This window comes from Paenibacillus tabacirhizosphaerae (assembly GCF_040812395.1).
Taxonomy (GTDB): Bacteria; Bacillota; Bacilli; order Paenibacillales; family NBRC-103111; genus Paenibacillus_E.
In genome coordinates this window covers 1-57,671 of record NZ_JBFNXH010000014.1, presented here as the reverse complement: position 1 = coordinate 57,671, position 57,671 = coordinate 1, and the positions used below count along the sequence as shown (strand labels likewise).

Genomic DNA, 57,671 nt, shown 5'->3' with positions numbered 1-57,671 from the left:
CCCGGTTCGTGTCTATCAAGATTTTGCTACCTTAGATGGCATCTCTAACGGGCGAGCCGAAATTATGGCAGGCCGGGGTTCGTTCATTGAATCCTTCCCGCTTTTTGGGTATAGTCTGGAAGATTATGACGAATTGTTCGAGGAAAACCTTGAACTGTTGCTAGCGATCAGATCCTCGGAGAAAGTGACTTGGCGAGGGGGCCATCGTCCCGCTATCCATAATCTTGGCGTCTATCCCCGTCCCGTGCAGAGTCCGTTGCCGGTGTGGATTGCAAGCGGCGGGAATGCACAATCTGCTGTTCGGGCAGGCACGCTCGGACTTCCTATCGCTTTCGCCATCATTGGCGGAATGCCGGAGAGTTTTGCACCCTTAGTCGAGCTCTATAAGGAGGCAGCTGCTCGGGCTGGACACGATCCTGACAAGCTGCCCATAGCCACGCATTCTCACGGTTTTGTCGGAGAAACGACCGAACAGGCGGCCGAATTATTCTTTCCTCCTACACAAGCCCAAATGAATGTCATCGGGCGTGAGCGAGGTTGGGGACAGAATTACACCCGTTCCACTTACGATGCCGCGCGAAGCCTCCGGGGCGCACTCTATGTCGGCGATCCTGAATATGTTGCGGAAAAAATTATTCTGCTGCGCAAAAATTTGGGAGTTACTCGTTTTTTCCTGCATGTAAATGTAGGCACGATGCCGCACCTTGAAGTCATGCGAGCCATCGAACTTCTGGGCACCAAGGTTGCCCCAATTGTTCGCAAGGAAATTGCCCGAAACGCAGCCAAGCAGTAATCTCAGAAAATGAAAAGAAGTGTAGAAGCCAAAAGGCCCATACACTTCTTTTCTATGTATAGACAATCAAAAACTCACATAGTCGCCCATCCTCCTGCCATACTCTATATTTTCAGGTAACGATAATCGAAACTTCTACTCTTGCTTCTCTTACATTTCTTGTGCGGGCCATGTTTTCTAAGTAACTAAGCAAATCTTTACTCTTCATTTAACTATCCTCTTTTGTTAATTGGATGGTCTCTTCTTGATCGTTCCATTTTATATACAGTGTAAAATTAGTTTCATCCAAATAGGGCGTATCCAACGTCGACTTCCCGCTCATTTTCAGGTTCCGCGAGTGAGAATCGCTCTTCCCACTATTCTCAAAGTTTTTACTGTCGTTAAAGCGGAAGCTAACATCAGTTATAGGCTGATCTTTATTGCCGATATATTGAATGACATATGATTTGGTTTTCGCCGATAGCTGAACGGTGCAGCCTACACGCCAAAATTGACTTTTTCCGTTGAAATTTATTGACTTAGAGCATCCATTTAACCCCAGTAAGCTTACTAGGATCAGGACTAATAGCCATCGTCTCATGTCCAGAAGCCTCACTCCTTTTTCAATTGCTTCTGCTAGGCCAGCTTCAATTTCACATAAAAATGAATCTGCCCGCCGCTTTGCTCCGCCCAAATGAGGCCTTCGTGCGATTCCACGATACTTTTGGCGATGGCCAGACCAAGTCCTGAACCGCCTGTGTGAGAAGAACGCGAGGTGTCGACCCGATAGAATCGATCGAACAACTGTAGTAAATCCTCATTCGTAAGCTCTTCAGATTGATTGCTAACCCGCATCGTGACATGACGGTGGTCACGTATCGCAGTAACCGTAATCATGCCCGGTTTCAGGCTATATTTGAGGGCGTTCGTCATTAGATTTTCGAATACACGAATCATCTTGTCCACGTCGATATGAACTAACAGCTTCTCCTTCGTGATATGGCGGATGATCGTAAGCTGCTGCTCCTCCGCAGGGGTTACAAATTCTTCCAACAATTGATCTAAAAGCTCGTTAACAGGAACGCCTTCTTTGTATAAGGGGACATCACGATTAGACAGTTTCGTGTATTCGAACAAGTCGTCGATCAAAGACTTCAACTTCTCCGATTTATGATAAGCGATACCAATATAGTTGGCCGCCTGTTCCGGCGTTTCATACCCCTTGTCATGCAGCAGCCGCAAGTAGCCCATGATGAGGGTGAGCGGTGTGCGCAAGTCGTGGGAAACGTTCGTAATCAATTCGCTTTTCAAGCGTTCGTTCCGCCGTTCCTCCTCGATTCTTCGCTGTAAATCCTCAACCATCAGATTCATATCCCGGGCGAGTGAGCCCAGTTCATCAGCACTGCGCTCGATGACTCGATAATCGAGATTACCCGTTGCGATGATGCGCAGCCCGCTTGCCAACTCCTCGACATGGCGCATTTTCTTTTGTGTCAGGAAGTAGAACAAGAGGATGAAGATCGTAACAGCGAACATCAAGGATAACGGACTTTCCCCTTTTTGGTATGTAATATGCGGTTCTGGGATGCCCGATACGATCAAATACGCGTCATTTCCCTGATAGTTAATCGGGTAAAAACTGAAAAACTCCTGTCTCCCGAACGCTTGGTCCATTTGGGCATTCATCGCATTGGCGATCACGTTATGGATCTCAACTTGCGTTTCTGCCGCATTTTCACTTCGGAACCTGACTTTCCCCTCTAAGTCAGTTACGAGGACTTTGTATCGCAAATGAGTAGCCAGCGACTCCGCATGAATTTCAAAATAGGCCTTATCCTCCGACTCCAGATCCCGATTCAGACCGTAGGTCTCGTTAATGATTCTTTGAATCCCGTCTTTATAATCGATAACAGCCTCGCGACGAATTTCCCCGAACAGGTTCGCGCTGACGCCATAGGTAAGCGAAGAGGCGAGCAAACAGATGCAGAAAGTTAGCATTAATTGCATACGGATGCTTCGTTTCACATGGCTTGCGCCTAAGACAACTAGCCTATGTGCCAGCATAATCAGCTTTCGAAGCAAGTTAAACGGAAATGTCCTGAATGGAAACCTGTTTAACTTTGAGGACAATTCGGATTCATACGGATTAATCAACTTTGTAGCCAACCCCCCATACTGTTTTAATAAATCTGGGTTTACGCGGATTTTGCTCGATTTTTTCACGAATTTTGCGGATGTGGACCATGACCGTATTGTCGGAATCAAAATAAGCTTCCTTCCATACGGTTTCGTATATCTTCTCAATGTTCCACACCATGCCCCGGTTGCGTGCCAGGAGTTCAAGAATGGCAAATTCTCTCGGTGTCAGCTTAACTTCCCGGCCATCCAGCTTCACTTCATGCGTTTGTGTGTTGATCGTCAGCTCATCGACCTCGATCTCGTGATCCTTGTTAACCTGTGGCACATTTAGCCGGGTGTAACGGCGCAGTTGCGACTTGATTCGGGCAATAAGTTCCAATGGGTTGAACGGCTTGCTCAAGTAATCGTCTGCCCCCGAACTTAATCCCCAGATTTTGTCCATATCTTGACTCTTTGCGGATAGCATAATAATTGGCATGTTTTTTTGCTCTCTGATTTTGAGGCAGGCTTCGATCCCATCCATGTTAGGCATCATGATATCAAGCACGATCAAATCTACTGCTTCCTTCTGAAGCACCTGAAGCGCTTCCTTGCCGTCGGCAGCCCGAAGTAGATGATATCCTTCATTTTTCAAGTAAATCTCAAGCAAATCTATAATTTCTTTCTCATCATCGACCAGGAGTATCGAAGGTTGTGCCATATGAAATTCCCTCCTTATAAATCCAGCTTATTTCCATAAACGTACCAAGTAGAAACGGTAAATACAACCCGTATGTTGATGAGTTTTAGTATAGCCGCTGAATCTTAACAGATTGTAGGGATAATTCTTAAGATTGTCTTAACGACTGGTTCGAAATAAAAGAACCCGCCCCTCGTCATTACGACGCGAAGCGGGTCATCATTTTCAACACTCAGTATTTTGAACGTAATACGTCCAGCAATTCCTCATAAATACCAGGACACGCATAAACAATTTCGTCTCCGCATCATTCAGCGAAGGCTGCCCATTCGTTAGAAATCTCGATCAGATTCCCATCCGGATCTCTGATATACACAGATGTAATAGGAGCTACGGCTCCTGTTCGTTTAACAGGTCCTTCTTCAATCGTGACTCCGCAATGGCCTAAATGATGCATCACATCTGATAATTCAGTATCTGTAATAAAACAAAGATCAGCCGAGCCGGACATGGGCATTTTTGCTTTGGGTTCAAACTCTTTCCCTGCTTCATGCAAGTTGATTTTCTGCTGTCCGAAGCGTAGCGCTTTTCTTCCTTCTCCAAAGGTGACAACTTCCATCCCTAGTACTTGGCTGTAAAAATCACATGTGGAATCAATCTGTTTAACCGTCAAAACCAAGTGATCCAATCGAGAAATTTGAATTGCTATCAACCCCTTTCTACTTCCCACGATACGCTTTCTCGTGATACGCAGTAATGTAGGTGAATAAGATCTTACCGTCATCCATCGGAATGGCATCCTCATTCAAACTCATATACATAGCCCGATATGTTTCTGGTACCCAAATATAGGGCTGCACATAATCTGTCAACCGGAATCCAACTTTTTCCCAAAAGCGGATACGCTCCGCATTTTCCTGGGTCGGTTCAGCTTCAACCTCAATGACGATACATCGGCACTCTGTCTGGGTTTCTGCCCAGAACCGGACGTCTTCGATGCACTTTCGCCCTAATCCTTTGCCTCTCTGATCTTGACGCACCGCTATATAGTCGATAACCAGCACTCTTTCTTGGTGATTGCCTGCAGTTAGCGCCATCGCAACCACTTCCTTGCGATCCTCCCAAGTATGGAGCGTACAGATGCCTCTTTTGAACATACTGCGGATAAGTGCACGATTTTTCCGCCCGTGTTCGGGAAACGCTTCGTTGTACACAAGCTCCGCTTTTGACCATAAGGCTTCTTCCCACTCTGCCGTCGTTCGGTACACCAGCGTCATTTTCCTCACTCTTTTCTAATCGATCACTGTTTCATTAATCATAAACGATATCGCTCGATTTCACATCATCCGTATGTTGTAAATCATTGTCTTTTTCATTGGATCAAGTCCTGCCCAGCCCATAACCTCCTGTGACAATAAGTTCTTTGTCCGTCACTTGGAAAGGGCGCTACGGCAGTTGGCTTTGATAGGGCCAGACTTGTCCATTATCCATCTCAAAGGTGATCGGAAATGGTATGCCTTCATGCTCGGCTGTGGAGAGGTCACGGGCAAAATACGCTGCTCCATTATTTATGACACTTGATTAAACGAATAACAACGTGCTTTGTTTCATAAATTCAGTACTCATTGCATGATTGGTTAGAGGATTCAAGTAAAACAAAAAAATAAGCTTAGTCCGCAAATCTCAGACTAAGCTTACTTGATTAAGATTGAACAATAGCCGTTTCTTCCGGCATTTCCTTCTGCCGTTCGGGCCAGTTCGGGAGGGCATAGATCCAAGTTTGCGCGAATAGCTTCGAGCAGTGTACCCAGAAAATCATTCATTACTGAATAAATTTCCCCAGAGGTTAGCCGGATCGATCGCGGCAATCCATCAATCAAATCCCGTCCCCGAATATCGAGTGTACGCTCCCCGCAATTTGCGCGGCCGTACCAATTTGTTGTTTGATGGCTTCTGCGGTGCGTTCCCCAATCTCCAGATTATACTACCGCTTCACATAGTCTATAATGTCGCGATCAATCGACATGCCTGCCCGGTTAATCGTATGGCTGGCGACGATGCCTCCGAGCGATAAAATCGCCACTTGGCAGGTCCCGCCGCCAATATCGAGCACCGAATGCCCCATCGGCTCGTCGAGCCTGAGTCCTGCGCCCAGTGCTGCTGCCAAGGGCTCATCGACTGTAATCGCTTTTTTGGCTCCTATGTGAACGACTGTTTCTTCAATCGCCCTCTTCTGCACATTCGTGATCCCGCAGACACCAAAATGTAGATTTGAGAGCTTCTAAAGAAAGAGCCTCGACCTTGAATTTTTTTATAAAATATTGAAGCATTCTGCTCGTCTTGTCAAAACTCGCGATAACGCCATTCGTATAGTATTCTTGCCTACTTGCCGATTTGTGGGGGAAGGCTGTCGAAATGGAGGTCAGCATTTCACTTTTATCGTCTATGTTATGCTTTATTTCATGCCGGGCAAGCCCAGGCGATTTGCGGGAGTTATATAGGCGGTAGAAATCGATTCATTCGGATCCGCAGGTCGTTCAATCGATTGTAAACCATCAGCAAGTTCCTTAAACCACGCCGCGTCTAGCGCTGTTAGAGCAATATCAATAAGCGCTCTAGTGATCCCCTCATCCTTCAACGAAATCTCGGACTGCATTTTAAGCCGATGCCTAGGCACGCTTACCAAGGTTCCTATAATCTCTTCATTATCGGATTGAAGAACGTTAACGTTCACCTGCAAATCGTGAATCGATTCAATATAGCCTTGTATAAGCTCTCTAATTTCCGTTTTGCCTTTCACCCAATCGATTATCTCAAAAGTCGTCTTTCTACACCACCTGTCAGCAGATATTAAAATCTTCATTAAAGATAGAGCCTTTGAATGGGGCAATATTAAAATTTTAGTCACAATAAAAACGTTTCAGCTTATCTCCCGTATCCGTACCCGGCTGCGGCGTAAACACGGTCATAATCATGTTTTGGTCATCGGCCAGAATAAAGCTGTTATAGTCCATATAAAGCTCGCCCGCGACAGGATGATTCATGCTTTTATACCCTTCCGGAATACCGAAAACATCATGCCGCGGCCACCACGCTGCGAACTCACTGCTCGTCTCCATTAAACGGTTAACCAATTCGTTGTACCACGGATCATCCGAATATTTACCGTAAAAGCTTCTGAACTGCGCCAACATTCCTTTCGCCATGTTTTCCCAACCTTCGAATAGCTGTCGGTAATTGGACTTTGTAAACATACGCCAGATCAAATTGCGTTCGAAATCGTCGGTTTCATGCGTGTATCCGAACAGTTCGGACGCCAATCTGTTCCAAGCGATAATGTTCCACCTTCTGCCTATGATATAGGAGGGGTAATGGCGAAATTCATCGAGGATGAGCTGCAGGGCAGGCGAAATTCGTTCCTCATTTGAAGAGGCGGGGAGCGAGTCGTCAGGCAGCCATTGGCCGGCCAGTTGGAACAAGTAAGTGCGCTCGTCTTTGTCCAGTTTCAGCGTACGTGCTAAACTTTCAAGCACCTGATCGGACACGCGAATCGAACGGCCTTGTTCCAGATAGGTGTACCAAGCCAGCGATACGCCTGACAAGGCAGCAACCTCCTCCCTTCGTAAGCCGTCAATTCGGCGACGCGACGATTCGACATGCAGTCCAACCTCTTTAGGTGATAGCCGCATACGCCTTGTCCGTAGAAAATCTCCCAATTCTTTATATTTTGACGATTTTTGCATAGATGGTCAACCTTCCTCTCGTAAGCTGGTATTCCTAATCCTACGATCACAACTATGATGACTGCATCTGGCACAATAAACACTCTACTCTTTATTATACAGGAAATCATTTATGATGATATTATTCTGGATTGATGGGAGGTAAAAGTCGACTATGGACAAAATTGAGAATGAAGTGTTTCTGGTGACAGGTTCAACAGACGGCATTGGTAAACAGACCGCCATCTTCCTCGCTCAAAGGGGCTTTACCGTACTGCTGCACGGCAGAAACCGCGAAAAATGCGAAACGGTCATGGAGGAGATACGAAAACGCACAGGCAACGATAAACTTAGATATTACGTTGCGGATTTCGCCTCTCTTGATGAGGTTCGACGAACTGCAAAAGCGATCCGAAATCAGGAAGCCCGATTGGACGTCTTGATTAACAACGCAGGCATCGGTGCCGGCAAGCTCAGCGACAAGCAAAGGAAATTGAGCCAAGATAATTACGAACTTCGTTTCGCTGTCAATTACTTGGCGCCTTATTTGTTCACGCGCCTGCTTGTGCCTCTTCTGAAAGCATCCGCTCCCGCACGCATCGTCAATGTTGCTTCCGTCGGTCAAAAACAGATTGAGTTTGACAATATCATGCTGGAACGCGACTACGATCCTTTCGACGCTTATAAGCAAAGCAAGCTGGCGCTCGTGATGTTCACCTTCGATCTCGCCGCTCGGCTGGAAACGGAGGGCATTACCGTCAACTGCCTTCACCCGGGATCGCTGCTGAATACGAAGATGGTCCGCGAAAGCCTTCCAATTGGCTTCGGCAGTCCCAAATCGGGCGCGGAATGCGTCGTTCATTTAGCTGTTTCCCGCGATATGGAACAAACAACCGGGCGATATTTTGACAAGAAAAATGACGTTTCGGCCGAGCCTCAAGCTTATGACGCTGCCTTTCGCAGGAAATTGTGGAACTATAGCGAAGCGCTTACGCTGCTCGCTTCCGATGGAGAGAATGTGTTGTTATCCTAGCCGTACAAAAACGTCGTTATACCAATTGAAGATGGAGCGTGATCGTGATGGTACAAGTAAAAGACAGGGGAAGCATTTTTATTACTGGGGCGAACGGCGGCATCGGCTCCGACTGTGTTCGAAGATTCGCGAAAATGGGTTACACCGTGTTCGCGGGTGTTCGGGATATGGAACAGGGCAACCGGCTGAAAGAGACGATAGCCGGTTCGGTTGTCCCAATCGAAATCGATATTACCGTCCCTTCCTCAGTGATGTTGGCAGCACAGAAAGTGGCAGCAGCGCTTGGCAAAGAGGGGCTCTCCGGGCTCGTTAACAACGCGGGATGCATCGTGCAAGGCCCGCTGGAGCTGCTCACTTTGGAAGAAATCAAACAACAGTTTGACATTAATGTGTTCGGTCAAGTTGCCGTAACACAGGCGTTTCTTCCGTTGATTCGCAGGAAGAGCGGCCGCATCGTGAACGTTGGGGCGGTTACCGGAAAAACGGCCATGCCCTTCCTCGGTGCGCTTTCCGCCTCAAAGCACGCCATGGAAGCCATAACGGACGCGCTTCGAATGGAATTAAAGCCTTGGAATATTCATGTTGCGATCATCGAGCCGACCGCAATTCAAACCCGTATTTTCGATAAAGCCAATGCTGCTTCCGACCTATCGCTCAAGCAAGTTCCGGCCGATAAACGAGGGCTATATGTGCAAGCCGTGACAGCGATTCATGCTGCCATGGCCAAGCAGCCGATCTCGCCAACAGAGGTTGTGGTGGAAGCGATCATAGACGCGCTTACATCCGAAAAGCCCCGCACGCGATATGCAGTCGGCAAAGGTGCGCGTATGGTTGTCACTTTGAGCCATCTGCCGGACAAACTGAGGGACAGACTGCTTAGCAGTTCGCTCGGATTATCGAAGGTTACGCTGCAAAAACGGTAATACGCGCGAACTGGAGGCATAGCTGCAAGAACGCTTTACGATCCTACTTCGAAGGCTCTTGCTCTTTCTCCGCGCAATCCAAACATAGCAGGGTTTTGTCTTCCAATACAATACCGTTAAGAAACCCAGCCTGACAAAAAATCGGCTTCCTGCAAGTTTGACAATGACCAACAAGTTCCTGCATACGGATTGCCTCCTATTGAACTGTTTTTTTCACCTTATACGACCGGTAAGCTTCCTCAATTCAGTTTAGCCTCATACCTAATCGTTCCTTCACTCTGTCTTTTTCCATCTCGGGTTATGGCTCAGCCCTAGACGACGGAACTGCGATGTCTTATTTCTTTAAATGGCCCTATTTTCAACCATGACGGGGAATTATGGTGCGTTATACAGGCGCAAAGTGAACCTGTCCCCCTAATTTCTGGGGTATAGGGTCCTGTAGTTCCGCGAAATGGACATCAATGCGAAAATGATCGACCATAAGGTACTCTAGTTCCGCTTGCACGCTCGTGAATAACATTCTTCGAAAATTTGCCCGATTATCCGATGAGCCGCTTATTATGCCAACTCTACCCAGCCTTGCGTCCTCTCCCTAACACCAAATAAATTCTTATCTTTAAGAAAAACGCCTTTCGGCGTCCTTGGTGAAAACTGAGGCGGGATCTCGGGGTCTCCTCCATCCATGACATCAAAATTTTCAACTACGCTGAGCGGAATGTTTTCCGCTTCCTCGCAGCTCAAACAAATATAGTTCACGCTCTCTTTGGACAGCAGGTAGTTGCTTAACTTGGCAACTGCCTTTTCTTTTTCTTGACCACTTTTCGTTTCTTCGACACCGGTGACATGACTAATCATCATTTCTAAGCAAGCTCGAGAGGTCTTACAAACAGCATATTTCACGGTGAATTTCCCATCCTGAAGACAGGCCTCCCCCTTGTATTCATAATAGCATTCACATTTAGGGCATACCATCGGGTCTTTTCCCGTATGCTCTTTTACTTTTTCGTTCCACGTATTGCGCTTCATTACCTTTTTCGCTTTCACGATCCATCTCGGACTTCCTTTTGCCAAGCACTCACGAGCTTCTTACTCAGACTCTTTGTTCTACGGGAATACACGCCGTAATGCCGAATTGTCTTGAACTGCTCGTCCGGAATATGACGGATCAGTCTTGAAATGAACTCCTCTACCGTTACCGTTTCTCGTTTGTCTTGTCCATCTGTTTTGTCATGGTATCGAAAGGTTACATATTCTCCGTCATACGCTTCTATTCGGTTCACAGCAATTGCTGGTCTCCGAACTTGATAAGCCGAACCCCTTCATCCATAAAGAGACAAGACCCGCCTCCACTCTTCCGTTTCTCCGCATGAACACGTCGTGCAGAAACGTCCCTTGCACCGATAGGGCACCACCTTAAGATCGTGGCACCCTTCACATGCGAGCAGCTTAAACCCTTTTTTCGGGTCTCCACAATCTCGAAATTTTTGGATTTCTTTCAGCACTACGGGATGTATCTTTTTGCCATGCTTGCTTTTAAAGGCTTACCAGTGCTGATTCTCATCAAAGAAAATTCGGTGTAGGATGTCCTGTTTCTTATTCTAAATGTAGCAAAAAAATAAAAAAAACCGCGTTATACGCGATTTTTCAACATGTCATCTATAGGGTCATTTTCTCCTCATACCGCCCTGCTCGGTGCTCAAGCGCTGCGAAGAGCCTTTCAAAAGCAAAACAAATGATCCAATACACAATCGAAGCATCCAAATACATTTCCAAGTACCGATACCCGTCACCTGCCACAATTTTGGCTACAGCCATGATCTCGATCACTTTGACGGCGAAGGCTAACGATGTCCCTTTAATAAGCCCGATGAAAATATTGCCGAAGTTAGGTAAAGCGACAACTAAGGCCTGAGGAATAATAATGCGGAAAAGCCCTTGCCTGGTGGTCATCCCAATGGCATGCGCCGCCTCCATCTGCCCGCTATCCGTTGTTTTCAATGCGGAGCGTATAATCTCCGATTCATAGGCAGCCGCATTGATGGTGAACGCCAACAACGCAAAGGCAAGCGGCGATATGTCATTAGCCGGAAGATGCCAGCCGAATTGCCGATTCAATAACTCGAATAACGCTGGTGTGCCGTAGTAAATGACATAGATTTGCACAAGCAGCGGCGTTCCCCGGATGAAGGACACGTAGAGTGCAGCAAACCTTTGCAAAACTGGCACTTCATATAATCGGCAAAGCGCAATAAGAAAGCCGAAAACAAGTCCAAGCAGCATGGAAATGACTGCGACCAGCAGCGTCATCGGCACAGCTTTGAGAACTAGCGGAAACTGCTGAATAGCAAATTCCAAGCTAAAATTGATCAAGGACCTCTTCCCTCCCTTGGAATCCGGTATTATTTGGCGAAACCGATATAACCTTTTCTCAGATGTTTCTCATAACGGTCTGTTCCTTGTTCAATCGCAATGGAGATGATCCAATACATGAGGGAAATAATCAGGTAAACGACAAGAATGTTCGCCCCGTAATTATTGCCGAGGATAATGTTGGCCTGCCCCATAATATCGGTAATCCCGATCGAGAAGGCCAGCGAAGTCTCTTTCAGCAAAATGATCAGATTATTGCCCAGATTAGGCACCGCAATACCGAATGCTTGCGGTAGGATGATCCGCCTCAAGGATTGGAAATAGCTCATTCCCACACTGTAGGCGGCTTCCTGCTGCCCCCGGCCAACGGCCAAATAGGCAGCCCGAAATACTTCGGACAGGAAGGCGGCGCTATGCAGCGAAAAAGCGATAACCGCAAAGATCACTTTATTCCAGTCATTCACATCGATATGAAACAACATCAATAACTGCGGCAAGCCGTAGAAAATTAGAAAGAGCTGAACCAAAGTCGGCGTACATCGCATGAAAGAGAGATAAAAAGTTGCAATGGCATACGGGAGCGGCCTTTTTTGTATGCGGATCATGGCAATAATCAGCCCCAGCAGCACGCCAAAGCCCGATGAAAGAACAAGAATCGTTAGGGTGATGGGCAGTTTTTCTGCAATTTTCAAGGTCAACTGCAGTAAGGTATTCAGATCAGCACCTAAGCTCATAGGCCCCCCTTATTTGTCTTTTCTAAATTGATAACCTTGCTTGACGAAATCCAGGCTTTTAAAGAAATCAACCTTGAACCATTTTTCAGAAAGCTTGCCTAACGTGCCATCATTCGTTAGTTCTGCCGTTACCGCATCGATTTTTTTGGCCAGCTCACTTTGATTTTTGTTATAGAGGAACCACACCGGCTCTTTGGAAATAACCCCGCCTATTTTCAAATTTAGATTTAGTCGCTGCTTCACATCATCAAAACTAACGACATTAATAAAGTCCACGTCATATTTGCCGGAATCTACGAGCTTCAAATCGTCCGCTGTTGTCGTTTTGTCAATATCTTCGATTTTGATTTCTTTACCGGGATGCTTGATATTATAATCTTTAAGAATATAGCGCAAACCGTTCGCAGGCGTCATCGGCACGAGCTTCTTGCCGGGCAAATCGTCCAAGGTCTGGATATCGTTGCGGTCCGGTTTGACCGCGAGTGCCGTGACGGAATATCCATATTCATGCTCAGGATACAGGAACTTCTTCTCTCTCTCGGGGTTTCTGAACCAGAAATTGGCGGCAAAAGCGTATTTGCCCGTATCGGTTCCGATTAATTGACCATCGTTATCGACCGACTCGTATTGGAACTTGTACTCCGGCAGCTTCTTCTCCACTTCCTTCAAGTAATCGATCATATAGCCGACCGGCTCGTTCTTCTCATTGACAAAGCTGAACAAAGGCACGGGGATGCTATTCAGCGCAACTTTAACGACGGTGACGTCGCTTGATTTGCCGGTCTCAGCAGGCTTGGATGATGAGGTTGCGTTTGGCGACGCGCCGGTCGAAGCCCCCGTTGAATTGGCGCAGCCTGCCAGAAGTAAGGTTAAGGCGATTGATGCTGTGAAAATAGACCCGTTTTTTTTCATATCTATACCCTCCGATGATCTATAAAGTGATTTGTTGCTGGGCTTGCGGCGTCCACGGACTCGCCGGACGTTCCAAACCGAGATGCTCGCGCAGTGTATGTCCCGTATAGTCAATACGATGACGGCCTTTCTCCTGAAGCAGCGGCACAACCTGATCCACGAAAGCTTCCAATCCGCTTAAGTAGTGAGATGGCATGATCGTAAACCCGTCGCAAGCGTCTTGATCGATCCATGTTTCCATGTGATCAACCAGTTGCTCCGGTGTGCCCACGAAAGAATAGTGACCGCCTGCAGCAACAACATGCTTGCTTAGCTGGCGAATCGATAAATTTTCGCGCTGTGCCAAATCTTTGAGCAGTTGTACGCGGCTTTTCTTATTATTGTTCGTTTCGGCCTGAATCTCCGAGTAAGGCAGCGGACCATCTATCGGATAGACCGATAAATCGATATCCAGCGTTCCTGACAATACCTTGACGGCTGCTTCAGGCAAGATCAATTCGTTAAAATAGGCCTCCAGTTCCTTCGCCTCTTTGACCGTAGTACCCAGGATTGGCGATAACCCTGGCAGGATATGCAGTTGCTCGGATTTCCGGCCATACCGCGAGGTCAATGCTTTCAACTTGGCATAATAGGCCTGCGCATCCTGCAAATTATCCTGCGCAGTGAAGACAACTTCAGCTTTCTGCGCTGCAAAATGCAGCCCGCTTTCCGACGAACCCGCTTGGAACAACACGGGGTGGCCTTGAATCGGCCTGGGAATAGTAGAACGGCCTTCCACCGAGAAAAAGGCGCCTTTGTGGTGGATGTCATGCACTTTGCCGGGGTCGAAAAAGGCGCCTGAGCACTTATCGGCAAGGATCGCTTCCTCCTCCCAGCTATCCCACACCTTCTTGGCAACGTCGACAAATTCAGCCGCCCGCTGATAGCGGAGCGCATGATCCATATGAGCGTCCTTACTGTAGTTAAAAGCTACACGCGAGTCCTGTGACGTGACCATATTCCACCCTGCTCTGCCTCTGCTCAGGTGATCTATCGTGGCGAATCTCGCTGCGGTATGAAACGGATCATTGTACGTTGTCGACCAGGTAGCCGTTAAGCCGATTTTCTCCGTGACCGCTGCCATGACGCCGAGCAAGGTCAACGTATCCAGCGTCGGTATCGGCCGGTCTTCAATGACTTTGCCGTTCAGATCGCCGATCGCTAGCTGCTCCAGCACCAGGATGGTGTCGAATTTGCCTCGCTCCGCGATCTTCGCGAATTCCTGATAGAACCCGATATCCAGCAAACGGTCGGATTGCGTAGCAGGATGCCGCCAGCTCCCGGCATGCTGGCCGGGGCCGAACAGAAATACGCCCAAATGCACTTGCTTCTTGTTTAATACCATCTGATTACCTCCTGGCTGATATGTAGGTAGACGAAGCCGTCAAATCCAGATTTCCTCTCAGCGTCGTCTCACTGTAAGCCGTTCGAAACAACCCCCGTTCCTGCAGGAGCGGTACGACGTCATCAACAAACGTGTTCAATCCCTGCGTCAGGTCAGGCAATTGAAGAAGAAACCCGTCGCTGCCATAGCTGTTGAACCAGTCTTCCATCCAATTCACGAGCTGTGCAGGCGTTCCGACGAACACCTGCGTGCCCTGCAGTTCAGCTGCCCGGCGTCCCAGTTCCCGAATCGTCAGCCCCTCTTCTCGTGCCAGCTCCGTTATGAAACGAAGCTTGCCGGTAATTTTAGCTTTGGAAATACCAGGGATTTCAGGCAGCGGTCCATCTAGCGGATATATTGCAACATCATGCCCTAACAGATCAGACAAGATGGCGAGTCCAGCCTCTGGATGAATAAGTTCCCGATAGGCAGCAGCTTTATCCCATGCTTCCTGCTCTGTCGCGCCAAGTATAGGCGATAGATTCGTTAATACTTTTAACTCATTGGAGGAACGGTGTGCGTCTGCAATCCGTTTGTGCAGCCGGGCGTAAAAAGCGGATGCCTCCCGTAACGAACGCTGAGGGCTAAAGAGGAGGTCAATACCTGTCACATCAACATGATTCGGATCCGCTAATATCTGAAGCTGTTCAATGCGAACGGGGGACCCTTGCGGGGGTCTCGGCACGCTTAAAGGACCCCGTACTTTGAAATGCTTCCCGGCATGGTGAATAAATTGAACTTTATTGGCGTCAAGGAATCGTCCGCTGGCTTTATCTACCAATAAGGCATCCTCTTGCCAACTATTCCAAAGACTCTTCGTCACGTGCGTAAACTCCTGCGTTCGCAAGAACCGCTGCTCTTCTGACAATTCGCCGGTTTCTCCGTCCTGGCGACGCTTTGGCTCGTAGTGTTCGGTTGGCTCCGGCTGCCACGCCGTACGTCCATTGCTGAGGTGATCCAGCACCGCCAACGTGCGGGCAACGGCATAAGGCTCGCTTGTCGCAATGGCGACAGAAGCGCCGATTCCGATTCGTTCCGTAACGGAAATCAGCGAAGAAATGAGCGTCAGCGGCTCGAATAAGGCGCCCGGCTCCCGGCCAGTCGACCGAAGCTTCTCCCCACTTCCGGTATGATCAAGAAAGAGCAAATCAAATTTGCCCCTTTCTGCGGTTTTAGCCAAATGATGATAATAATCCGGATGATTCCACTCCGCCCTTTCGGTTTGCGAATGGCGCCAGCTGCCGGGGGAATAACCGCCGTTTTGCAAAGAAAGCGCCACATGCAGCTGCCCTTGTCTTTTGTCCATAGGCTTATCTCCTTTCACATAGAAAAAGGCTAAGTTTATACGCATGCTTCTCGCAGCGCACAACTTAGCCTCTAGACTTCCAGTCAGCTAGTTCTACTTATAATTCATTGTATTCACATTGGAATTATAAGTATCATAATAGATCCTGTCGTCCATGTCTAATTGAAGTTTTCTATTCAAGCGCCTGCCGTTCGACTAAGAGCGTGCCGGCGCTTCCTCTTGTTTTTGGGGCGCAACCTTTGCTTGTTGATTCAGCTTATCAACATTCGCGACCCCACTGCTCACCCACAGGAGAATGGACAGCAAGTAACAGATTCCCGTAAACACGATGACCGCGCTAAATCCGTTAAAGTGAGCGTACAGAAGTCCCGCCACATAAGCCCCAATCGTGGTTGCCGTATACATGACGGCATTGGAAAGCGAGGCGATCGTCCCTCGCGCCGTTGACGACAATGTTTGAAGAAGCGACATCATAACCGGAAAGATCGTACCTGCAACCATGTAAATCAAGAAATAGGAGCCTTTCACAATGACCGACGAGGAGGCAAAATTAAGTCCTGCGTAAAGAACCAGCATGAGCACGATGCCAAGCGGCAGCGCGATATGCCGGCCAACCTTTGCCACAACATTGCTGCCAAAAAAGCTGCCGACGATGTTCCCCAGTCCCAGGAAAATCAATACCCCGCCAATTTGGGTAAGGCTCATGCCAAATTTATCAGCGAGCCACGTGCCTAGAAACGTAAATGCGGCAAAATTACCGGTTTGGAAGGCAAAATAGGCAAAGAACGACTTCTGCGACTTGCCTTCATTCAATAAAGCAGCGTAGCGTCCCGCAATGGAGGGCTGTTTACCTGAAACGGCAGGTTTAAAATCGGGCACGAACGTTACAATGAACAGCAGCAGGATGAGTGAGCAGCCGCCAATGATGAAGAAAGGCATGCTCCAGGATCCGACAGCCAGATAGGTGCCAATCGGAACCCCCAGGGTCTGCGAAACAGCCAGCCCCGCGGTTGCAATCCCCATCGATTTCACAATCTTATTCGGCGGAACCAGCATCGGAATGGTCGCCCATACTTGTGGCGACGTGAAAGCTGCGCAAATGCCCGCTAATGCACGGAACGCAATCATAGACCAGAAATCGAAGGCAAAGCCGCACAAAAAGGTCGATACTGCAAAGCCCAGCATGCCGTAAAACATGACCTTCCGGCGATTCCAACCGTCCGATAACGGCCCTGCAATCAGCGCGAACAATGCGTAGCCCAGCGCATAAGCTCCCATCATCCAGCCCGATGCTTCAATGCTGACCCCGAATTCGTTTCGTAGTGTCGGCAGCAAGGGGGATATTAGGAACGTATCCGTCCCGATGACAAACATAATTAAGAAATACAAGCTTAACACTTTAGCCATTGTGATTAACTCTCCTCATCTGAAATTGTGGTGCTCCACTCATCCCGCCCGTTAACCGAAAATTCAGGTGGCAACTTGCCTGCTTGGGGTGAACTCATGAAGAAATAGCTTTTGCAAATACTGTTTATACTCGCTTTTCGGCATCCGCTGAATATTCGCTTCCAACTGGGATAGCGAAATGTAGCCCATCCGATAAGCAATTTCCTCCAGACAAGCTATCTTTAATCCTTGTCTTTTCTCAATAGCCGCAACGAAACTGGAAGCTTCAAGCAAGCTTTCCGGTGTACCGGTATCCAACCAGGCAATCCCCCTGCCAATTAGCTCTACCTGCAGCAATTTTTGCTCCAAATACACCTTGTTAATGTCTGTAATCTCCAGTTCGCCTCGTTCGGAAGGCAGCAGATTTTTAGCGATGTCCAGGACATTATTGTCATAGACATACAATCCGGGAATCACGTAGTTCGATTTTGGGCGATCAGGTTTCTCTTCAATCCCGATAATTCGCTTGTTTTCGTCGAACTCAATAACCCCGTAACGTTCGGGGTCGTTGACCCAATAACCTAACACATGAGCCCCTTCTCTTCTCTCATGCATATTCCGAAGTTGGCTCTCGAATCCGTTCCCGTAGAAAATATTGTCTCCCAGTATGAGACATACGGAATCGCCCTTGATATAAGGTTCAGCGATCAGAAAGGATTGCGCGATGCCTTCCGGTTTCACCTGAATTTCAAAATGAATCTTGATCCCCAGATGCGAACCGTCACCGAGCAATCTTTGAAATAAGGGGAGATCGTGCGGTGTCGAAATCAGGACAACCTCGCGAATACCGGAAAGCATAAGCGTAGAAAGCGGATAATAAATCATCGGCTTATCGTAGATGCAAGCCAGATGCTTACTGGCAGAGCTCGTAATCGGATACAGCCTGGACCCTTGTCCTCCGGCGAGTAGAATGCCTTTCATCCTGCTAACACCTCCGTTTGCAAATAGTCCGGATTCGCTAAATACCATTGTACTGTTTTGCGCAGTCCGGTTTGGATCGTCTCAGACGGCTCCCATCCGAGCTCGGATCTGATTTTAGACGCATCGATGGCATAACGCAGATCATGACCGGGGCGATCCGCAACGAAGGTGATCAGATTCTTTAAGGCCCGGGGATCTTGATCTGTCAATTCGGCGAAGAGTTCGCATAATTCAATCGCGAGTTGAAGATTCGTTTTCTCATTGTTGCCTCCGATCAGATACGTTTCGCCTCTGCGTCCCTCATGAATGACTTTCCAGATGGCCTCGCAATGATCTTCGACATAGAGCCAGTCTCTGACGTTTCCCCCGATGCCGTAGATGGGAACGGGTTCGCCCAGCCTCAGCTTGCGAAGCACAGTTGGAATCAGTTTTTCGCCATGTTGAAAGGGGCCGTAATTGTTGGAACAATTCGTCACCGTAACCGGCAAACCATACGTATTTGCATAAGCTCCTACAAGATGATCGCTGCTTGCCTTCGAAGCGGAATATGGACTATTCGGCGCATAGGGCGATCGTTCAGTGAAATATCCCTCCTTTCCCAGAGTGCCAAACACTTCATCCGTGCTGACATGATGGAACAAATGATTGCCATTCTGCTTCCAGTGACGCCGCGCCTGTTCCAGCAGTTGATATGTGCCTACAACATTCGTCCACACAAATGCCTCCGGATCCGCAATACTGCGATCAACGTGGCTTTCAGCGGCAAAATGAACGATAATCTCAGGGTGATAGTTGCGGAAAATCGCCTCCACGCTGTGTTTATCGGCAATATCAGCAGCCTCGAAAACATAATTGGGAAGCTGCGACGTTTCTTTCAAATTGCCAATATTCCCGGCGTAGGTTAGCAAATCCACATTGAGAAACTCATGCTGAGGATTCTCTCGCACAAACCGATTTAAAAAATTGGCGCCAATGAATCCCGCCCCGCCGGTCACCAAGTACCTCATCTGTTTCACCGTCCTTAAATAATGTTTTCATTCAGATCCGACACCATATACTTCATAATCGTGTGCATATGAAACACTTCCGTGATATAGAACCACCATTGTCCTTCACGAATCATCACGTATTTTTTCAATGGATATTCGGTTTCGGAAAACTCGGCAGGATGAAACACAGTGTGATCCTTGTTAAAATCCTCGTAACCGGCGAACAGGATTTGCCTCCGATACTCCATTTCTTTGATCAGCTTGCCGAGAGGTATTGTCCCTTGTTGAAGCTGCTCCTGCAGCTTGCTGGAGATCACTTCCGGGTTGCCGAAAACCAGATTTGTTGAAATCACTTCATCCCGGTAATAAAGCGAGGTGACTCTGCGGATGAACGGCCCTGCGCCTTCAATCGGAAAATGATAGGCAGGCGGTAATTCGTTGCGAAATATCCAGCCTTGATCATGAACCTTTACTGTAACCTCGCCGCCTACAATCAATTCCAGCATCTTCGTGGTCGAACCGTCGCTCTGAAGAAGGATCTCCTCGAATCTTCCGCCTACGGATTTGCCTGATTTCCCTCGGTATTCAAACAAATAATCAGTATTGGCTCTCATTTTCCGATCCCTCCTGAATCTATATTTATGAAACGATTGCCGTCCAATAGCGGCTAAGCTTGCCATCCAGCATATAAGCGGCATGAAGGCAAATGAAGCCCTCATCGGTTGTGTCCGAAACGCCGCCCAACTGACGGCCGAAGCCGCCGTCCGGATTCTGGTGGGCGGCCATCCATGACTTGCAGGCTTCGGCATCATCCGGCAGCTCGCCCAGCAGATAAAGCGCTGCAATTGCATGATAGCTGCCAACAAAGCTGCGGGCGCGGCCCGGACGATAAACGAAACCGCCTTCGCTCGTTTGGCAGCTCTTTAACCACTGGGCTGTAAGCTCGGCATGCGGCGGTTCATAACCCAAGAGATACAGGGAGCTGATTGCTCTGTACGCGGAAAAAGTTTCCGTTGGGGCGCCCGGATGAATGCCATACGCTCCTTGCTCATCTGCGCAGGAAACAATAAATCGAACGGCTGCCGCTTTATCAAGCGGTTCTGCGCCTAATGCGGTAAGAGCTGCTACGGAGAGATTGGTATGCCAGACGTCGCTTCGATAACCAGGTGCATTGCCAAAGCCGCCGTCCGGATTCTGACAGCTCTGCAAGTATGTAATGCATGCCTCAGGCTGCGAAGGCAGTTCGCCCAAAATATAGAGCGATAAGACGCCGCAATACGTCGTGAACGATTCGCTCGGATGCCCTGGCTGTTCGCCAAAGCCGCCATCCGGATTCTGGCAGACGCGGATGGTGCTGGCTAAAAATGCCTGATCCGGAATTTCTTCTTTCAGGACATGGAAGTCAGCGAGCACATGAAGCGTCGAGAACACTTGACTGGATCGGTCCGAGCGAAACCCAAGCGGCGACCGATATGGCGTAAGGCCGTAGCCTCCGCCGCTCTTCGTCAATTTAAGCCATTTGATATAGCTTGGAATGTCAATGCGCGGATCCGTCAAAGACGTTAAGGAACTTTTGGCCTTCTCTTCCACGATCACTTCCCGGAGCGTGAGCGGCTCAGTATTCCGGATACTCTCGGAAGCAGCTTTCTCCAGCGAAGGATTACCGGCCGTTTCCAGTGCGAGTCCAACCCACGCTTGCGTATAAGCTTGCTTTTGCTGCAGCGGCACATAAGCAAAATTGCCGGCATGAAACGCGCCTGGCGTGTGCGGCGGCACCCAGAAATGCCTGCCTAGCGGAACTGTCGGATCAACAGGCGTTGAGAACCAGTTGCCTTGACCGAGAAACACACCGCCGGATCTTCTGTCTGTATAGAGATCAATAATGGTGAGTGCTGTTTTCGCAACAGCCTGATGCGCCGGTTTATTGCTTTGCTGGCTAATTTCATGCAAAGCAAGCAGCAAGATCGCATGATCGCTTACTTTAAGCACAGGAAATGGCGATGCGCTGCCAAAATACCCTTGAGTGCCATCGACTTGAACGGTCCCGTCCGATCTCGACCTATCCCAATAACCGCCATACATCGGGTGCGGCAAATGCTTGGCAATGAAGTCAATCAGCTGTTCAGCTATGAGAAGCAGATCGGGCCTCTGATGGCTTCGCGCATAGCGCGCCAGCGCAAAAGCGGCTAATGCTTGCGATTCAAGCCGTTTGCCGCCGAGCAGAATCGGATTTCCCTCAGCGGTCAGCTTATCGTGCGCGCCGCCATGCGTATCATCCAGGAACAATTGCAGGTTGGGCAGCAACTGGTCCCAGTACGCGCCTAAATCCAGATGCGGATGCAGATTTTCTGCCTTTTCCAGCGCAAGTACAGCAAGCGCGGCTGTTTTCAAATCGCGCTTGTCATCAAGCGGTCGGCTCCAGTCTCTGTCCAGCAATCGGGCAAAGCGATGTTCCCGAAGGGCGTCCAGAATCTTCTCTAATAAAAGCAAGCCTTCTTGCACGCGATCCGTCTGTTTAGCTTTGGATCCATACTCCAGGAAAGCAAGCGAAGCAAGCAGCTGATGACTGACCGTTTTGACGTAGCCTGGGGCATGGGGTCTCCAGTAACGATCCGTCAGCTCGACATACCCTGCATAATCAGGGTCTTTGAGCTTGGATAAGCTTTGAACCAAAGACGCGGTTTTCTCCAAATGAATGCTAGAATGAGTGAGCGCAATGACAGCCAATGCCTGATCCTCAAGCTGCTTGTCATCGCAAATAAAATCAACGCCGCTCGCGTCTACCGCTGTGAGTACGCCTCCGTGCGCATGATCAACCAACGCATTCCATAAATAGTCCAATTGACTCTCTCTTTGCAACGTTACACTCATCTCACACCTATCCTTTTCCGCTTATTTGTATGCGATATGCGTTTTCTGATCAGCTGGCCGCTTGCCCAAAAGAAACATGCTGATAGCGGCAATCAAGATGGCCGTACCACAAAACAGGCCGATGCCCATAAAATCAAATTGCAGGTACAGCCAACCGTTGATTGCAACGCCGAGCGTGGTTCCCAGATACATAGCGGAATTGTTTAAAGACATCACCGTGCCGCGGACGGACGGATCAAGTTCGCTGAGCACCGCGTTGAACGCGACAAGCGATGCGCCTCCGCTGAGCTGCCAAACAAAAATAAACATCAAGGCTAGCCCTAGAGATGCAGAGGCATAAGGCAAAGCAAACAGGCTGGCTGCCATCAGCAGCAAAAAAATCAAAGCTGTTTTACGCTTCCCCCATTGGTCGGATGTAAAGCCGCCTGCCAGATTGCCGGTTAAATTGCCTAGTCCGACTACGACAATAGAAACGCCGATATCGCTCAATGTCATATTGAAGTAATCTGATAAATATACCCCGATATAGGTGTACATGCCGAGACTTCCCATGCTCATGCCTAACATGACGCCTAGTCCGACTAACGCGCTTCGATTCCGAACGGCGCGCATTAAACGAGAAACAATGACGGCAGTAATGGATTCTTGCGCATCACCTTTCGTTAAAGCATGCTGCAACCGCGGAAAACCGAATATAAATGCGATGCCTCCCATTAAGGAAACAGCCGCTACAATGATGATGGAGGCACGCCATCCCCACAGCGAGGCAGTGAGTGCTGCCAGCGGCACGCCGAGAATTTGCGAGATTGAAAGCGCCGAAGTCACGATTCCCAGCACCTTTCCCCGCTTTTCATAAGGAAATAGATCGCCGATGGAAGCCCAAACTTGCGGAGACACCGCCGCAGCCGCTACACCAGATAAAGCCCGAAAAAGAAGCATGGACTCGTAATTCCAGGATAGCCCGCATAAGGTGGTGAAGATCGTAAAAGCAGTAATACCGCCTTGCAGCATACGCCTGCGTCCGATTCGATCGGAAAGCGGACCTAGCACGATTGCTGAAACTGCGTATGATAACGCATAGGCGAGAACAAAATGGCCGCCTGCGGCTTCTGTGACACCGAACGAATGGGCCAGCGTCGGTATGAATGGCGCGACAAGGAACGTATCGCAGCCGATCGCGAAGATGAGCACGAACATAATGGCCGTGATGCGAGCCTCTTGAACCGGAGCAGCCGGATTCATTACAGCGACACGGGTTGTGCCGAGGCAACGGCTGCCTGCTTTGCCGCCTTCCGAATCCATTCGGCGGCGCGCTGCGCGCCTTCAGTATCCGGGGCTACCTTCGCGTATGACGCATCCAGCTTCTCGACCTCTTGCGGATCGCTCAGCCGCAAAATCTTGCTCGTCAACGACTCGCTATCCAGCCCTAGCTGTACAACATATCCAAGCAGTTCTAAACGGCGGAAGGCTTCTAACTCGTGATATTCTTTTGGCGAACTAAGCAGAAATACCGTTGGAATTCGCAGTGCCGAAATCTCCGTCACCGTGATCCAGCCCGGGTGAGCCAGCACGACGTCCGCTGAGCGGAGCAGCGGAATCCAATTGGGCACGTAGGTTACGCAGACAACGCCTTCCGGAACCTCAATATTTTCGCGGGCGATGATAATTATTCTCGCTTGTGGAATCTTCTGTTTCAAGCGGGCAAATGTTTGTAAATAAGCTTCCTGCATAGCCACCATATTTTCACGGAACATCGAGGTGCCGCCCATTGTGGCAATGACCAGAAAGTCATCCTCGCCGATGCCGAATTGCTCACGCTCCTGGCGTTGGTTGAGCACCTTGTCGATGGGCCTGATCATGGGGCCGACAAACTGCATTTTGCCTTCATCAATGAGCTTATGGGCTAACGTACCTTGGTCGATTTGTGCCAAGTAGGGTTTGTCTGTCAATACATAGGTAGCAGACTGCGTAAGATTGTCGAATAGCTGGTTCAATACCGTGCGAATCTGCTGAAGCTCTTCGGAATGGATTTGAAATCCTGCTTGCAGCAACTCTTCATCGGTAGTGCTCGTAATTGTGAAGTTGTACCTTTCAGTCACAAGCACGCTGGGAATTCCGGCAATTTGCGCTGCGGCCAGCGCGCTGAAGTCATAGTCCGACACAACAACGTCAGGTCTTGATTGCAGCAACAGATTGGTTAAGCGCAGGATGCGCTGAGAATTATAAAACGTTGGTGAAAGATAGCCCTCTAGCATAGTAGTCCAATCTAAATAGTCGGATAAATGAGAGTGCTTCGCGTGATCAACTGCTTTTTTCGGGGATAAATCCGTGACCTTCACGCCAATTTCATCGAAAAGCGGTGTAAATATCGATTGCAGCGAACCTAAGTAAACTTCGATTTCAAGGGAAGCATCTAAGCGCAGCAGCGCCTTGGCTAAAGCATAGATTCTCATATTATGGCCTGAACCTGTTACAATAGGAATTAAGGTTATTCGCAAATGCATCATCTCCGTTTATTATTGGATAGGGCTGGCCTCAAGAACCGCGGCTTTGGCTGGAACGCCTGACACGGTTTCGTAAGGACCTACATTTTTTATAACTAGTGACCCCGGTAGAACGGTAGCCCCTTCGCCTATGGTTACACCTCCTATGATGATACTTTCATTGCCAATACGCGCATTGGACGCGATCACGATTGGCTGTCTCAGCTGCGGCAAGCTCAGTAAGCCGTAATCATGCGTTGTCGTTACCATAAGCACGTCATCGCCAATATGGACATGATCCCCAATATGGATCCCTCCAAGAGCCTCAAGAATGACGCGGTCTCCAATCTCGACATGGGCGCCTGCATGAATGCCGCCATTCCCTTCCGCATTCGTCCGTCCGATTAGCATACATTGATGTCCGACTCGCAGGCGGTCGCCCGATTGCACCGTCGCGGTAATGAAATTCCCCTCGCCAATTTGAGCATCTTCGTTATATGCAGGAGTCGTAACGGGTTGATGACGAATGAATGCCAAGAAATCAGCGAACTCCGGTATACCGTCCTTGATCACCTCGCGCTTTCTCAATAGTTTTGCCGGCTTTCCCGCGGCAATCGTATAGTCCGGCACATCCGCAGTGACGTGGCTGCCGGCTCCGACAACTGCGCCTTCGCCAATCCGCACGCCAGGGTCCACTGTGACGCCGGCGCCAAGCCAACTATATGCTCCGACAGAGATCGGATTCGCCTCCGTGCCGAGCAATCGGCATTTGGCTCCCAGCATAGATGCCTCGTACAACTCTGCATATAGCAGCTGGCACTGAAATCCAATAAAGATGCCGCCACTGATGCGGGAATGGGCAATACGCGTGCCTCTGCGAATCCAACTGCAACGATCATTGATGTAGGAGCTTACCACAATAACGGTAGGTTCAACCCATGTGGAAACGTGTTTATTCATGCCTCCTCTCCTCCTCCTCGCATTGTTGGTTAATTCTGTATGTGATAAAAAACATAACATTATAAAATGCGATAGTCAATAATTATGTTATAGTTTCTATGCACAAAAAATGTTCACTCTTTCCAATAGTGTCGCTGTTAAGCCGATTAGGTTATAATGATTCGTAGATCCCCCATAGGCTGAGGTGTCCTCCATGTTGTCTTTAGAAAAACAAATTCTGTATATGATTCGGCATCGACGCGAAATGACAACTTCCGAAATGATTCATATTTATAAAGAACGCGGGAAAAGCGAACAGATTATCCGCAACACGCTTTCTTCCTTGAAGCAAAAGGGCTATATAACCGCAGAAGATCGCACCTACACGATTACGGATGCTGGGTTGCACGTCATCTTAAGTCTGCAAATCAAAATGAACGGCGGCGAACAACCTTGGGATGGGCGCTGGCATCTTGTTATGTTCAGCTTCCCTGAGCAGCAGCGATCGCTCCGCAATGCGTTCCGCCGTGAGCTGGTTGGCATCGGATACGGACTTCTGTATGATGGCGTGTTCATTTGTCCCTTTAACCGGCAAGAAGCCGTTCTCGCGTTCGCTGAGCGGCACGAATTAGAATCCATGATCCGCATGGTCCATGGCGATATGGATTTTGGCGGTGTCACGCCATCGCAAGCGCTGCACATATGGCCGATCCTCGCCATTCAAGAAAAATACGAGAAATTTATTGCATGGGCCGCTACTAAGCAAAATCAATTGAGCCTAACGTTAGAGCATGAATCTTCAAGTTCTGCTTGGAAAATATTGCTTGAAATTTTAGAGCTAGGCGAAGCTTTTGGCGAAATATTGCTGGAAGATCCCTTTCTTCCCCAAGACCTTCTGCCCGGCGACTGGGCGATGAAGCTGGCTTGGGATGCATACAACCAGTATCTGCAACAGCTGATTCCACACCTGCAGGAAGACACCGAGCTGCTCTCCCTGATCTTACCCACTTCCTGATTCCATAGCGTCAAGAAGCCCTCCGTGCTTATCATGGAGGGCTTCTTGCTTCTTGATGTTTTTAATTATTGTTGGATATCCCACTCTTGGACATTATTGAACATGCCGATTCGCAGCGGTTTACCGCCGATGACTTGTTTGTTAACCGCCTGCAATCTCCTCTCGGAATATATACCTAGCGCAGGCAAGTCGTTATGAAGCACTTCCTGAAGCTGATTGTAAATTTCTTTCCGCTTATTCGGAATGACCTCCGTTTCGCCTTTGAGGATTAAATCGTCGGCAAGCGGGTTCTTGTATTTGAACCAGTTGTTCGGACCATCACTTTTGAAAAATGTGAAATACGAGCTTGGTTCCACGTAGAACCCGCGGTTAAAGATCGTTAAATCAAACTCAACTTTACGGACTTTTTGAATCAGCGTCGGGAAATCGTATTTCTGCACCTCAATTTTCAGACCTACCGCCTCCAAATTTTGTGCCAAAATATCTGCTGCCTGCTCACGAATCTTATTGCCGACGGGAATTAAGAATACAAGCGGCTTGCTGAAGTCCCACTTTGCTTCCTGCAGCAGCTTCTTCGCTTTTTCAGGATCGTAAGTATACGATTCAATCTTTGTATTGGCATAGGGATGCGTGGGGGGCAACGCCCCATCAACGACTTCTCCCTGCCCTTTCAACAACTGTTCCACAATAAGTTTGCGATTAAGCGCATAGGCGATGGCCTGACGAGCTTTTTCAGGAATTTTCTCCGTATTGAAAAACAGTTCAACGGGCTCCGTAGGTTCGGACGTTGTCACATCGATGTTCGGTAAACCCTTCACTTTCTCATAATCGGTAATAGGAATAAGTCCGAAAGGCAGGGAATTCATATGAATTTCGCCTGTTTGAAGTTGGGCGACCAGGTTTGTGGCTGGCAGTACCTTAACGAAAATTTTATCAAGCTTAGGCACGCCTAAATAATAATTCGTGTTTTTCGAAAGTTCTGTGTAGGAACCTTTGACGAATTTACTCAATTTAAATGCGCCGATTGTCACTTCCGGATTTTGAAAGTATGGGTTTGTATTGATTTGCTCAGGCGGGATATCCTTCAAAATGTGCTTAGGCAGAAAATAAATCTTCGTCGCGAACCGTTCTTTGAACACGAGCGGATCGACGGGCGTCTTCGTTCGGATTTCAAAGGTTTTGTCATCGATGATGTTCAGGCCGCTAATGTCTGTTTTACCCTCGTCCAGCTTTCCTGCGGCATTCAAGCCTTCAATAAAATTGAAGGTAAAATTGGTGTCGACCTTCGCATGCAAGGCGGTTCTCAATGTAAATTCAACATCTGCCGCCGTGAAAGGCTGACCGTCGTTCCACTTGGCTGCAGGGTTCAATTTGACGGTATACGTCTGGTTGTCTTTCGTTTCAACGGACTGGGCGATTTTCGGTAAAAACTCAAGCTTATCATTAACATCCATTAATGAATCGTTATACAAGCTGTAAACGACAGCGGATGCTCCGTCGCTTTGAGTGTTTATTTGGTTGACGCTTGCGGGCGGATTCACTGTGGCGACGTAGAGAATTTTTTCTGCTTGGGCGTTGCCGCTCTGTCCCTTCGCAGCTTCCGCAGCAGGCGGAGAAGCTGCGGCCGTCGGCGTTGCCGGCGGAGTGGAAATCGACGAAGCGCAAGCCGAAAGGAGAAGCACCAGTGCTATGAAAACAGAAAATAAGGTGGATCGGTATGACCGCTTAAAAAATCTCATTACAATCAATCACTCCTTCTGAGGTTAAATGTTCTATATTTGATGATCAAGCCAAAAAAATATGAAAAGCTGAGGTTTTTCCTCCCTTCGGCGCCTCCCTCCTCTTAACTTCGTTCTCCTTGCAACGCTTCGTGTTGATATAGGTTAATTCGTATTATTCCTATGATTTATATATGAATTATCCTAAAATTTACCACTCGTCCTTCTATCTGTCAATTGAAATATTGGAACCTATCGTATTTATTGACTTCCGGCACTATAATAGATGTGTTAGCATTCTTTCATTTTTACCAAGGAGCGTTCCAATGACTCTTCCCGTATTAAACGATGAACAATGGCTGAAGCTGCTTGAAGCCATATCAGTAACCTTCAATGAAGTTACACTCAGCCGAGGGTTTACTTACTATAAACAACAACGGGTAGCCTCGCTGTCCCTGTCAGATAACCGAACAGTTCTAGCGAAAGTAGACGGTTCGGAGGACTATAGCATCACTCTCACTTTGGAGAAGATTCAGTCAAGCCGCTGTTCGTGTCCGGTCCACACCTCATGCAAACACATGGCAGCCGTGTTGATGGAACTTGCAGATCGGATGGGTTACCCCGTTTCACAAATTGTAAACGCCAAACATTATCTCAAAAGATCCACAACTATTTCCACCGCGGAGCAGGATCTCATGCAATTACCTGCTAAGGATGTAACCGGCTGGCACCAATTTTTGCATATTTTCACGTCCTCCATTAAGCCTTCCTATGATCAAGGCTATTATTCGGATATGCTGCGCAATCATTTGCAATCCCTTCGGAAGATCTCGCTTCCTTTTACGGATACCGACCGCATCTATTTTGATCTGCATCAAGAGTTATTTATCCTTAGGAAAATAAAAGAGCAGCACGCACAAGGTGGCGTAAGTTACTTTTCCTCTTCCTTTGTGTACCGGTTATACGATGAGATTCAAGCTTGGCTGAAACAACATTCAGCTGCATTCCGTTTGACTCAGTCAAGTGAGCGCTTCGCACAAACGTTAAGCTATTTAAGACAGCAAATGGCTGAAGAATTACGGCATACGTACCAGAGTTATGGCGTATATACGAAGCTGTGGAAAATAGGGGTAACCGGTCATCCCGAAGTTGAACAATGGCTAACAGTCGAAATGGACGCTCTGAAACAGTTGTTAAGTGACTCTTCTTCCCCTTCGCTTAAAGCCGCTATGGCATTCATGCATTTGCAAGCGTCCAGGAGCAGGGATGCTTGGAAGGCTTTAGAAGAGAGCGGTACATTGAAAGAAGCGCCGGTTGCTCTGTTTATGCCTTTCCTTGACCATCTCGATGAAACTCAAAATGGGGAAGATCTCCTGTATTGGTTACAAAACTCGGCACCTTATTTCTCTGGCAAAAAGGCGAATGACCTCAATGCTTACTTGGGTTATTGGAAAAGGGTCATTGAACACTTTCCTGAGGCGGAGGAAATCTTATGGCGGATTCTGGAGGAGATGCTTCCTCATTCTTTGAAGCCCATTGAGGAATTGGTGTACGAACAAAGAAAATGGAAGATTTGGGTAGAGATGCAAATCGTCCAAGGACATGATCCGCTCTACCATCGGGTTAGCGTTTTGCAGCCAATCGAAAAAGAATCTCCACACTTGCTTCTCCCCTACTACCATCAAGCTGTGGACCATTATGTTTCCTTAAAAAACAGGCATGATTATAAATTGGCGGTCAAGCTGCTTAAACGACTGGAGAAGGTATATAAAAGGATGAAGCAAGCCGGGCGCTGGGAAATCTTCTTGGCAGGCTTTGCGGAACGCCATAGCCGTCTGCGAGCGCTGCATGAAGAGCTGAAGAAAGGAAAGCTGTTAGCATGAACGCACTTTTGTATGAGATGACGTTATTTGTAAATTTAACCGAGAGCGGAGATGCATTACTTTGGGGACAACAGGACGGACGCGATGTATCAGGCGATAAATTCCGAAAGGTTTTGTTCGCGTGGCACGAGCCATCCTTCTATGGAACCGTACTGGACGTGCAGCAAGCGGGTGAAATCACAGTCACGATCCTGCCAGCGGAGATGGTGCTCCCTTTCTTTGCTGAGCCGCTATTCATGGACGTCCTTAGCTGGGCTGGCGGCAACGAAGCGGCTAAGACTATACTCCAGGTTGCGAAAGTACTCTATCAAGAAGCAATAGAAGGTCGTTACGCGCCAAGCTACCAAGCTTTCCGAAATGGCAAGCTGCAATGGACTTGGGATGCCGAGTCGGATGCTCTGCAGAAGCTTGATTGGGAAAAGGTAAGCAGCTCGGCTGGTTTAGGCGAAGATCTATCAGGATTGCGCGCCGCCTTCTCCGCTGTGGTTTCAGCGGAGCATTATGCAAGTGATGCGGCCCTTTCGGATCTTCGCCGGGAATATCCTGCGTTATTCCAGGAGGCAAAAGCGGCAGCGGCCCTATCGTCTGACGCCTACTCGGAAGAAGAATGGCTCGTTGCACTGGGCTGGCGGCCTGATATGGCTCCCTTCCGCCCTGCTCTGCAGTTGATGGAGCCTGATGAGATCGAAGAAAACTGGCGGCTACGCTTGGTACTTCAGGATAAGCATGAAGCAGCGGTACTCAAGCCGATTCGCCTTACCGCTTCCGGGCTGGCTTCCGGCACTTGGGCTGCTGATTGGAGTCCATATATTCAGGAGCGTTCTCTGGGCTGGGCAACTAGACTACAGGCGGTCCTGCCTGACTGGAACAGCGGTGGCGAGCTCTTTGCCAAGCCATTAAGCGACGAAGCCGCTTGGACATTCCTGACAACAGCAAGCCGCCAATTGTTGAACGACGGCTGGAGTGTCATGCTGCCCAGCTGGTGGGAAGCGGCTTCGAAACGCAAACCGCGGTTAAGCGCGCGGGTATCCCCAGGCGCCGGCGGGAAAAACCAGTCGCTCTTTGGCCTGAACGCTTTGGTAGACTTCGACTGGCGCATTGCCATTGGCGATACGGACCTGAGCGAAGCCGAATTCGCGAGTCTGCTCAGCCGCAATGAACGGCTTATTCGCTTTCGCGGACAATGGGTTTACTTGGATCCGGCTCTCATGGAGCAGATCCGTAAGCTCATGGCAAGCGTGAATCCGGAAGATGGCTTGTCCTTACAGGATGTTATTCAACTGCATTTATTAACTGAACTGGAGAAAAGCAAGCCGCTGAACGATAACCCATCCGAGGAAGAAGATGCTGAAAGCGAGCAACGGCTGAAACTGGAAGTCGAACTGAATGCTCACCTGTTAGCGCTGCTGCGTCAGCTTGGACAGCCTTCGGAATTGAAAGTGCTTGACGTACCCAAAGGGCTTCATGCGGAACTGCGCGGCTATCAAGTGGAAGGGTTCACGTGGTTGAGCTTCCTGAGACAAAACGGGCTTGGCGCCTGTTTAGCCGATGACATGGGCCTTGGGAAAACGATACAATTCATCACCTACTTACTGCATCATCGCGAAGAATCGGAGCATCCTGCCCTGCTCGTCTGCCCCACATCCGTACTGGGCAACTGGCAGAAGGAAATCGCCCGCTTCGCTCCCGACTTGAGGGTTCATCTTCATTATGGCAAGGGACGCTTAAGCGGCGAGCCTTTCACAGCGGCTTTGTCAGATGTGGATGTTGTGATTACCTCTTATACGACGGCACTGCTAGATCAAGACAACCTACAAGAAATCATGTGGAGCTCCCTCTGTCTGGACGAAGCCCAGAACATCAAGAATGCCCAAAACAAGCAATCGGGCGCTGTACGATCCTTCCAGGCAAAGCACCGCATAGCGTTGACAGGAACACCCATTGAGAACCGTCTTTCCGAGCTCTGGTCGATTTATGATTTCCTTAATCCCGGTTACCTGGGGAACCAGCGCGGGTTTCAGCATCGGTTCGCGAATCCGATTGAGAAGCACCATGACGAGGAGCGAACCGCGCAGCTCCAGAAGCTGGTCAAGCCTTTTATGCTGCGCAGAAAAAAGAAAGATCCCGCGATTCAGCTCGATTTGCCGGATAAGCTGGAGATGAAAGTCTATATCAACTTGACCGCCGAGCAAGGAGCGCTCTATGAGCAGGCCGTCAAGGACCTCATGGCCCGTATGCAAAAGCTGGAAGGCATGGAGCGCAAAGGCGCGATTCTAGCTGCCTTAACCCAGCTGAAACAGCTTTGCAACCATCCTGTGCTGCTCACGAAGGAGGCAGGCCTATCGGAGGACGCTTTGCGATCCGAAGACAATCGAGAAGCATTCATCACAAGATCAGCAAAGCTGGAGCGTTTAGTTGCAATGGTCAGCGAGCTTCGGGACGAAGGCGATTCCTGCCTGATTTTCACTCAATACGTTGGCATGGGTCGTCTCATTGCTGACATTTTGCAAGCCCATCGAGGCGAGAATGTGCTGTACCTCAACGGCAGCACGCCTAAAACAGAACGCGACAAGATGATTGATACATTCCAGTCATCAGAAGCTTCGAGTCCCGGAATTTTTGTGTTATCGCTGAAAGCTGGCGGGGTCGGACTCAATTTGACCGCAGCCAACCATGTCTTTCATTTCGACCGCTGGTGGAACCCTGCCGTAGAGAATCAGGCCACAGATCGTGCCTACCGGATGGGACAAACTCGCAATGTACAAGTGCATAAGTACATCTCTCTTGGCACCTTGGAGGAGCGGATTGACGAGATGCTTGAAAGCAAGATGAGCCTCAGTGAGAACGTCATCTCAACCTCTGAAGGCTGGATTACGGAACTCTCGAACGAGGAGCTGCGCGATTTGTTTACGCTGCGTCAAACATGGTAAGTTCATCTTAATCCAAGTTTCACAAACACCCTTCTATAGGCGAACACATAGGATACCTTATTGGATTCTAATTTCATCTGAAGGGCAGGAATTTCCGCATGGCGACTTCCTATATGGATTACACCTCACCAAACGCGCAGTTCACATATGATTTGAACAATACGGTGTTTTACAAGAAAAATAACCGAAATACGATTAATGAGCTGTCCATTCACCAACTCAACACATTAGGCAACACCTCATTACTGGATATTTACTTAAGCACTGGCGGGGTAGTCGAACCTCATATCCATCAAAATGCCTCTGAGCTCGTTTATTGTATTGCCGGCGCCGCTGTTGTCTCGTTAATCAATCCATTTACAAAAGAGCTTCTCAACTTCCCGATAACTCCCGGGCAAGTTGCGAATGTACCCCAAGGGTGGTGGCATTATGAGATTGCCTCTGTAGATGATACCCATCTGCTCGCCATCTTTGATGCGCCTGTGCCTGAAGCCATCTTTGGATCCGATATTTTCAGGCTGACACCGGCCAGTGTATTAGCCCATACCTATTGCCTCAATGAAGCGGCTGTCAAACAAGCCTTTGCTCCAATTACAGAAACCGTCGTCATTGGGCCGCCAAGCAACTGCAAAAACAAGCAAACTCGCTTTGAACCGCACGACAGGCAGCAAAGCGCACAGCCAGTGCGAGAAATGCAACGGGATCCGATCCATCAAGCGCCTTACTATCAGAATCAAAGTTTTGGCTCGCAGTCGCAGCGCCCTCTTCCCTATCCCGGTTATCCGTATCAACAATCGCATCGCTGAATTTACCCCCCTAGCAGCTCGAGTCCTTTGTCTGAGCTGCTAGGGGGGTATTTCGTTTGTAGGTTGCCGGGTTCCGCGCTTCAACATTTTTACGATTGAGTTGTCTGCACCTTAGCGCTTATAATAAAACGAGTAAAAAGTTTAAAAGAAAAGGTGTCATGCATGAGTATATTAAACGTAGAACGATTAAGTCATGGTTTCGGAGATCGCGCGATCTTCAACGACGTATCCTTCCGCCTCCTCAAAGGCGAGCACATCGGGCTTATTGGGGCTAATGGCGAGGGTAAGTCCACATTTATGAACATTATTACAGGCAAGCTTCAACCGGATGACGGCAAAGTCGAATGGTCCAAACGCATGCGCGTTGGCTATCTCGATCAGCACGCGGTACTGAGCAAAGGTTTATCCATCCGCGACGTCTTGAAGGGAGCCTTTCAATACCTGTTCGATATGGAACAAGAAATGAACGACATGTACGCCAAGATGGGCGACGTATCGCCGGAAGAACTTGAGGCGCTCCTTGAAGATGTCGGAACGATTCAGGATACCTTAACGAATCAGGATTTCTACATGATCGATGCCAAAATTGAAGAAACGGCTCGAGGTCTTGGACTAACTGATATCGGGCTGGATAAAGACGTAAACGAGCTTAGCGGCGGCCAGCGGACAAAGGTACTGCTGGCGAAACTGCTGCTTGAAAAGCCGGACATCCTCCTCCTTGACGAGCCGACGAACTATCTCGATGAGCAGCATATCGAATGGTTGAAACGTTACCTGCAAGAATATGAGAATGCCTTCATTCTCATTTCGCACGATATTCCATTCCTGAACAGCGTAATTAACCTGATCTACCATATGGAGAATCAGGAGCTTAACCGCTATGTTGGCGATTACGATTATTTCATGCAAGTCCATGAAATGAAAAAGCAGCAGCTTGAATCGGCGTACAAGCGCCAGCAGCAGGAAATTGCGGATTTGAAAGATTTCGTAGCCCGGAACAAAGCAAGTGTCGCGACGCGGAACATGGCGATGTCCAGACAAAAGAAGCTCGACAAGATGGATGTCATCGAGCTTGCGAAGGAAAAACCGAAGCCGCAGTTCAATTTCAAAGAGGCGAGAACGTCCGGCAAGCTGATTTTTGAAGCTACGGATCTCGTCATCGGGTATGAAGAGCCGCTGTCAAGACCGCTTAACCTCCGAATGGAGCGCGGTCAGAAGATCGCTCTAGTCGGTGCCAACGGGATCGGTAAAACGACGCTGTTGCGGAGTATTTTGGGTGAGATCAAGGCGCTTTCCGGCTCCGTACAGCTAGGTGAAAACCAGCATATCGGCTATTTCCAACAGGAAATGAAGGATGCCAATTACAATTCCTGCATCGAGGAAGTATGGAACGAATTCCCTTCCTACTCGCAATTCGAAGTACGCGCGGCTCTTGCCAAATGTGGACTCACAACCAAGCATATCGAGAGCAAGATTGCCGTGTTGAGTGGCGGTGAGAAAGCAAAGGTGCGTCTCTGTAAGCTGATCAATCGCGAAACGAATCTGCTCGTGCTCGATGAGCCTACCAATCACCTGGACGTGGATGCCAAGGATGAGCTGAAGCGCGCCCTCAAAGCCTATAAAGGCAGCATCCTGCTCATTTCCCATGAACCGGAATTTTATCGTGATGTCGTAACAGACACATGGAATTGTGAATCCTGGACAACAAAAGTATTTTAAAAAGAGGTTTGAGTTTATCCAGCCTGTCTAATCGTTTGCGTTTAGACAGGCTTTATTCGCTTTTGGCATTTAGCTTAAGAAATTTTGAATAAACGAGAACGACAAACGATGAAGCATTGACAAGTCCACTACTAAACATCATGAATATCATTTTTTTGTAAATATAGAATGCATAAATTGCAAACGTATGTTCCTTATTGTATACTAAATAAGTAAGTAACTAGTTAATCAAAGGAGCTGTGGATAATGACTTTACGTTTAATCCCCTACTTAATCATGGAAGGCAATGCGAAGGAAGCTATTCAGTTTTATGAAACGGCGCTAGATGCTAAAGTTCTGTTCAGCACAACGTTTGGAGACATGCCGGAAAACCCTGAATTCCCTTTATCCGCAGATGCCAAACAGCTTATTGCGCATGCCTTGTTAAAAGTTGGCGAATCCGATCTCATGTTTAGCGACACTTTCCCTGGTGCACCTTATAACAAGGGAGATCATGTTACGATTTGTATTACGCTAAGCGATGCAGAGAAAGCGAAACAAATTTTTGAAGCTTTGCAGCAAGGCGGACAGGTGACCATGCCGCTGCAAGAAACTTCTTTCAGTCCGGCCTATGGAACGATCACGGACAAGTACGGCATACCTTTTCAAATTTTTACGGAAGCCAAGCGTTAATTCATTCTCACGTTAGCCGTTTCTGCTAAAGACTCTGTTCGCATCACTGCGACAGAGTCTTTTCTATTTCAAGTATCGGTCATTCATCACGAAATATTTTCATTATTCTGGTCCTTGCAACAAATACTAAGCTTCATCCGTTAGTGATTATGAACAGCATACAACTCTACATACAGAAAGGAATTACAACGATGAATCAAATCATGAAAAAAAGCCTTTCCTTGCTTGTCCTCTCCACAATGATGTCCACTGGGGCAGCCTACGCGGAATCCAATGAATCCCTGAACGCTGCAGAACAATCATCCATTTCGATACAAATGAATGGCGAAACGCTCGCTGAGCATGGTTACCAGCCATCGCCATCGACTGGCACTGAACCCATGCTGCCGCTTCGTGCCGTTGCAGAAGGCTTAGGCTTTACACTGGCGTGGAATCCAGAAAGCTTATCTGTGGATTTAAATAAAAGGAACATCTTTACAACAGTGAAAACAGGTGAAGACCGCTATACCATCAACAAAATGTACACAACTCTCGGCACAGCTCCTGTTCTGTTGGATAGCAAACTCTACGTACCTGCTTCCTTTGTTAACAAAGTGCTGCATGGATCGGTTACGACGCAAGGTAACTCCCTATCTATCTCCACAGACGAACAACAAAAGAAAATCCAAGTTACCGGCGTCATTACTTCGATCACAACGTCAGGCGACCAAGGTTTGATTCATATTCAAGGCATTGGGACCGATGGCATTGTGCTGAATGTGGGCAAGGATACGGTCTATCGCATGCTCGACGATACGAAACTCAGTCTCTCCGACCTTCATATCGGGTTGACCGTCTCCGCTGAACATTCCATGATTGCAACCATGAGTTTGCCGCCGCAAACGCCTACCTCGCGGATCACGGTTCTGGATGCGAAGCTTCAATCCGATCTCATTGGCACTGCAGGTGAAATTGCAGAGGTTCGTAATGACGATAGCGGTAAAACTAGCCTCCTGATCAAGGGTACTGGATTAAGCGATACTTCGCCTAGTGAAGTCGTTTTGCAGCTCTCGGATGACACCGTTTTGATTCGTCAGGATGGCGAGAAAATAGAGAAAAGCGCACTCGTCAAAGGTGCCCAAGTCATCGGCTTCTACAAGCCTATGTTGACCAAAAGCCTTCCGCCAATCGGCCAAGCCTGGAAAATTGTCTTGGACGAAAACAAAGAAAAATAAACAAAAAAGAGCCATCTGCGGATTTGAGCGGATGGCTCTTTTTGTAAGTGTTCATGAAGTTTGTTTTGGATGCTCCCTCAACCAAATGAGCATATCATCTAACGTTTGGACAGGTACAATCTGTAGATCGGGTGCTCCCTTCCTAGCCTCATCTTCATTTTGAGCGGGTACGAAAAACACATCTGCCTCTGTCCTGCTGACCGTATAGGCTTTCTGTTCCAGCCCTCCAACAGGTCCGACGGAACCGTCAGGTTCTATAGTCCCCGTCCCTGCAACCTGATGACCATTCAAAATACCGGAAGGTGTGAGCTGGTCGATCAACGTAAGCGCAAGCATCGCTCCGTGTGACGGACCGCCTTCGTGAAGCAAATAATTATGATAATTCACAGTCTCGGGAATGTCGTATTGCAATTGATTACTAATATAGATCCCAAGCGCAGCCCGGTTCGGATCATCCGTAGAGGCGCGTGTCCCCATCTTCAACGAAATTGGTTTACCTTCCCGCAGCAACCCGATGTCCACTTGATCGCCAGGTTTAGCTGTACCCATGCGGGCACTCAATTCTCGAACGTTTGTAACCGTTTGTCCGCTAACTGACGCAATCACATCACCTCGCTGCAGGATACCTTCAGCCGGACTATTTTTTACAATTCCTGTGACAAGGATGCCGGTCGAAGTAATTCCCTTCCCTCTGCCCAGCTTTTGCAAGGCAATAGCGCTTCCCGCGGCGTTTGCATCCACTTTCTCTGTGTGCACTTCCTGGTTGTACTCACCGATTGAAATACCCATACGATTAACTTCGATAGAATAATGAGGAAATAATTTGGCGTACACCCAGTCTACTGGGAATGCAGGACGGTCAAAAACGAGCACGCCTGAAATGTCTCCATGCTGACTCCCGCCTTGTATTTGGGCATACCGGTTCATATTAAGCGTAATTCCCGGATAGGTGACCAAATAACCGGTCGGGCAGAATAAACCGAGCAGCACACCGACGGTTAAAACAAATGCGGATATACTTCTATATGGAACCTTTCGCACTTTGCACTCACTAAAAAACAAATCTATAAACACTAATAACCATGACAGGGCGAGTGCGCTCACAGAAAACGGCAGCTGCTTCGGTATCGTAAGAATGATGATCATCGCAATCAAGCCGACAATGAAAACAGCGCCTGCTCTAATTTTTGACCAAAATGAAAAATCTATTCGGGGAGCTTTTCCTTTTCTAAACAACATGACGGCAGAAGTAACGATCCAAATAAGCGGAACAAGCGCCAGCACATACACCAGAAAATCAAGCGCATCAATCCAATAGAGTCCTCTTCCGAACCGGATCGGATCCGGCAGCCATACCAATTCTCCAACGATAATTAGCGCTATCGCTAGTGCCATACCCAAGTAATACAGCCTGTGCAATTGTTTCATACTTTCTATCCCCAGTCATAAGGACTTCAACATCTACCTACTGTAACATGAAACGTATTCACTGACAAAAAGAAGAAAAATGCACGAAAAGAGACAAACTGTTTATGACAGTTGTCTCTTAGCATAGAAATTAGTAAGAATTCGGGAGCTCATTGGTACCCGGGACAGGAAATCTCATGATTCTGTCATCATCTTTGATGATTATGTCTGTTGCAGACATTGTGCCGAGCGATGCTCCACTTGGGTTTGAAAGTTTCAGGACAAACTTCTTCTGCGGCTCCATTCTTTTGTCATCAATGATTTCCACTTGAATCGTTTTATTGGTTTCTCCATCTTCAAAAGTTACCGTGCCAGAGGCTTCCACATAATCGCTTCCTTCATGAGCAGTTCCGCTAACGGCATTATATGCCACAGTTGCTCTTCCAGCGTTACTACCTGAACGAACAAGCTCAACATTAACCGTTCCATCGTTTTCATTGACTGTATAAGAAGCAGCTTCGAACTGAAGCTTGGCTTTGCGGCCAATGATCGGATCGTTATCTTGATTGCATCGCATAATCGAAACCGCTGATTGCTGATCCGTCACCCGTGTCATAACGAACGCTAACTTCTTTGTCAGATGGATTCGATCGTGTAACGGTCAAATAAATGGAGCCCCCTGATTCCAAGATTGAATAACTGGAGCTTTCTAAAGAAATCACATCTGAAGCAGGATCCGCATGAACAACATGAGCTGTATGTGGAATAAGGATAAGCATAGCCGCAAGGGTTGAAGCAATAACTTTTTGAGTCTGATTTCTTTTGATTGTGGACAACAACTTTTTCATTGATAATAACCTCCAAATATATGAATTCAAACAAGCCAAGTACAATAAGGGAAGCTTTCCTCCTCTACCTTCTAATTGATCGATCACCTTTGTGATTATAGCGCACACCATCCGATACATTCCGTATCATTACTCACAAATCATCTGTGTATTTTTTCACGTATCCACCACACAAAAAACCACTTTCCCCCATGGACCTGGCCAGTGGTGAAAAGTGGTTCTATTGGGGCAGCTAAACGGCGATGTCAGCAACGATTTCTTCGTCCAATGCAAGCTGGATTTGATCCCAAAATACACGAGTCTCGTATTGGTTGTACACATATTGCACGATGGCTTCAAGCAGATTGGCTTGTGTAAGGATTTGACTGCGTCCCTCTGCAAAAATTTCTGCAGAAAAGCCTAAATCTTCGTCCCACATCATTTCAACATCCACATCCGTTGGTTGAAGCCGTTTGCGCTCTGCCATATGCAAGCAGATAGCGTTAATGATTTCTTGTTCGCTGAGGCGCATATTAATACCTCTTCGGATCCCGGTTTCTGCGTTGCTTGAAGAATGAAACGATCTTCATGATGACAACAATCAAAATAACGATAGCTAGCACATTGACTAATAGACCTAGTATATTGCCCAGTGCTCCCATGCCGCCAAATAACCCTCCGAACAGGAGGCCGGCCATTCCTCCGATAAGCAATCCTCTCATAAGGCCCCCGCTAAAAAATCCAGGTTTTTTGACAGGCGTTGTCGCTCCTGGCGTTTTGGCGGTAGAGGAACTTGGTTCATTTTTGGAAACGTTATTGGCAGGCGCTTTTTGCTGTTCTGTAGGCGTGTAGCTTTTGCGCGGCGCTTTGTAGGAAGATTTTGCTTCAACCAGCGTTGGCATCGTAATCGCAAACACCAGCATGCTTGCCATCAGCAGCATGACTAATTTTTTAAACATAACGTTGTGACCCTCCAGTTGTATGGTTAATATGAAAGTTTGTACACTTTCGCCCCATACTATACGCTCGAGTCTAAGTTTGGTTTCAACTACATCCCGTTCGATTGGGCTGGCTTGTCATTTTTGCAGGTCGTTTGCCTCCGGCAAATTGAATGCAAACATAACACACAAGGAACAATACCATGAAACCTGCCGAATAACGGTACATCATGGCATATCCGTACAGGGATGAGATGGCGCCAAGCAGAAGCGCACCTAAGGCAACACCTAGATCCGTAGAATTATAAAACATACTGTTGGCCATGCCATGCTGCTCTTGTGGCGTTGATCGCAGCATCCATGCTTGGATGGTCGGTTGGATAGCGCCGAAGCCCAAGCCATAAAGCAGTGCCGATAAGATCAGCATTGGCATTGAAGTTGCAAAAGAGAGAATGATCATACTTGCAACTACACTAATTGCTGCCGGAATCAGAACAGCGCCATGCCCCTTTTTATCGAATAGCTTACCCGATATAGGACGAATCATAATAATGGTGATGGCATTGAACATGAAGAAGAGGCCAACCTGTTCGATATGAACTGCTTCGCCAAACAAAGCTATAAAGCTCAATAAACCGCTGTAAGTGACCGACAAAAGCACATTTAACAGTGCAGGCGCGATTAACTTGGCACTAAACGATGGTTGCTTTCCATCCGTTTTGACGGAAGAAACCTCTTTTCTTGGCTCAGGTGGAATCGAACGCGTTAGCAACAGAAGGGGAAAAATGATCAACAAGGTGAACGAACCTATCACAGTAAGCGTAGAAAATCCGAATTGTTTCATCACATTCAAGCCGATCATCGGCCCCATGGACATCGCCAGACTCGTCGAAAGACCAAAATAACCGATGCCCTCCCCCATCCTTCTTCCCGGAATAATTTGTGAGACAAGAGTAGGAATAATTGTACTCGCCATACCGAACCCTATTCCATAACCCACACGCATAACAAGCAGCGAGCCTACCGAATCTGCCCATACATACAAACCTGTAACAATAGCGGCTACCAACAACCCTATATACAGAATGACTTTACGCTGCACTTTGCGAATCAGTACAGCGGTTAGAAAGCGCGTGGCAATTGCGGATAAAGCAAATACACTGGTAACTAGACTTACCGTTAAGTCTCCAGCGTGAAAGTTTTCTTTGACAAAGGCCGGAAATGAGGAAAGTAACATTTGTAAATTTAAAAATAAAAGAAACGAGCCTATCGTTAAGCTAATAAACGATCTCGTCCATAGTTTGTGTATTTCCTGACTGTGCATGATGTTTTCTCCTATTCTGTTTCTGTAAGTTCACTCACCTGGTTGCTAACGCGAATAAGAAGGTTCATTAACAGGTTATATTCCTCATTCGACATGCATTGCCTGACGTCTGTAATGACTTTCTGTTCGATCGGAATCGTCTCTTGCATCAATGAACTGCCTTTATCCGTGATATAAACCAGGAATGAACGACGATCATTCTCTCCCGTTTTCTTATAGACATACCCCTTGCCTTCCAATTGATCAAGAATCCTTGTTGTCGTAGGTCTGTCTTTCCCAACACGCTCGGCAATCTCTTTCTGCATCAAACCATCCGCCTTGTCGATCTGATACAGAACCGACCACTGTTCGGGCGTAATGTCATACACCTTCAGACGCTGCTGCAGCAAGTTCGAAAGTTTGCGATAAGTCAGCCCCATATTGAAACCAATGGAATGGTCTAAATGGCTGCCGGTTGTCTTCATGACTTCGTCCTTCTTTCGCAAAAATTAGTTGTTACAACAATTATATGTTAGACAACAATTACTGTCAAATGAGCAACAAAAAAAGCTTGATTGCTCAAGCTTTCTCCTTATTAAATAATTTCATCAATGATGCCAAGAGATAAAGCATCCTCTGGATTAATAAACCAATCACGCTGATGTTCCTGAACGTTGACCAAATCCTCTAGCTGAAATTTACTTTTCGATAACAAATATTGATCATATACTTGCTGCAGTCTTTGCGTTTCATCCAGCCTATTTTTTAAATGCTCCATATGTCCACCAATGTGATTGGAAACCGAATGATACATAAACGTGCTTAATCGGCCTGCATACCGCTTATGACCGCTCGCGGCGATCAATAGGCTCATACTCGCTGCGAGTCCGAACACATACGTATGAACGGGTGTCTTGCTGTTATCAATTACATTAATAAGGCCAAGCCCGTCGTACACGCTGCCACCGTTACTATTTATGATTAAGTCGATGGGAGCACGCTTATACTCTTTCTCTTTCTTATCCTTGTCATCATCAAATTGATTAATTTTGAATATATGTTCAATAACTGTTTTCACGGAGCTTTTATTTATGCCATCAAATAAATATAAGGTTCTTTCATTCATGTATCAGCCTCCACTCTGTTCACGGCTTACTGATACAGTTACTATATTCCCCTCTTTCAAACTGTGTAACTGTTTTTTTCATTCTTTTCAAAGTTATAGGCATAAAATCCCCGACCGGATTTGCGCCCTAAACGTCCGGCTTTTACGTATTTGCGCAGCAGTGGACATGGACGGTACTTCGAATCTTTAAAACCTTCATATAAAATATCCATAATTGAGAGGCAGGTATCGAGCCCGATAAAGTCGGCAAGCTCCAGCGGTCCCATCGGATGACGCATGCCTAACTTCATTACGGTATCCACCGCTTCCACCGAAGCAACCCCTTCATAAACGGCATACACGGCTTCATTAATCATAGGCATCAAGATTCGATTCGAAACAAAACCGGGGAAGTCGTTCACCTCCACCGGCGTTTTTCCCCATTTCTTGGCAAGGCCGAAGACAGCTTCAAACGTTTCCTGTGACGTTTCCAAGCCCCTGATCACTTCAACCAGTGGTATTACGGGCACTGGGTTCATGAAATGCATCCCGATGACCTGTGTAGATCTGCCAGTCACAGCCGCAAGTTCGGTGATAGGAAGCGCGGACGTATTCGTTGCGAATAGGACCGAGGGTGGACAAATGACGTCCAACTTTTGAAAAAGGGACGCTTTCTGCTCCCTATTTTCCGATATCGCTTCAATAATAAAATCAGTCTGATCCGCTTGTTCCAAATACTCCGAGGGCTCAATGCAGCTAAGGATACTCGTTTTCCTTTCCTCCGAAAGCTTCCCGCTCTCAACACTCCGGGCTAGATGATTGGTTATCGCGGCTACCCCCTTGGTGACGGATTCGGGGGAAAGATCATGCAGCAGCACCTTGACACCAGCCGCTGCGGCAACTTGCGCGATGCCGCTGCCCATTTGCCCTGCGCCTACAACCATGATAGTTCGTATGTCCATTTGGATGATCCTCCTTATACGTCCACACGCAAAAGAATGGCATCCCCCTGCGCGGCGCCGCTGCATATCGCTGCGATCCCATAACCGCCTCCGATCCTGCGCAGTTCGTGGATGAGCGTTAATATGATTCTTGTTCCGCTGGCAGCAATAGGATGGCCAAGCGCAACAGCGCCGCCATTCACATTTACCCTTTCGGCATCCCAACCGAGCAGCTTTCCGCAGATTAAGGGTACGGCAGCGAAAGCTTCATTGACTTCAAACCGGTCAATCTGGCTCAGCTTCATAGACGTTATCTTTAATAGTTTCTGAATAGCGAGTGCTGGTGTAGTCGCAATATAAGGCGCTCTGTCTCCAACGGATGTATGACCGAGAATAACAGCTAACGGACATACCCCTGCAGACCGCGCTTTATCCAAGGACATGATCGACAATGCCGCAGCCCCGTCATTCACGCCTGGGGCGTTGCCCGCCGTTATTGTCCCATCCGAAGCATGCAAAGGAGTCAAAGCGGCAAGTTTTTCGAGGCTCGTGTCTGGCCGCGCCGCTTCATCGCTAATGATTTCTACAGTGCCTCCCACTCTGCTTATTGGGACCGAACCGATTTCTTCTGCCATGAAGCCTTTGTTAATCGCTTGTATAGCGCGTTGATGGCTGCGCAGCGCCCACTCGTCCTGCTCACTGCGGCTGATTCCAAATTCAGCTGCCACATGGCTGCCATGCACGATCATCGGCACTTTTTCGAATGCACACAGGAGTCCGTCATGCGCCATGGCATCAACCATCTCCTGATTCCCCATACGTGCTCCCCAACGCGCGCTTTGCAGCATATACGGCGCGTTGCTCATGCTTTCCATACCGCCTGCCACAATCGTGTCGGCATCGCCTGAACGGATGATCTGATCCGCAAGCGTCACGCTCCGCATACCGGAAGCGCATACTTTGTTTATCGTCTCAGTTGTCACCTGCCAGCTTAACCCTGCAAGTCTCGCCGCCTGTCGGGAAGGAATTTGGCCGGCGCCCGCTTGCAGCACCATGCCCATGAGCACTTCATCGATATCGGCAGCTTCAAGCGAAGCACGCGCAATAGCTTCTTTTATTGCAATTCCGCCCAGCTCTACAGCTCTTGCTTCTTTCAACGCGCCTCCGAATTTGCCGAAAGGCGTTCGCGCCCCGCTGACGATAACACTTTCCCGCATGAGAACCTCCTCCTTCAGCGATCAGCTACTCTTTCTCCGGCAGTAAGGTTTTGGCTATACGCGCATCCAAATCTTCATAATCCTCATAACGAATGGCGTCATACAGTTCCTTCCGCGTTTGCATGTCTCCCAATGAATCCTTCTGCGTCCCGGATTGCTTGATTTCATTGAACACGCGTTCATAGGCTTTGGCAGCGACGCGCAATGAAGTCACTGGATAGATGGCCATGCGAAATCCCCAGCTTTCGAATTGCTCAGCCGTATAGTAAGGCGTCTTGCCGAATTCCGTCATATTCGCTAAAAGTGGCGCTTTGATCTCTCGGCCGAAACACTGATATTCTTCTTCGCTCTCCAAGGCTTCGGGAAAAATGCCATCCGCACCCGCGCTGATATAATGCTTTGCTCGATCGATAGCAGCGTCGATCCCTTCGACGCTCCTGGCATCTGTTCGAGCCAGTATGAATAGAGTCGGGCTGGTTACTTTGATCGTTTGAATTTTCTGAACCATTTCCTGGATCGATACCAGCTTCTTGCCATTTAAATGCCCGCATTTTTTCGGCATTTCCTGATCTTCAATCTGAACGGCAGCCACCTTTGCCTCGACCATTTCTTTGGCTGTTCGGGCCACATTCAACGGACCGCCAAACCCGGTATCGATATCAACCAGCAGAGGGAGTCCCGATGCGCGGATTAATTCACGGGCACGTTCTGCGACCTCGTTGGAATAGATAATGCCTAAGTCCGGTAGTCCCCGGCTGGCGGTGAATGCCGCACCGGAAAGATATATCGCTTGGAACTGACATTGCTTCGCTATTCTGGCTGCCATGCCGTCATGAGCGCCGGGAATTTGCACGAAGGGGCCCGCTTCCACGAGCTTGCGGAAATCAGCAGCCAACTCTGCTTGATTGGGTTCCTTTTCGACCAGCCACGCCATACATTCTTCCCCCTCCGTTCAAATGACAAATTGGGCCATAAATTCATGCACAGGCATTTGAATAAGCCGATCGTAATCCAGCGAGAGCTTCAGGATTTGCGCGGACTTTTTCCGAGGAAACCGGGTAAGCAAGTTGGATTCATATTTCTGAACAATTTTCGGCAACCCTTCCTCGCGGCGTCTGCGATGTCCAATCGGGTATTCACAGACCACTTTGTCTGTCTTCGTCCCGTCCTTGAACGAAATCTCGATCCCGTTAGCAATGGAGCGTTTCTCGGGATCGAGGTAATCATGACTGTACTGATCCTCCTCTAGTACGACCATTTTCTCCCTAAGTGCGTCTATTCTCGGATCGCTCGCCGCTTCTGCTTCGTAGTGCTCAGCGGTTAATGTCCCGAAAAGCAAAGCAACCGCAACCATGTATTGCAGACAATGATCACGGTCAGCCGGATTTTTCAGCGGTCCCCGCTTGTCGATGATGCGAATCGCTGATTGATGAGTGAACAGCGTAATTTGGTGGATCTCGTCCAGTCGCCCGATCACCGAATGATGCAGATCACATGCGCATTCCACCGCGGTTTGCGCATGAAACTCAGCAGGAAACGAAATTTTAAATAATATATTTTCCATCACATATGACCCTAGAGCTCGCCCTAACGTCAAAACTTTGCCTTTAAATAACACATCTTGGAACCCCCAGCTTTTCGCGGATAAGGCTGAGGCATAGCCCATTTCCCCGCCTACTGCCATTAACGCCAATCGCACGGCTCGGCTTGTGGCGTCTCCGGCTGCCCAAGATTTACGCGACCCCGTATTCGGGGCATGGCGGTAAGTTCTTAAGCTTGCGCCGTCGATCCATGCGTTGGAGAGCGCGTTCAGGAGCTCCTCTTTGTTCCCCCCTAACATCGCAGTGACTACAACGGTCGAAGCGATTTTCACAAAATGCACATGATCGAGCCCAACCCGATTTAAACTGTTGTCGAGAGCTAGAACACCTTGAATTTCATGCGCTTTAATCGCCATTGTCAGAACGTCTTTCATAAGCAGCGGCGCTTTACCCTCCGCTATTCGGCTGCGGCTGAGATAATCGGCAGTTGCCAGGATGCTGCCCAAATTATCGGAAGGATGCCCCCATTCGGCTGCAAGCCAAGTATCGTTATAATCGAGCCAACGGATCATGCATCCGATGTTGAATGCGGCTTGAACCGGGTCGAGCTCAAGTCTAGTCCCTGGCACCCTGGCGCCTCCAGGCAGATCAGCCCCTGGGACAATCGGCCCCAAAAGTTTGGTGCAATCAGGAAAACGAAGCGCCAAAAGCCCGGTTCCAAGCGAATCCATCAGCACATATTGAGCAATCCGATAAGCTTCATCACTCTCTATCACATAATCGAGCGTGTAATCCGCAATAGCGACGAGCAATGGATCGAATTCTCTTTCTCTAACAGAAGCGTGTTCGGTACCGCTCATCGATGTTCATCCCCCTTGGGCGATGGATGCAAATCGCGTGGCCCATTATACAGAACACGCGGCCTGTAAAGGCGATTGTTTGCATGTTGTTCGATCACATGAGCGCTGATTCCGATCGTGCGGGCAGCGAGAAATACTGGTGTAAAGCATGCTATCGGTATGCCGAGCAAATGATACACCGGAGCGGCATAGTAGTCTAAATTCGGATACAGCTGTTTCTCCCGTTCCATCACTTTTTCCCCGGCGACACACATTTCATAGCGTTCAGGCTGACACTTAGCCGCCGAGAGGTTTGCCAACGCTTCTTTCATAAGAATGGCGCGCGGATCCGGCTTTTTCATATATACCCGGTGTCCGAAGCCCATAATCCGCTGCTTCTGCTGCAATTTCTTCAGCATGAACGCTTCAAGTTGTTCCGCTGAACCTGCCTCAAGCAGCATGAGCATGACCGCTTCATTCGCACCGCCATGCAAGGTGCCTTTTAACGAGGCGACTGCTCCTGTCAAAGCACCGTAAATATCCGCTTGGGTTGAAGCAATAACCCGGGCTGCAAATGTGGAGTTCGGCATTTCATGCTCGCTGTATACGATTAAGGACTGATCGAACACTTCTTCTTCCATCTGAGACGGAACATGCCCGGTTATCATATATAAAAAGTTTGCCGTATAGGACAAGTCCTTACGAGGCTCAATAAATGGCAGACTCGCCGTTGCCCGGTATCCGTTCGCTAGGATCTGCGGCACTTTGGCGAGCAAACGAATCGCTTTCCGGGTATTCGCTTCACGGGAACGATCATCAAGCTCAGGATCGAAAGCGGCAATAGCCGAAATGCCAGTGCGCAGAACATCCATCAGGTTCGCATGGTCTGGAAGCAACTGCAAGATAGCGAGCACAGATTGGGGGAACTCATATTCCGATTTAATTTTGTCTTCCAAGGCGCGTCGTGCTTCCGGTGAAGGCAGTTCGCCATCAAGCAGCAGAGCTGCGATATCCATGTACTTCACCTGCCGCGCAAGCTCAATCAGGTCATAGCCGCGCAGCACAATCTCTTCTTTCTCAACATCCAGAAACGAAATATCCGTTTCGCTGGCAATCACATTTTCAAGTCCGGGCCGTAGACGCTCATCCATCTATTTCCTCTCCCTTCCTCTGACGCATTGCCTCTTCCATCAATCGGCTAGAAGCATTTTGGAAATAACCAGACGCTGAATTTCGTTCGTTCCTTCATAAATTTGCGTAACCTTTGCATCGCGTAAATAGCGTTCAACCGGGAAATCCTTGGTATATCCATAGCCTCCGAAAATTTGCACGGCCTCTACAGTTACCTGTACAGCCGTATCGCTGGCGAAAAGCTTGGCATAAGCGGATTCTTTGCCGTAGGACATCCCCTTGCTTTCTCGCCAAGCCGCTTGATAGGTCAACAGTCTCGCTGCCTCAATCTTGGTTGCCATATCCGCGAGCTTAAAAGCGATAGCCTGCTGCTGGCCAATCAGCTTGCCGAACTGCCTTCTCTCCTTCGCATAAGTGAGAGATGCATCCAGCGCTCCTTGTGCGATGCCAAGCGCTTGCGCAGCAATGCCATTTCGCCCCCCATCCAGCGCCTTCATTGCAAGGGTAAACCCTTCCCCTTCCTTGCCTAGAAGATTTTCTGCAGGAACACGGCAATTGTCGAACACAATCTCCATCGTTGGCGATGAGCGGATGCCTAACTTTCTTTCCTTTTTCCCAAAAGAAAACCCGGGAGAACCTTTATCAACGATAAAAGCGCTGCATCCTTTATGCTTGGCCTCCGGGTCGGTAAGCGCGAAAACGATGTAAATTTCGGCTTCTCCCGCATTGGTCACAAAGATTTTGGATCCGCTAAGTACATAAGCGTCCCCGTCTCTCTTCGCCGTTGTTCGCATTGCTCCGGCATCAGAGCCTGAACTGCTTTCGGTCAAGCAATAGGCGCCGAGACGCTTTCCTTGTGCAATCGGCCGCAGGTACGTTTGCTTCTGTTCCTCCGTTCCATACTTATTTAAGGACCAGCCGACAAGTGATGTATGTACGGACAGCATCACGCCAGTGGAGGCGCACACTCGCGACAATTCTTCAATGACCATCACATACGTAACGAAATCCGACCCCAGTCCGCCGTAGTCTTCTCCCCACGGAATTCCAGTCAAGCCTAGTTCCCCCATTTTATCGAAAATGGACCGATCAAACCTCTCTTCTTCATCTCGCTGAGCAGCTGTTGGTTCAATCTCACGTACAGCGAAATCCCGCACCATCCGGCGAATCATTTCTTGCTCATCCGACCATTGAAAGTACATGCCCTAGCCCCCTTCAACATGGTAGCCATAACTTTAGCTGCAGCGAAGACTATTGCGTAACTAGCTTTTTGTACAAACCCTTAAAGCGCTTGCATCTTTGTGGGCTCATTCTATATATACACGGGTGAAAGAAGCTTATAACTTCTATTTAGGAAAAGAACGTGAACAGCATGCAGAGAAGGCCTGCCTCCTGGCCTATTTCCAGTATCGCTGGGCAGGCGCTCAGGATTGCGGGATTTGCTCCACATACCATAAGTGATGACGGGAAAGGGATTTCGCGATGTGGTTTAGCCTGTTCAATTCAAACCAAAAAGGAGGGACATTTTATGAAGATATTATTTCTGGAGAATCACCCCATGTGGATTCACGGCCTTCCGAATGGATTTCGCGATGCCGGCCATCAAGTCAAAATTTCCGGTCGCTTAACGCCTCAAAAAATACCCAGGCTGATTGCCAGTTTCCGGCCTGATTTGATCATTACTTTAGGATGGACGCGCGAGCATCAACCAAAAAAACGAAAATGGATTCGGAAATATGTGAAGCAATCGGGCATCCCCCATGTATACTGGGCAACGGAAGATCCCACGCATACCCAGACCTTTACTTTGCCTTACATTCGCCAGGTGAAACCAGATTTTATTTTCACGATTTGCCAGCGAAGAGTCGGCGAATACCAGAAGATGGGTTTCAAAGCTGCCCATTTGGATTTCGGCTATCATCCCAGGGTACACCACCCCGTCCCGGTAAATGCGAAATACCGCGCCGATGTTGCAATCGTAGCGAATGCATATCCTCACATCCTCGCCAAATATACGCGACATCATCGCATTAAGTCCCTGCACCAACTTATTAGTCCTCTCGTTAAAAATAAAATCCCCATCGCTTTATGGGGAAGGCAATGGAGTCAGATGAAACGGTTGCTCGGCGCACCAATTCCAAGAAAATGGATACGCGGCTACCTGCATTATACGAAAGCGAATCAAGTATACAGCTCAGCCCAAATTATCCTCGGCCTACAAAACCAACTTACTCAAGTTACCCAGCGCACATATGAAATACTAGGGTCGGGTGGGTTTCTAATTACAAGCGATACCCCAGAAATCAGAAGGCTGTTTAAACCTGGCAAGCATTTAATCACTTCCAAATCGCCGCACGATACTCTCCGTCTAGTCCGCTACTATTTAAATCATCCTCAGAAAATGAGGCAAATCCGTACGGCCGGGAAAAAAGCCGCCGCCGCTCATTCTTATAAACAGCGTGCTCTGTATATGATTCGGTCATTAACGAATCAAGGGATTCTCTCGCCAAGCAGCACACGTAAACGTTAGCCCGCTTAGACAAACAAGAAGAACGCCTAGCGGCGTCCCTTGGTATAAGCCATATGTTAGCGCATGGGGAGTGCGACAGCCGCCATGCGGTGGCGCACAACGCGCGCCCGAGGAGGTACTGTGGGACTGCCTTTCTCCATATACAGCGATATCGACGGAACTACGATGCCTTATTCCAGGGTAACGCCCCTTTTCTTCCTCTGAAGCGGAACTAGGGTGCGTTAAATGACCCCATACGTGCCTACAACCCAGCATTTCCCACTCATAACACACTGTAGTTCCGCGAAATGTCCCCACGACCATAAATTCCGCCTCTTAACGCACCCACGTTCCACTCACCCCTGCAAAAACACGATCTCTCGCAGATCGAATCGCGTTTTGAGTGATCTTGGGTGATCCAATCCGTTGTGGCACATCCGTATGTCCATCATGTCAAATGCGCGTACCACACGATACGAGCGGAAACTCTCCGCTCTGCGAGCTCGTCACGCACAAACCTGACGACATCTGCTTTCGTAGAAAAAGACTGCCTATTCAGCAGTCCTCCGTTATAAATCCCTTAAAAATCCTTCTTCTTGCATGTATTCTTCAACTTCTTCATACGTTTCAAAGGCGGCATCCAGATTCTTTCCGGCATGAACGTACCACAAGTCTTCGACAAAGGTAACGGTCAGGATATGATCATCCTCGTCAATCCAACGTTCCTCGCCATCTATTTTCTTGCCGCCTGCCTTGTCACCTGATCTTGTGAGGGATTGAATGGACTTCTCAACAAGGGCTCGCAGCTCGTCGGCTGTACATTCACGGATATTTACGAACCCTTTTTCATCAGTCGCATAACCCTTCATCTGGCCTGCGTACACAAATCCGTTTCCATTCGGATGGATGTGGTAGGCCACTATTTTTTTATCAAAGGCGCTTTCCTCGTAATGAAAATTAACCCGTCCAAGCGACACATCTTTGCGTTCTAATTCCGGAAAAGATGCCAGAATCTCTAACTTTTGCTGGAAACTAAGCATAAAGGCCCCCGTATCCCTATTTAAGGACTTCTAATTTAAAAATGTTCTCTAATTTGCCGTCCGTCCGTTTCTTTAGAGGAACTTTAATATCTCTGCCCAGCTCTTTAAAGAAGGTTTCTACGTCGCAGTTAACGTTGGATAGCTCAACCTTAACCGTGCCCTCTTCTACGATCGTCTGATTGTCTTCAGCGGGAACAACAACATCCACAGCGTACTTCTTTGTAAGTGTGTTGATGTATCTGCTGAAAATTTCAAGCAGCTCTTCGTTGTTGAAATTTTCAATGACCACTTTCCCTTTATTCGTAAAATTCAATTTAACTCTCACTGATTACTTCCCCTTTTCTATGAAGCTGATTATTTTCGTGTGGGTCGTGAATGGCTTGATCTTAGAGTTGCTAGCAAGAAAAGGTTTCATTTCCCCGTGAGTGATGAGTAACGCTCTCATCACACTTCTTATCTATTCTACTTGTTTCTATAGGTCCGAAGCAATATAAATATATCCTTTTGCTTTCTTTGTAACCAAAAAAGAAGCAGGTTAAACCCCTGCTCCGTGATTTCCTTGATTCAAAAATTGGCGCTGTGAAGGATATCCATCAAGCTCAACTTACGTGGTATACTAGTTTCATTACATGCACTTCTAAAGGATGGACACCTACATGGCATTTGGCATACGGAGAGCAGAATTGCATTCATGGCAAGAGGCCGTACTTCGCGGCGAAATCGCTTTTTTAACCCATTACTGGCTGGATGAACGATTTGCGGGCATTCGAACCGTAACGAAGGTTGGCTGTGCCAATTTGGAACGTTTATCGGCATGGTGTGTTGCGAACGGTCTCAATCCTCGTTATATTCATAACCGGCCTCCCTACCCCCACTTCGATCTGATCGGACCGAAGCAGAGAGAGATCTTGGAGAGAGAGGAACAGTGGGAGCAAATCTCGCGATTCCGAATTTAAATGCCCGCTACGATTCGCTTGGCGCGCACAGATACTTGATTTAGCAGTTCACCTTCATCGATGGTAAGTAACTCTCGATGTCTCATCAGGATTTTTCCATTCACGATTGTCGTGTCCACATCTGCTCCATTCACGCAGTAGGACAGCAAAGACTCCGGATTATGCGCTGGTTGTAAATGGGGTTTATTCATGTCAATTAAGATGATGTCCGCTTTTTTCCCAACTTCAAGCGTGCCGACTTGCTTATCGATTTGCAGCAGCTTGGCGCTTTCTACTGTTGCCATACGTAGCGCAGTGACCGCGGGAAGTACTGTAGGATCTCCGTAATCCAGTTTCTGCAGCCATGCTGCTGCCTTTATCTCCTCGAACATATCCAGTGTTGATGCGCTTCCCGCTCCATCCGTTCCGAGTCCAACCGTTATGCCTTGATGCATCAATTCCACGATGGGCGCAATGCCGCAACCCAGCTTCAAATTGCTCACAGGATTATGGGCGACACCGCCGCGCATCCCTTTCAACCATTGGATATCTCGATGATTCAAATGAACCCCGTGCGCCAGAAGCACGTGATCATGTTCGAAAAGACCTATCTGATACAAATATTCAGTAGGCGTCTGATTATAGGTCTCTCTCATCTTGATCACTTCTTCTTTCGTTTCCGCCAAATGAATATGAATCGGAACCTTTTTCTCACGTGCAAGGCGGATGACTTCTTTCAAAGGTTCAGGCGGACATGTATAAGGAGCATGCGGACCGATCATCGTCGTTATTCGGCCATCTGCCCGTCCACTCCAGCGATCAATTAAATCTATGGCTTCGGTTAATCTCTTCCCTTGGTCATCTTCCAGAAAGACCAGTCCTCTCGTTAAGGAAGCTCGCATGCCAACTTCTACTACAGCCTCGGCAATTTCATTCATATAAATATACATATCGGCGAATGCCGTTGTGCCTGATCTAATCATTTCTGCCATCGCCAGCTTGGCTCCCCAGTAGATGTCCTCTGGGGTCATATTAGCTTCTGCCGGAAGCATTTTTTTACTGAGCCAATCCATCAGCTTAAGATCATCTGAAAAGCCTCGCAGCAAGCTCATGGGCGTATGCTGATGCGAATTTATGAGTCCAGGCATAGCAAGCATCCCTTTGCCATCGATAACCGTATCCGCTTCCGCATGTTCATCCGGACCCATGTTTGCAATTTCCTCTCCCTCTATCACAATTTGACCAAAATACGGGACCTCAGCTTCTTTCATCGTGTGAATCATAACGTTATGAATGACTATGTTCATCGAAAAAACCTCCTAGATTTGTAATAGCTAGAAGGTTAAACGATAACGTAAGGTTAAGGTCAAGCGGACGGCAGCCTTAGAATTGAAGTTTTGCGTCTATTGAAACCAGCCAATAAGCAGCGGGGTTATGCATAAGGTGACGAACGCGGTCACCAGCATGGCAATTCCGGCAACAGAGCCTGTAAGAGCATCATATTCGAATGCTTTGCTAATCCCTGCCGAATGTGCGCTTGTACCTAACAAGACACCACGGGCCACAGGCCCTCGAATTCGGAACCATTTTACGATATAAGGGCCTAGGACAAGCCCCAGAACGCCTGTAATTAATGTGGCAACTGCGGTTATCGTAGGCAAACCGCCAATGCCATGAGAAATGGAGATGGCGATTGGCGTCGTAGCCGAGCGCGGCGCTAAACTATCTACAATTTCGGTGCTTAAGCCGAATAGATGAGCTAAACCCGCTGATGTGACAATGGATGCGACAGCCCCGCAGCCGACACTAGCCATAATAACGAATGCATGTTTTTTCATAACATCGAAATGTTTATAGAGCATAACCGCAAGCGCAATGGTGGCAGGTTCAACCATTTGGCTAAGCCAGCCAGCCCCTTCGTTGTACGCATCGAACTTGACGCCGCTAATGGAAATGACGGCGATGATGACGATCGGAGCCACGAGCAGCGGCGTCAGATATATTTTTGGATATGCCCGATAAAGCCGTTTTGACGCCCAGTAGCAGGCAATGGTTCCACAGAACCAGATTATGGCCCATAATGCAGCTGTCATGCCACCTCCCTCCTTTTTCGATGATGTTTTGCTGCCCATTCCCCCATTAAGCCCGCACACAGCATCACGACGATTGTGCTGCCAACAATCGTGATTGTGATCGATAGTCCGCTGTGAATCACTAACGATTTGTAGTTCATAATCCCGACCGCCGCGGGGATGAAAAATAGCAGCATCTCGCCAAGCAGCCAGGAAGAGCCCTTTTCAACCCAATGGAGTCGAATGATCTTCGTTTTGAGGAGGCCAAACAACAACACGATGCCGACAATACTGCCAGGTACAGGAATATGCAGCCAGCGTACAAGAGCATCGGAAAATTTTGCTATACCGATAAATAGTGCGATTTGAATCATCGTTTGAAATAAGCTTCTCATACACGTCCGCCCCTCTCTGTTCATTCAGTATACAAAATGAATTATCATGGGTAAAATGAATTTAAGTTATGATTTTCATTCCATTTATCTATGAAAGAAGGGGTTTCGTGGATATCCGCCATATGCAATATGTAAATGAAATTGTTCGTGCTAACAGCTTTACCAAAGCGGCGCAAGCTTTGCACATTACTCAGCCAACGATTTCCAAAGCCATTCGAAATTTAGAAAACGAGCTTAACGTCGAGTTGTTCATCCGGGATGGCAAACAAATTAAACTAACGGATGCAGGCCAAGCGATTTGTACTTACGCCCAGCCTATCCTACAACTGTTCGACCAGTTGCAGGCCGAACTCAATGACATGACTTTTTTGAACAAAGGAAGCATTCGAATTGGACTTCCGCCTATGGCAGGTTCGAACTTTTTTCCGAACGTGTTTAAAAAGTTTCAAGACCGCTATCCAGGCATCATGATCAAAATGATTGAAGATGGAGCTAATAAAATCGAGGAATACGCAGCAGACGGTACGATAGATGTGGGTGTTATGTTGGCGCCCATTCAGCAGGAGCTGTTTGATTCGTATTCGTTATTCGAGGATCAACTAAAGGTCATTATGCATCCTTCTCACAGGCTGGTAAACCAAGAGAAAATTGAACTTGCAGAACTAGCGAACGAGCGCTTCATTTTATTTAATAGCGATTTTGCCCTGCATGGCCGAATTATTGCTGCATGCCGCTCAGTTGGTTTCGAACCTCATATCGTCTATGAAAGCTCACAGTGGGACTTTATAGGCGAGATGGTTGGAGCTGAATTAGGTATTGCAATGCTGCCTAGTACAATCTGTCAATTGCTTAAACCTGGCAAAATTGCGGTTGTTCCCTTGGTTCAACCAACAATTCCATGGCAGTTAGTCATGGCGTGGCGCAAAGATGGCTACCTTTCTTTAGCAGCGAGGGAATGGATACGATTCACAAAAGATATTTTCACAAATCCTGTTGCTCAATCTTCAGAACATTCATACTAATTGCTTGCATACCTTAAGTATGTTATTTTTAAGTTCATCTTACAGATGTACATACGACCATTCTTTCATACACAGGTGATTGCCTCATGACCCCTAAGTTAAAAGTTACATTCGTTTTCATGCTCAGTATCTTCTCTTTCCTTTGCTTTCTCTGTATTGCTTCTCTGTTCAGCGGGCAACTGGTTAAGCAATTTGACAGCACGATTATTGCTTTCATTCAAGGTATGGAAGCACCATGGTTGACGGTTATTATGAAAATCTTTACTTTCATTGGATCAACAAAGACGGTCGTAATCCTCTCGTTAGGCCTAATCGTTTTTCTTTATAAAGTGCTGCATCACCGGCTTGAACTTACGCTACTTGTGATGATACTTGCCGGAACCGCCATCTTCAATCAAATTCTCAAGTCCATTTTCACCCGGGAACGCCCAAGCTTGCACCGCCTCATCACCGAGACGGGTTATAGCTTTCCTAGCGGCCATTCCATGGAAGCATTTGCGCTGTATGCCACAATCGCATTTCTCCTATGGAGGCATATGGCCACACGCCGCGGTAGAACTACACTGGTCGTTTTCAGCGTTTGCATGATTGTCCTTATAGGAATAAGTCGCATTTATTTAGGGGTTCATTATCCCAGCGATGTCATCGGCGCTTATTTCGCAAGCGGCTTTTGGTTTGCTATCATGGTTTGGCTCTTCCAATGGTACAAAGAATTTCGCTACTCTAATAAAAAAGTTAAAGAAAGAACCTCCAATTCCACAAAATAAGAGGCCACTGAAAAAGTCCCATTATGAGGTACTGTAACTCAATTCTATTGAGGGAGCAGTACC

Annotated in this window: 55 protein-coding genes and 2 pseudogenes (1 of these 57 running past the window's edge); 14 read left to right on the top strand and 43 right to left on the bottom strand. The window is 48.0% G+C overall.

Translation table 11 applies throughout. From position 1 onward, the window contains the following. On the top strand, positions 1 to 793 hold the 3' portion of the coding sequence (locus tag ABRS97_RS21335) for an LLM class flavin-dependent oxidoreductase (protein ID WP_367817463.1). Its footprint begins 260 nt before the window's first position; the window shows 793 of its 1,053 coding nt (coding positions 261-1,053); its start codon lies beyond the left edge, outside the window; the stop codon is at positions 791 to 793. A 208-nt stretch (positions 794 to 1,001) separates the two neighbouring features. Here the strand turns inward: ABRS97_RS21335 and ABRS97_RS21330 are convergent, their stop codons facing one another. From ABRS97_RS21330 to ABRS97_RS21290, 9 genes and pseudogenes are all read right to left on the bottom strand, one after another. Next, entirely contained in the window at positions 1,002 to 1,373 is a 372-nt protein-coding gene (locus tag ABRS97_RS21330; protein WP_367817336.1) for a hypothetical protein, read from the bottom strand. Between the two features lie 35 nt (positions 1,374 to 1,408). Next, entirely contained in the window at positions 1,409 to 2,797 is a 1,389-nt protein-coding gene (locus ABRS97_RS21325; protein WP_367817334.1) for a sensor histidine kinase, read from the bottom strand. A gap of 121 nt (positions 2,798 to 2,918) precedes the next feature. Continuing rightward, entirely contained in the window at positions 2,919 to 3,611 is a 693-nt protein-coding gene (locus tag ABRS97_RS21320; RefSeq protein ID WP_367817332.1) for a response regulator transcription factor, read from the bottom strand. A gap of 286 nt (positions 3,612 to 3,897) precedes the next feature. Next, positions 3,898 to 4,293 carry a VOC family protein gene (locus ABRS97_RS21315; protein ID WP_367817461.1) on the bottom strand — a complete coding sequence of 132 codons (396 nt, stop codon included), beginning with the start codon at positions 4,291 to 4,293 and terminating at the stop codon, positions 3,898 to 3,900. A 16-nt stretch (positions 4,294 to 4,309) separates the two neighbouring features. Next, positions 4,310 to 4,867 (bottom strand): GNAT family N-acetyltransferase, encoded by a 558-nt coding sequence (locus ABRS97_RS21310; RefSeq protein WP_367817330.1) that lies wholly within the window; start codon positions 4,865 to 4,867, stop codon positions 4,310 to 4,312. Positions 4,868 to 5,284: 417 nt separating this feature from the next. Continuing rightward, positions 5,285 to 5,488, bottom strand: a pseudogene (locus tag ABRS97_RS21305) (rod shape-determining protein); the annotation flags it as partial. Between the two features lie 86 nt (positions 5,489 to 5,574). Then, the gene (locus tag ABRS97_RS21300) at positions 5,575 to 5,829 is read right to left on the bottom strand and encodes a rod shape-determining protein (protein WP_367817328.1); all 255 of its coding nucleotides are present in this window, start codon (positions 5,827 to 5,829) and stop codon (positions 5,575 to 5,577) included. A 216-nt stretch (positions 5,830 to 6,045) separates the two neighbouring features. Further along, positions 6,046 to 6,390, bottom strand: coding sequence for a hypothetical protein (locus ABRS97_RS21295; protein WP_367817326.1), 345 nt, complete (start codon positions 6,388 to 6,390; stop codon positions 6,046 to 6,048). 100 nt (positions 6,391 to 6,490) lie between these two features. Continuing rightward, the gene (locus ABRS97_RS21290) at positions 6,491 to 7,333 is read right to left on the bottom strand and encodes a helix-turn-helix transcriptional regulator (RefSeq protein WP_367817324.1); all 843 of its coding nucleotides are present in this window, start codon (positions 7,331 to 7,333) and stop codon (positions 6,491 to 6,493) included. A gap of 154 nt (positions 7,334 to 7,487) precedes the next feature. Between ABRS97_RS21290 and ABRS97_RS21285 the strand changes: the two genes are divergently transcribed. Next, positions 7,488 to 8,345 carry an SDR family oxidoreductase gene (locus ABRS97_RS21285; RefSeq protein ID WP_367817322.1) on the top strand — a complete coding sequence of 286 codons (858 nt, stop codon included), beginning with the start codon at positions 7,488 to 7,490 and terminating at the stop codon, positions 8,343 to 8,345. A 47-nt stretch (positions 8,346 to 8,392) separates the two neighbouring features. Next, on the top strand, positions 8,393 to 9,268 hold the full coding sequence (locus tag ABRS97_RS21280; protein ID WP_367817459.1) for an SDR family oxidoreductase: 876 nt from the start codon (positions 8,393 to 8,395) through the stop codon (positions 9,266 to 9,268). Positions 9,269 to 9,965: 697 nt separating this feature from the next. On the opposite strand, the pseudogene ABRS97_RS28230 reads toward ABRS97_RS21280, so the two are convergent. From ABRS97_RS28230 to ABRS97_RS21200, 14 genes and pseudogenes are all read right to left on the bottom strand, one after another. Further along, positions 9,966 to 10,851 (bottom strand): annotated as a pseudogene (locus ABRS97_RS28230) (transposase). Positions 10,852 to 10,924: 73 nt separating this feature from the next. Continuing rightward, positions 10,925 to 11,638: an amino acid ABC transporter permease gene (locus tag ABRS97_RS21260; RefSeq protein WP_367817315.1), complete on the bottom strand. Its 714-nt coding sequence runs from the start codon at positions 11,636 to 11,638 to the stop codon at positions 10,925 to 10,927. Positions 11,639 to 11,667: 29 nt separating this feature from the next. Further along, positions 11,668 to 12,372, bottom strand: coding sequence for an amino acid ABC transporter permease (locus ABRS97_RS21255; RefSeq protein WP_367817313.1), 705 nt, complete (start codon positions 12,370 to 12,372; stop codon positions 11,668 to 11,670). 9 nt (positions 12,373 to 12,381) lie between these two features. After that, entirely contained in the window at positions 12,382 to 13,284 is a 903-nt protein-coding gene (locus tag ABRS97_RS21250; protein ID WP_367817312.1) for a transporter substrate-binding domain-containing protein, read from the bottom strand. A gap of 19 nt (positions 13,285 to 13,303) precedes the next feature. Next, entirely contained in the window at positions 13,304 to 14,668 is a 1,365-nt protein-coding gene (locus ABRS97_RS21245; RefSeq protein WP_367817310.1) for an LLM class flavin-dependent oxidoreductase, read from the bottom strand. A 4-nt stretch (positions 14,669 to 14,672) separates the two neighbouring features. Beyond that, positions 14,673 to 16,013 carry an NtaA/DmoA family FMN-dependent monooxygenase gene (locus ABRS97_RS21240; protein ID WP_367817308.1) on the bottom strand — a complete coding sequence of 447 codons (1,341 nt, stop codon included), beginning with the start codon at positions 16,011 to 16,013 and terminating at the stop codon, positions 14,673 to 14,675. 195 nt (positions 16,014 to 16,208) lie between these two features. Next, complete coding sequence (locus ABRS97_RS21235; RefSeq protein WP_367817306.1) at positions 16,209 to 17,420, bottom strand: MFS transporter; 1,212 nt, start codon at positions 17,418 to 17,420, stop codon at positions 16,209 to 16,211. Positions 17,421 to 17,483: 63 nt separating this feature from the next. After that, on the bottom strand, positions 17,484 to 18,380 hold the full coding sequence (gene rfbA, locus ABRS97_RS21230) for a glucose-1-phosphate thymidylyltransferase RfbA (protein WP_367817304.1): 897 nt from the start codon (positions 18,378 to 18,380) through the stop codon (positions 17,484 to 17,486). After that, entirely contained in the window at positions 18,377 to 19,387 is a 1,011-nt protein-coding gene (gene rfbB, locus ABRS97_RS21225) for a dTDP-glucose 4,6-dehydratase (protein ID WP_367817302.1), read from the bottom strand. The genes rfbA and rfbB overlap by 4 nt, the downstream gene beginning before the upstream one ends. 14 nt (positions 19,388 to 19,401) lie before the next feature. Beyond that, positions 19,402 to 19,983, bottom strand: a complete 582-nt coding sequence (locus ABRS97_RS21220; RefSeq protein ID WP_367817300.1) for a chorismate--pyruvate lyase family protein — start codon at positions 19,981 to 19,983, stop codon at positions 19,402 to 19,404. Positions 19,984 to 20,008: 25 nt separating this feature from the next. Next, on the bottom strand, positions 20,009 to 22,240 hold the full coding sequence (locus ABRS97_RS21215) for a prenyltransferase/squalene oxidase repeat-containing protein (protein ID WP_367817298.1): 2,232 nt from the start codon (positions 22,238 to 22,240) through the stop codon (positions 20,009 to 20,011). 21 nt (positions 22,241 to 22,261) lie between these two features. Continuing rightward, positions 22,262 to 23,542 carry an MFS transporter gene (locus tag ABRS97_RS21210; protein WP_367817297.1) on the bottom strand — a complete coding sequence of 427 codons (1,281 nt, stop codon included), beginning with the start codon at positions 23,540 to 23,542 and terminating at the stop codon, positions 22,262 to 22,264. Continuing rightward, positions 23,482 to 24,738, bottom strand: a complete 1,257-nt coding sequence (locus ABRS97_RS21205; protein WP_367817296.1) for a glycosyltransferase family 28 protein — start codon at positions 24,736 to 24,738, stop codon at positions 23,482 to 23,484. The genes ABRS97_RS21210 and ABRS97_RS21205 overlap by 61 nt, the downstream gene beginning before the upstream one ends. Positions 24,739 to 24,756: 18 nt before the next feature. Further along, a complete protein-coding gene (locus ABRS97_RS21200; protein ID WP_367817294.1) occupies positions 24,757 to 25,683 on the bottom strand; it encodes an acyltransferase in 927 nt (308 codons plus the stop codon). A 193-nt stretch (positions 25,684 to 25,876) separates the two neighbouring features. Between ABRS97_RS21200 and ABRS97_RS21195 the strand changes: the two genes are divergently transcribed. Continuing rightward, on the top strand, positions 25,877 to 26,677 hold the full coding sequence (locus ABRS97_RS21195) for a PaaX family transcriptional regulator C-terminal domain-containing protein (protein ID WP_367817292.1): 801 nt from the start codon (positions 25,877 to 25,879) through the stop codon (positions 26,675 to 26,677). 65 nt (positions 26,678 to 26,742) lie between these two features. Here ABRS97_RS21195 and ABRS97_RS21190 read toward each other — a convergent pair whose 3' ends face one another. Further along, positions 26,743 to 28,416 carry an ABC transporter substrate-binding protein gene (locus tag ABRS97_RS21190; RefSeq protein WP_367817290.1) on the bottom strand — a complete coding sequence of 558 codons (1,674 nt, stop codon included), beginning with the start codon at positions 28,414 to 28,416 and terminating at the stop codon, positions 26,743 to 26,745. Positions 28,417 to 28,721: 305 nt separating this feature from the next. Between ABRS97_RS21190 and ABRS97_RS21185 the strand changes: the two genes are divergently transcribed. The 6 genes from ABRS97_RS21185 to ABRS97_RS21160 all read left to right on the top strand — a co-directional run bounded on the left by ABRS97_RS21185 (position 28,722) and on the right by ABRS97_RS21160 (position 37,619). Then, positions 28,722 to 30,278 carry an SWIM zinc finger family protein gene (locus ABRS97_RS21185; protein ID WP_367817288.1) on the top strand — a complete coding sequence of 519 codons (1,557 nt, stop codon included), beginning with the start codon at positions 28,722 to 28,724 and terminating at the stop codon, positions 30,276 to 30,278. Further along, a complete protein-coding gene (locus ABRS97_RS21180; protein WP_367817286.1) occupies positions 30,275 to 33,208 on the top strand; it encodes a DEAD/DEAH box helicase in 2,934 nt (977 codons plus the stop codon). Before ABRS97_RS21185 ends, ABRS97_RS21180 begins: the two co-directional genes overlap by 4 nt. Positions 33,209 to 33,306: 98 nt before the next feature. Further along, complete coding sequence (locus ABRS97_RS21175) at positions 33,307 to 34,014, top strand: cupin domain-containing protein (protein ID WP_367817284.1); 708 nt, start codon at positions 33,307 to 33,309, stop codon at positions 34,012 to 34,014. A gap of 162 nt (positions 34,015 to 34,176) precedes the next feature. Next, positions 34,177 to 35,733, top strand: coding sequence for an ABC-F family ATP-binding cassette domain-containing protein (locus tag ABRS97_RS21170; protein ID WP_367817282.1), 1,557 nt, complete (start codon positions 34,177 to 34,179; stop codon positions 35,731 to 35,733). 246 nt (positions 35,734 to 35,979) lie between these two features. Then, positions 35,980 to 36,405, top strand: a complete 426-nt coding sequence (locus tag ABRS97_RS21165) for a VOC family protein (RefSeq protein ID WP_367817281.1) — start codon at positions 35,980 to 35,982, stop codon at positions 36,403 to 36,405. A 191-nt stretch (positions 36,406 to 36,596) separates the two neighbouring features. Next, complete coding sequence (locus tag ABRS97_RS21160; RefSeq protein ID WP_367817279.1) at positions 36,597 to 37,619, top strand: copper amine oxidase N-terminal domain-containing protein; 1,023 nt, start codon at positions 36,597 to 36,599, stop codon at positions 37,617 to 37,619. Positions 37,620 to 37,670: 51 nt separating this feature from the next. Here ABRS97_RS21160 and ABRS97_RS21155 read toward each other — a convergent pair whose 3' ends face one another. The 14 genes from ABRS97_RS21155 to ABRS97_RS21090 all read right to left on the bottom strand — a co-directional run bounded on the left by ABRS97_RS21155 (position 37,671) and on the right by ABRS97_RS21090 (position 50,070). Then, positions 37,671 to 39,047: a PDZ domain-containing protein gene (locus tag ABRS97_RS21155; protein WP_367817277.1), complete on the bottom strand. Its 1,377-nt coding sequence runs from the start codon at positions 39,045 to 39,047 to the stop codon at positions 37,671 to 37,673. A gap of 130 nt (positions 39,048 to 39,177) precedes the next feature. Beyond that, positions 39,178 to 39,642, bottom strand: coding sequence for a Calx-beta domain-containing protein (locus ABRS97_RS21150; protein ID WP_367817275.1), 465 nt, complete (start codon positions 39,640 to 39,642; stop codon positions 39,178 to 39,180). Next, a complete protein-coding gene (locus ABRS97_RS21145; protein WP_367817273.1) occupies positions 39,584 to 39,874 on the bottom strand; it encodes a Calx-beta domain-containing protein in 291 nt (96 codons plus the stop codon). The genes ABRS97_RS21150 and ABRS97_RS21145 overlap by 59 nt, the downstream gene beginning before the upstream one ends. 232 nt (positions 39,875 to 40,106) lie before the next feature. Then, positions 40,107 to 40,385, bottom strand: coding sequence for a DUF2653 family protein (locus ABRS97_RS21140; protein WP_367817271.1), 279 nt, complete (start codon positions 40,383 to 40,385; stop codon positions 40,107 to 40,109). A 1-nt stretch (position 40,386) separates the two neighbouring features. Then, positions 40,387 to 40,812 (bottom strand): hypothetical protein, encoded by a 426-nt coding sequence (locus ABRS97_RS21135; protein ID WP_367817270.1) that lies wholly within the window; start codon positions 40,810 to 40,812, stop codon positions 40,387 to 40,389. A gap of 85 nt (positions 40,813 to 40,897) precedes the next feature. Further along, positions 40,898 to 42,115: an MFS transporter gene (locus ABRS97_RS21130; protein WP_367817268.1), complete on the bottom strand. Its 1,218-nt coding sequence runs from the start codon at positions 42,113 to 42,115 to the stop codon at positions 40,898 to 40,900. Positions 42,116 to 42,126: 11 nt separating this feature from the next. Next, positions 42,127 to 42,579 carry a MarR family winged helix-turn-helix transcriptional regulator gene (locus ABRS97_RS21125; RefSeq protein ID WP_367817267.1) on the bottom strand — a complete coding sequence of 151 codons (453 nt, stop codon included), beginning with the start codon at positions 42,577 to 42,579 and terminating at the stop codon, positions 42,127 to 42,129. Between the two features lie 110 nt (positions 42,580 to 42,689). Then, the gene (locus tag ABRS97_RS21120) at positions 42,690 to 43,220 is read right to left on the bottom strand and encodes an ATP-dependent Clp protease proteolytic subunit (RefSeq protein WP_367817265.1); all 531 of its coding nucleotides are present in this window, start codon (positions 43,218 to 43,220) and stop codon (positions 42,690 to 42,692) included. A 56-nt stretch (positions 43,221 to 43,276) separates the two neighbouring features. Further along, positions 43,277 to 44,161, bottom strand: coding sequence for a 3-hydroxybutyryl-CoA dehydrogenase (locus ABRS97_RS21115; RefSeq protein WP_367817263.1), 885 nt, complete (start codon positions 44,159 to 44,161; stop codon positions 43,277 to 43,279). Between the two features lie 14 nt (positions 44,162 to 44,175). Further along, the gene (locus ABRS97_RS21110; RefSeq protein ID WP_367817262.1) at positions 44,176 to 45,357 is read right to left on the bottom strand and encodes an acetyl-CoA C-acetyltransferase; all 1,182 of its coding nucleotides are present in this window, start codon (positions 45,355 to 45,357) and stop codon (positions 44,176 to 44,178) included. A gap of 25 nt (positions 45,358 to 45,382) precedes the next feature. Then, entirely contained in the window at positions 45,383 to 46,291 is a 909-nt protein-coding gene (gene prpB / locus ABRS97_RS21105) for a methylisocitrate lyase (RefSeq protein ID WP_367817260.1), read from the bottom strand. An 18-nt stretch (positions 46,292 to 46,309) separates the two neighbouring features. Continuing rightward, positions 46,310 to 47,758 (bottom strand): bifunctional 2-methylcitrate dehydratase/aconitate hydratase, encoded by a 1,449-nt coding sequence (locus ABRS97_RS21100; protein ID WP_367817258.1) that lies wholly within the window; start codon positions 47,756 to 47,758, stop codon positions 46,310 to 46,312. Further along, on the bottom strand, positions 47,755 to 48,888 hold the full coding sequence (gene mmgD / locus ABRS97_RS21095; RefSeq protein WP_367817256.1) for a citrate synthase: 1,134 nt from the start codon (positions 48,886 to 48,888) through the stop codon (positions 47,755 to 47,757). The genes ABRS97_RS21100 and mmgD overlap by 4 nt, the downstream gene beginning before the upstream one ends. A 39-nt stretch (positions 48,889 to 48,927) precedes the next feature. Further along, positions 48,928 to 50,070, bottom strand: a complete 1,143-nt coding sequence (locus tag ABRS97_RS21090; protein WP_367817254.1) for an acyl-CoA dehydrogenase — start codon at positions 50,068 to 50,070, stop codon at positions 48,928 to 48,930. Between the two features lie 326 nt (positions 50,071 to 50,396). On the opposite strand from ABRS97_RS21090, the gene ABRS97_RS21085 reads away from it, so the two are divergent. Continuing rightward, positions 50,397 to 51,398: a CgeB family protein gene (locus tag ABRS97_RS21085; RefSeq protein WP_367817253.1), complete on the top strand. Its 1,002-nt coding sequence runs from the start codon at positions 50,397 to 50,399 to the stop codon at positions 51,396 to 51,398. A gap of 548 nt (positions 51,399 to 51,946) precedes the next feature. Here ABRS97_RS21085 and ABRS97_RS21080 read toward each other — a convergent pair. Together ABRS97_RS21080 and ABRS97_RS21075 are read right to left on the bottom strand one after the other, a co-directional pair. After that, a complete protein-coding gene (locus ABRS97_RS21080) occupies positions 51,947 to 52,417 on the bottom strand; it encodes a hypothetical protein (protein ID WP_367817251.1) in 471 nt (156 codons plus the stop codon). 16 nt (positions 52,418 to 52,433) lie between these two features. Continuing rightward, positions 52,434 to 52,742, bottom strand: a complete 309-nt coding sequence (locus tag ABRS97_RS21075) for a hypothetical protein (RefSeq protein WP_367817249.1) — start codon at positions 52,740 to 52,742, stop codon at positions 52,434 to 52,436. A 331-nt stretch (positions 52,743 to 53,073) separates the two neighbouring features. On the opposite strand from ABRS97_RS21075, the gene ABRS97_RS21070 reads away from it, so the two are divergent. Beyond that, entirely contained in the window at positions 53,074 to 53,373 is a 300-nt protein-coding gene (locus ABRS97_RS21070) for a hypothetical protein (protein ID WP_367817248.1), read from the top strand. On the opposite strand, the gene ABRS97_RS21065 is transcribed toward ABRS97_RS21070, so the two are convergent. The 3 genes from ABRS97_RS21065 to ABRS97_RS21055 form a co-directional block, all read right to left on the bottom strand. Beyond that, positions 53,370 to 54,659: an amidohydrolase gene (locus ABRS97_RS21065; protein ID WP_367817246.1), complete on the bottom strand. Its 1,290-nt coding sequence runs from the start codon at positions 54,657 to 54,659 to the stop codon at positions 53,370 to 53,372. The genes ABRS97_RS21070 and ABRS97_RS21065 overlap by 4 nt on opposite strands. A 96-nt stretch (positions 54,660 to 54,755) precedes the next feature. Beyond that, entirely contained in the window at positions 54,756 to 55,445 is a 690-nt protein-coding gene (locus ABRS97_RS21060; RefSeq protein ID WP_367817244.1) for an LrgB family protein, read from the bottom strand. After that, complete coding sequence (locus tag ABRS97_RS21055; protein WP_367817242.1) at positions 55,442 to 55,819, bottom strand: CidA/LrgA family protein; 378 nt, start codon at positions 55,817 to 55,819, stop codon at positions 55,442 to 55,444. The genes ABRS97_RS21060 and ABRS97_RS21055 overlap by 4 nt, the downstream gene beginning before the upstream one ends. A gap of 107 nt (positions 55,820 to 55,926) precedes the next feature. On the opposite strand from ABRS97_RS21055, the gene ABRS97_RS21050 reads away from it, so the two are divergent. Together ABRS97_RS21050 and ABRS97_RS21045 are read left to right on the top strand one after the other, a co-directional pair. Beyond that, entirely contained in the window at positions 55,927 to 56,841 is a 915-nt protein-coding gene (locus tag ABRS97_RS21050; RefSeq protein ID WP_367817241.1) for a LysR family transcriptional regulator, read from the top strand. Between the two features lie 86 nt (positions 56,842 to 56,927). Beyond that, positions 56,928 to 57,608 carry a phosphatase PAP2 family protein gene (locus ABRS97_RS21045; protein ID WP_367817239.1) on the top strand — a complete coding sequence of 227 codons (681 nt, stop codon included), beginning with the start codon at positions 56,928 to 56,930 and terminating at the stop codon, positions 57,606 to 57,608. Positions 57,609 to 57,671 lie beyond the last annotated feature (63 nt).

What these genes read in the sequence shown, in the direction of transcription:
- ABRS97_RS21330 (WP_367817336.1), bottom strand. Translation starts at nt 1,373, where the DNA reads ATGAGACGATGGCTATTAGTCCTGATCCTAGTAAGCTTACTGGGGTTA.
- ABRS97_RS21320 (WP_367817332.1), bottom strand. Translation starts at nt 3,611, where the DNA reads ATGGCACAACCTTCGATACTCCTGGTCGATGATGAGAAAGAAATTATA.
- ABRS97_RS21310 (WP_367817330.1), bottom strand. Translation starts at nt 4,867, where the DNA reads ATGACGCTGGTGTACCGAACGACGGCAGAGTGGGAAGAAGCCTTATGG.
- ABRS97_RS21290 (WP_367817324.1), bottom strand. Translation starts at nt 7,333, where the DNA reads ATGCAAAAATCGTCAAAATATAAAGAATTGGGAGATTTTCTACGGACA.
- ABRS97_RS21285 (WP_367817322.1), top strand. Translation starts at nt 7,488, where the DNA reads ATGGACAAAATTGAGAATGAAGTGTTTCTGGTGACAGGTTCAACAGAC.
- ABRS97_RS21280 (WP_367817459.1), top strand. Translation starts at nt 8,393, where the DNA reads ATGGTACAAGTAAAAGACAGGGGAAGCATTTTTATTACTGGGGCGAAC.
- ABRS97_RS21255 (WP_367817313.1), bottom strand. Translation starts at nt 12,372, where the DNA reads ATGAGCTTAGGTGCTGATCTGAATACCTTACTGCAGTTGACCTTGAAA.
- ABRS97_RS21250 (WP_367817312.1), bottom strand. Translation starts at nt 13,284, where the DNA reads ATGAAAAAAAACGGGTCTATTTTCACAGCATCAATCGCCTTAACCTTA.
- ABRS97_RS21245 (WP_367817310.1), bottom strand. Translation starts at nt 14,668, where the DNA reads ATGGTATTAAACAAGAAGCAAGTGCATTTGGGCGTATTTCTGTTCGGC.
- ABRS97_RS21240 (WP_367817308.1), bottom strand. Translation starts at nt 16,013, where the DNA reads ATGGACAAAAGACAAGGGCAGCTGCATGTGGCGCTTTCTTTGCAAAAC.
- ABRS97_RS21235 (WP_367817306.1), bottom strand. Translation starts at nt 17,420, where the DNA reads ATGGCTAAAGTGTTAAGCTTGTATTTCTTAATTATGTTTGTCATCGGG.
- rfbA (WP_367817304.1), bottom strand. Translation starts at nt 18,380, where the DNA reads ATGAAAGGCATTCTACTCGCCGGAGGACAAGGGTCCAGGCTGTATCCG.
- rfbB (WP_367817302.1), bottom strand. Translation starts at nt 19,387, where the DNA reads ATGAGGTACTTGGTGACCGGCGGGGCGGGATTCATTGGCGCCAATTTT.
- ABRS97_RS21220 (WP_367817300.1), bottom strand. Translation starts at nt 19,983, where the DNA reads ATGAGAGCCAATACTGATTATTTGTTTGAATACCGAGGGAAATCAGGC.
- ABRS97_RS21215 (WP_367817298.1), bottom strand. Translation starts at nt 22,240, where the DNA reads ATGAGTGTAACGTTGCAAAGAGAGAGTCAATTGGACTATTTATGGAAT.
- ABRS97_RS21210 (WP_367817297.1), bottom strand. Translation starts at nt 23,542, where the DNA reads ATGGATTCGGAAGGCGGCAAAGCAGGCAGCCGTTGCCTCGGCACAACC.
- ABRS97_RS21200 (WP_367817294.1), bottom strand. Translation starts at nt 25,683, where the DNA reads ATGAATAAACACGTTTCCACATGGGTTGAACCTACCGTTATTGTGGTA.
- ABRS97_RS21195 (WP_367817292.1), top strand. Translation starts at nt 25,877, where the DNA reads ATGTTGTCTTTAGAAAAACAAATTCTGTATATGATTCGGCATCGACGC.
- ABRS97_RS21190 (WP_367817290.1), bottom strand. Translation starts at nt 28,416, where the DNA reads ATGAGATTTTTTAAGCGGTCATACCGATCCACCTTATTTTCTGTTTTC.
- ABRS97_RS21185 (WP_367817288.1), top strand. Translation starts at nt 28,722, where the DNA reads ATGACTCTTCCCGTATTAAACGATGAACAATGGCTGAAGCTGCTTGAA.
- ABRS97_RS21180 (WP_367817286.1), top strand. Translation starts at nt 30,275, where the DNA reads ATGAACGCACTTTTGTATGAGATGACGTTATTTGTAAATTTAACCGAG.
- ABRS97_RS21175 (WP_367817284.1), top strand. Translation starts at nt 33,307, where the DNA reads ATGGCGACTTCCTATATGGATTACACCTCACCAAACGCGCAGTTCACA.
- ABRS97_RS21170 (WP_367817282.1), top strand. Translation starts at nt 34,177, where the DNA reads ATGAGTATATTAAACGTAGAACGATTAAGTCATGGTTTCGGAGATCGC.
- ABRS97_RS21165 (WP_367817281.1), top strand. Translation starts at nt 35,980, where the DNA reads ATGACTTTACGTTTAATCCCCTACTTAATCATGGAAGGCAATGCGAAG.
- ABRS97_RS21160 (WP_367817279.1), top strand. Translation starts at nt 36,597, where the DNA reads ATGAATCAAATCATGAAAAAAAGCCTTTCCTTGCTTGTCCTCTCCACA.
- ABRS97_RS21155 (WP_367817277.1), bottom strand. Translation starts at nt 39,047, where the DNA reads ATGAAACAATTGCACAGGCTGTATTACTTGGGTATGGCACTAGCGATA.
- ABRS97_RS21150 (WP_367817275.1), bottom strand. Translation starts at nt 39,642, where the DNA reads ATGACACGGGTGACGGATCAGCAATCAGCGGTTTCGATTATGCGATGC.
- ABRS97_RS21145 (WP_367817273.1), bottom strand. Translation starts at nt 39,874, where the DNA reads ATGAAAAAGTTGTTGTCCACAATCAAAAGAAATCAGACTCAAAAAGTT.
- ABRS97_RS21140 (WP_367817271.1), bottom strand. Translation starts at nt 40,385, where the DNA reads ATGCGCCTCAGCGAACAAGAAATCATTAACGCTATCTGCTTGCATATG.
- ABRS97_RS21135 (WP_367817270.1), bottom strand. Translation starts at nt 40,812, where the DNA reads ATGTTTAAAAAATTAGTCATGCTGCTGATGGCAAGCATGCTGGTGTTT.
- ABRS97_RS21130 (WP_367817268.1), bottom strand. Translation starts at nt 42,115, where the DNA reads ATGCACAGTCAGGAAATACACAAACTATGGACGAGATCGTTTATTAGC.
- ABRS97_RS21125 (WP_367817267.1), bottom strand. Translation starts at nt 42,579, where the DNA reads ATGAAGACAACCGGCAGCCATTTAGACCATTCCATTGGTTTCAATATG.
- ABRS97_RS21120 (WP_367817265.1), bottom strand. Translation starts at nt 43,220, where the DNA reads ATGAATGAAAGAACCTTATATTTATTTGATGGCATAAATAAAAGCTCC.
- ABRS97_RS21115 (WP_367817263.1), bottom strand. Translation starts at nt 44,161, where the DNA reads ATGGACATACGAACTATCATGGTTGTAGGCGCAGGGCAAATGGGCAGC.
- ABRS97_RS21110 (WP_367817262.1), bottom strand. Translation starts at nt 45,357, where the DNA reads ATGCGGGAAAGTGTTATCGTCAGCGGGGCGCGAACGCCTTTCGGCAAA.
- prpB (WP_367817260.1), bottom strand. Translation starts at nt 46,291, where the DNA reads ATGGCGTGGCTGGTCGAAAAGGAACCCAATCAAGCAGAGTTGGCTGCT.
- ABRS97_RS21100 (WP_367817258.1), bottom strand. Translation starts at nt 47,758, where the DNA reads ATGAGCGGTACCGAACACGCTTCTGTTAGAGAAAGAGAATTCGATCCA.
- mmgD (WP_367817256.1), bottom strand. Translation starts at nt 48,888, where the DNA reads ATGGATGAGCGTCTACGGCCCGGACTTGAAAATGTGATTGCCAGCGAA.
- ABRS97_RS21090 (WP_367817254.1), bottom strand. Translation starts at nt 50,070, where the DNA reads ATGTACTTTCAATGGTCGGATGAGCAAGAAATGATTCGCCGGATGGTG.
- ABRS97_RS21085 (WP_367817253.1), top strand. Translation starts at nt 50,397, where the DNA reads ATGAAGATATTATTTCTGGAGAATCACCCCATGTGGATTCACGGCCTT.
- ABRS97_RS21080 (WP_367817251.1), bottom strand. Translation starts at nt 52,417, where the DNA reads ATGCTTAGTTTCCAGCAAAAGTTAGAGATTCTGGCATCTTTTCCGGAA.
- ABRS97_RS21070 (WP_367817248.1), top strand. Translation starts at nt 53,074, where the DNA reads ATGGCATTTGGCATACGGAGAGCAGAATTGCATTCATGGCAAGAGGCC.
- ABRS97_RS21065 (WP_367817246.1), bottom strand. Translation starts at nt 54,659, where the DNA reads ATGAACATAGTCATTCATAACGTTATGATTCACACGATGAAAGAAGCT.
- ABRS97_RS21060 (WP_367817244.1), bottom strand. Translation starts at nt 55,445, where the DNA reads ATGACAGCTGCATTATGGGCCATAATCTGGTTCTGTGGAACCATTGCC.
- ABRS97_RS21055 (WP_367817242.1), bottom strand. Translation starts at nt 55,819, where the DNA reads ATGAGAAGCTTATTTCAAACGATGATTCAAATCGCACTATTTATCGGT.
- ABRS97_RS21045 (WP_367817239.1), top strand. Translation starts at nt 56,928, where the DNA reads ATGACCCCTAAGTTAAAAGTTACATTCGTTTTCATGCTCAGTATCTTC.